This is a genomic window from Enterovirga sp. (genome assembly GCF_035325185.1).
Classification (GTDB): Bacteria; Pseudomonadota; Alphaproteobacteria; order Rhizobiales; family Beijerinckiaceae; genus Enterovirga.
The window spans coordinates 57,672-113,143 of the sequence record NZ_DAOLAJ010000001.1; the positions used below are offsets into that span (position 1 = coordinate 57,672).

Consider the following 55,472-nt stretch of genomic DNA (forward strand, 5'->3'; position numbering starts at 1 on the left):
GTGGTCGAGACCAAGAAGATGCTCGATCCGAAGATCAAGCTCACCGCGACCTGCGTGCGCGTGCCGGTCTTCATCGGCCATTCGGAGGCGGTGAATGTCGAGTTCGCCAAGCCCCTCGCGGCCGACGAGGCGCGGGAGATCCTGCGCCGGGCGCCGGGCATCCTGATCGACGACAAGCGCGAGCCCGGCGGCTACATGACCCCGCACGAGAGCGCAGGCGAGGACGCCGTCTACATCTCGCGCCTGCGCGACGATCCGACGGTCGACAACGGCATCGCCTTCTGGTGCGTCTCCGACAACCTGCGCAAGGGCGCGGCCCTGAACGCGGTCCAGATCGCCGAGGTTCTCGTCGAGCGCGGGCTTCTCGCACAGAAGAAGCGCGCGGCCTGACATCCGCGGGCGCGGGCGAGCGCCCCCTCCCCTGCTTCCAAGGGAGGGGGCGCTCGCCCGCTTTTACGGCACGAGGTTCCCGCAGCCGATCTTGACGTCGCCGTTGCAGGCGCCGTCACCCGTGGTGGCGAAGGCGCAGAAGAGGCCGCCGCCATTGCCGAGGTCGAACCGTCCCGGCGTCTTGCCGGCGAGGGCGGAGACACAGACCGCGGGCGCGGCCACGGCGCCCTTGAGCAGGCCGGACATGGTGAAGCCGAGATAGCCGTTGCTCTGGATGGAACGGGACGTCCTGATCAGGCCCGTGGAGGATTCCCGCCCGCCCTCAAACGCCTTGATCAGGCCGGAGCCATTGGCGTCGCCCCCCGTGAAATCAACCGCGGCCTGGTAGGTATAGGTCTTCTCGCCGAAGCGCAGCCCGAAGGTGAAGAGCAGCGTATTCGGATCGCCGTCGATGCGCTTGCCCTGGACATCCGGCTGGGTCTTGGCATCGACGATCGGGAATCCTTCCGCGGTCTTGCCGCCGGTCGTCCCTCCCCCCTCGGGCCGGGTCGGGCCGGGCGGCTTCGGCTTCGGCGCCGGCTCCTCCCCTCCGAAATGGCCTGCGATCTGAAGCACCCCGGAGACGATCATGACGGCACCGGCCAGACCGAACGCCCAGCGTGCCCAGGCCGGCATCGTCTTCTTGGCCGCCTTGGCGGCCTGTGGGCCCGGAAGAGGCTGCACGCCGGGAAGAGGCTGGACACCCGGAAGGGGCTTCACACCCGGAAGCGGCTGCGCGCCTGGAAGAGGTTGGACACCCGGAAGAGCCTGAACGCCGGGAAGCGGCTGGACCGAGGGGAGAGGCCGGACCGGCGGAAGCTCGACCTCCGGGGAGGCGGAATCGCCGCCCTTGGCCCGGACCGGACCGGTCGAGGCCGGCGACGGCACCGGCAATTCGGGCGGAAGCGGCAGCGGTTCAGGCCCCGGATTGACCTGCACCGCCGGGCCGGTGGGCAGGCCGTCCGCCGCGAGGACCGAAGCTTCGGCGGCCGAGGGAGTTGAAGGAAGCGGCGGCAGACCGGGAAGGTCCGGCGGCGGAGCAGGGGCCGGCGCGGGAGGAGCGGGAGGCGGGCTCGAATCCGGCTCGGATCCGGGCGCTTCCGGCGCCGCGATTCCGGGCAGGCGTCCGAGCGCCATGGCCCAGGTCTCGACCGCCTGCCGCGCGAATTCCTGCGCGGTGCCGAACTGGTCGACGACCTGCATCGTCTCCTGGCCCAGCTCTCCCTCGGAGGCCACGCCGTCCTGGGTCTTCAGCCGCGCGGGCGTGCCGGCATCGAGAGCCACGAGAAGGAGGTGGATGGCGCGGGCACCGTCCGGCGACTTCTCGCGCAAGGCCGCCCCGAGCCGGGCGCGGTCGTCGAGGAGCCGGTCATCCGCAAGGAGGTCGCGGAGGATCGCAGCGAGTTCAGCGGAATTTGCCAAGGACATCTCCTGTCGCCATGGGCCCTGCCGTCACACCAGGCCGAGCCAGCGCGCAAGTGCGGTGAGCACGAGGAGCACGCCGACGCCGATGCCGCCCCACCGCCCGACCCAGCCCGGCCGCTCCTCGTCCGGGAGCGCCGCCGAAGCCGGCGGAACCACGGGCGCAGGGGAGCGCGGAACGAGGAGAGGGGGCGGCAGTCCGGGAGCCCGCAGGCCGGCCAGCGCCCTCCCCCAGGTCTCGACCGCGTTCAGGGCGAGAAGGCGCGCGCAGCCGAACTCGGCGACCAGGCGGTCGGCCTCCACCGCGAGCGTGCGAGCTTCCACCGGGTTGGCGAGGCTCTCCAGCCGCGCCGGCGCGCCGGCATCATAGGCGGTTAGGAGAAGGCGGATGTCGCGGATCGCGGCCGGCGCATAGTCGCGCAAGAGGCCGGCGAGGCGTGCCCGCTGGCGAAGCAGGCCGATCCCGTCGCGCCGCAGGAGGCCGGCCAGGACCGGCGCGAGATCCGGTCCAGGGACGAGCTGGCTCTGGGCGAGTTGGCTTTCGCTTGAGGCGGACATTCCGCATGTCTCCGAAGGCGCTGGCTTTCCCCGGTTTCCTCAATCGCGTGGCCATGACGCGGCCTCCGCGTCAAGATGGCGCCTACCCTGCACGGCCGGGCAGAGGCTCATTTGCCCGTGGCGGCGTCCAGCAGCCGCGAAGGCGGGGATGCCTTCGGCAACTTTCAGGAGGACGGAGGCGGCGCGCCGGGCTTCTCCGGCGCGGGGGCCGCTTCCGGGGCGGGAGGGGGCTCCGGCGCGGCGGCCGCAGCTGCGGCGCGCTTGCGGCGGTTGCCGAACCAGACGAAAAACGCCCCGATCGCGAGCGCCCACCAGAGAGAATAGCCGATGATGTAGTCGAAGATCGAGAGCTTGTAGGGCGGCAGCGGGTCCGGCAGGTATCCGCTGCGCTGGAAGCTCTTCAGTTCCTCGCCCTCGGGCATGTGGTAGAATCGCTTGGAATCCCCCTCGACGCCCAGCACGTAGCCGACATCCTCGACATAGAGGCCGGCCAGGAAATAGCGGATGCGCGTCATGTAGCCCAGGAACAGATCCTCGTCCTTGGCCCCTTTCAGCTTCACGTCCTCGATCTTGTGGATCGTCTCGTCCGTGCCGAAGCGATAGGCGTGGGCCGGCCCGGAGACGAGCAGGGCCAGGAAGGCGAAGAGAGCGAGTCGGGGCCATGCGCGAGACATGGGCATTCTCCAGTTTGCCCTCGACCCTGGATCGCCAATGTTTCCCGACGATGGCGTCACGGCTATTGCGAGCCCCCGTCCACCACGAGGACCTCGCCCGTGACGTAGCTCGCGCCGGCGGCGAGGAACAGGATGGCCTCGGCCACCTCTTCCGGCCGGCCGGTGCGGGCAAGGATCGTGCGCTCCCGCGTCATGGCGAAGCGGCTTTCAGGCCAGGCAGCGTTGAGCGGCGTCTCGATCAGGCCGGGCGCGACGCCGTTGACGCGCACCTGCGGCGCGAGCGCCCGCGCGAGGCTCTTGGTGAGGTTGATCAGGCCGGCCTTCGAGGCGGCATAGGCGATGCTCGACCCGCGCCGTCCGAGCCCCGCGACGGAGCAGGTATTCACGATCGCGCCCCCGGCCTGTCTCAGGGCCGGCGCGGCCTCCCGGCTGCACCGGAAGGGGCCGACGAGGTTGGTATCGACGATCGCCAGCCAGAACGCGTCCGTCATGGCGTCGAGATCGGGGAAGGGAATCGGCTCGACCGTCCCGGTCGTGCCGGCATTGTTGACCAGGATGTCGAGCCGGCCGAGCCGATCGAGGGCCGCCCGCACCATGGCCTGGCATGAGCCGGCGGCCGAGGCATTGCCTTCGGCGGCGACGATATCGAGGCCCTCCGCCGCGAGCGTCACCACGGCCTCGGGGCCGCGGGGATCGCCGGGCAGGTAGTTGAGGGCAACCCTCGCTCCGCAACTGCCCAGAAGCCTCGCCGTGGCGAAGCCGATGCCGGTCGCGGCACCCGTCACGAGCGCGGTCCTGCCGCGAAGATCTGCGCTGATCGGCACGGATGTCCTCCTGCCCCCGCCATGTCGTCGCGCGTCGCAGTCGCCAATGCAACGGGCACAGGCGATCGGGCGAAGCGCCGTCCCTGTCATCCCCGGCCGGGGATGACAGGGACGGCGACACGTCTCAGCCGGACGCGATCACTCCGCCGGGACGAGGCCGGACCGCCGCATGCGGGCGGGCGCGCCGATGCGCAGCCGCCGGTCGCTCAGGCAGAGCGCCCCCCCGGCCGCCGCGAGCAGCGCGCCGATGAAGATGAGCAGGATAAGCGGCTTGTCGTAGAGGCGCAGGCCGATCGAGCCGTCCTCGTAGATCTCGCCGAAGCTGGCATAGAACTGGCTCGTCCAGTCGGTCAGGAGGCCCGCCTCGGTCGTCGTCATCTCGCGCGTCCGGAAGCTGCGCTTCTCGCTGTCGACGGTGCCGAGCACCGCGCCACCCCGGCGCACCTCGATCCGGGCGACCTTCGCAACATAGTTCGGCCCCACCCGCTCGCGCAAATCCAGGAGGCGCGCCTCGTAGCGGCCGACCGTCAGCGTGTCGCCGACCCGGACGGCGGCAATCGTCTCACCGCTCCAGGCCTGCGCGGCGAGGCCGATCAACGTCACGCCCATGCCGGCATGGGCGATCACGCTTCCCCAGGTCGAGCGCGGCAGCCCCGCCGCGCGGCGCAGGACGATGGCCGCCGGGCGGCTGCCGCCGCCGGCCCGCACCCAGATCTCCGTTGCCGAGCCGAGGATCACGAAGAGGCCGATGCGGACCGCGACGGGGGCGAGGACCGGCCCGCCGCGACTGAAGGCGAAGAGCGCCAGGGCGACCGCGAGCGACAGGGCGAAGGCCAGAAAGAGACGTTGCGCCGCACCAAGGAGATCGCCGCGCTTCCAGGCGAGGCGCTGGCCGACCGGAATCAGGAAGAGCAAGGGCAGCGCGAGCGGGATGAAGGTGGTGTCGTAATAGGGCGCGCCGACCGAGATCTTCTCCCCCGTCAGCGCCTCGAGGCCGAGCGGATAGAGCGTGCCGATGAAGACCGTCGCGCAGGCCGAGGCCAGGATGAGGTTGTTCAGGACGAGCGCCCCCTCGCGCGAGATCGGCGCGAAGAGCCCGCCCTGGCGCAGGAGCGGCGCACGCCAGGCGAAGACCGCGAGCGAGCCGCCGATGAACAGGGTCAGGATGAGCAGGATCGCGACCCCGCGGCCGGGATCGACCGCGAAGCTGTGCACCGAGGTCAGGACGCCCGAGCGCACGAGGAAGGTGCCGAGCAGCGAGAGCGAGAAGGTGAGGATGGCGAGCAGCACCGTCCAGACCTTCAGCGCCTCGCGCTTCTCCATGACGACGATGGAATGGATGAGGGCCGTGCCGGCGAGCCAGGGCATGAGCGAGGCGTTCTCGACCGGGTCCCAGAACCAGAACCCGCCCCAGCCCAGTTCGTAATAGGCCCAATAGGCGCCCATCGCGATGCCGAGGGTCAGGAAGGACCAGGCGAGCAGCGCCCAGGGCCGCACGGCCCGCGCCCAGACGGCGTCGAGCCGCCCGTCGATCAGCGCCGCCATCGCGAAGGCGAAGGTCATCGAGAAGCCGACATAGCCGAGATAGAGCAGCGGCGGGTGGATCGCGAGGCCGATATCCTGGAGCAGCGGGTTGAGATCCTGCCCCTGCAGCGGATGCGGGTCGATGCGCCGGAAGGGATTCGAGGTCGTCAGGATGAAGATCTGGAAGGCGGCCGTGATCGCCCCCTGCACGGCGAGCGAGGTGCAGCGGAGCGCGAAGGGCACCCCCTGGCGGTTCAGCGCGACGAGGGCGCCGAAGAGGGTGAGGATGGTCACCCACAGGAGCATCGAGCCCTCGTGGTTCCCCCAGACGCCGGAGATCTTGTAGATCAGGGGCTTGGCGGTGTGCGAATGCTCGACGACGTTGAGCACCGAGAAATCGCTCGTCACATGCGCGATGGTCAGGGTCGCGAAGGAGAAAGCGACCAGGGCGAAGCTCATCAAGGCCGTCGGTCCGGCGATCCCCATCAGCACGCGGTCGCGCGTGGCATTGCCCCAGAGCGGCAGCGCCATCTGGAGGAGCGACACCCCGAGCCCGAGGGCGAGGGCGAAATGGCCGGTCTCGATCAGCATCGGCGCCTACCGCTGGCTCGTCTGGCGCGGCGAGGCCGCCGCGGCGCCCGGCCGGCCGGAGCCGGGCTTGCCCGAGCCCTCCTGCCAGTGCCCCTGCGCCTTCAGGGCATCCACCACCTCGCGCGGCATGTAGGTCTCGTCATGGCGGGCGAGGACGGTCGTCGCGACGAAGAGACCGGCGGAATCAAGCGCGCCCTCCGCCACCACGCCCTGCCCTTCCCGGAAGAGGTCGGGCAGGAGCCCCCGGTAACGCACCTTCACGCTCGCGGCCCCGTCGGTCACGGCGAAATCGACCTGCTGGTCCGGCCCGCGCGCGAGGGAGCCGGCCTCGACGAGGCCGCCGAGGCGCACCCGCGCACCGGGCTTCGGCGCCGCCACGATCTCGGAGGGCGAGCGGAAGAACACGATCGTGCCCCGCATGGCATAGAGCACGAGCCCGAGCGCCAGGGCGAGCACGGCCCCCGAGGTCGCGATGACGACCGCCCGCCGGCCGCGGCGGGTCACCGGACCGCTCCGGCGGGGATTCGGGCGCTGCGGGGCGCCGGGCGGGAAGAAAGGAAAAGCATGGACGCCATGGGAAGAGGCCAGACCCTTATTCACGGCATCGGTGAAAGCAACGTCTAAGCGCCTCCTGCGACGACGTGAGCCGGGGCTCGACTCCGAGCCCGGAGGGGGCCAGAAGCGCCGCCCATGTCCTCCAGCACCATGTCTTCCGGCGCCCAATCGTCCGGCACGATGTCCTCCAGCGCCGCGACGCTCCTCGGCTTCGGGGCCGCGGCCCTGTGGTCGCTGCTGGCGCTGCTGACCGTCGCGACGGGCCCCGTGCCCCCCTTCCAGGTCCTCGCGACCACCTTCGCGATCGGGGCCCTCTCCGGCCTCCTCACCTGGACCTGGCGGCCGGGAGCCGCGCGCGCCCTGCGCCAGCCCCTGCGGGTCTGGCTGATCGGGACCGGGGGGCTGTTCGGCTATCATGCGCTCTATTTCGCCGCGCTCAAGCTCGCCCCGCCCGCCGAGGCGGGGCTGATCAACTATCTGTGGCCGCTCCTCATCGTGCTGTTCTCGGCCGCGCTCCCCGGCGAGCGGCTCCGGCCGGCCCATCTCCTGGGCTGCCTCCTCGGCTTCTGCGGCGTCGCGGTGCTGGTGGCGGGGCGCGGCGCCCTCCAGGCGCGGCCGCAGGACATCGCGGGCTATGCCTGCGCCTTCGCCGCGGCCTTCGTCTGGGCGGGCTATTCCGTCCTGTCGCGGCGGGAAGCCGCCGTGCCGACCGACGCGGTCACGGGCTTCTGCTTCGCAACGGCGCTGCTCGGGCTCCTCTGCCACCTCGCCTTCGAGACCACGGTCTCGCCCAGCGCCGGCCAATGGCTGGCGCTCGTCGCGGGCGGGGCGGGACCGGTCGGGGCCGCCTTCTTCCTCTGGGATATCGGCATGAAGCGCGGCGACATCCGGCTGCTCGGGGTCGGCTCCTACGGCATTCCGGTCGCCTCGACCCTGGTGCTGGTCGCGGCCGGCTATGCCGAGCCGTCCTGGTCGCTGGCGCTCGCCTGCGTGCTGACCGTGGCCGGGGCGCTCGCCGCCGCGCTCCCCTCGCTTCGCCGTCCCCCGCCCACGACGAAATGCGTGTAGCGATAGGCGAGGTCGAAGCCGAGCGAGCGGTAGAGCGCGAAAGCCACCTCGTTCTCCTCGCGCATCTGGAGATAGGCTCGGCGCGCCCCCGCCGCGTGGCCCCAGCCCAGCAGGCCCGCGACGAGCCGGCGGCCGAGGCCGAGGCCGCGCAGCTCCGGCGCGACCACGATGTCGTAGAGGCCCGCATAGCCGCGCTCGGCCACCGCGAAGCCCCAGGCCGCCTCCTCGCCGTCGAGGTTGAGCGTCGCATAGGCGGCTGGCTGACGGATGCGCGCGAGAATGCGGGACAGCCTGTCGGCATTCGCCTTCTCCCCGCCATAGGCGGCGGCCGCCGCGGCCGTCCAGCGGGCGGTCGGCGCGGGGGCGAGCGTGATGGAGGGATCGACGGCCAGGGCGATGTCGAGGGGCGCGAGGAGCCCGAGCGACGCCTCGTGCTCGACGAGGCCGCAGGCCGCGAGCAGCTTGGCCGCCCCCTCGGCCTCGACGCCCGTCAGCCGGAAGCAGACGGGCATGTCGCGCGCTGCATAGCTCGCGGCGATCGCCTCGACGAGATCCGCATCGAGCCGCGCGCCGGGCACGATCGGCGTCGCGGCATTGGCGCGCTTGGAATAGCCCTCCGCGAAGCGCAGCAGCCACCCTTCCGCCAGCTCGATCTCGAAGGCGGGCCACGCATTCACGAGGCGCCGCTCGAGGGCCAGGATCTGCTCGACCGTCATGCGGCCACGCGTCCCGGGAGGGGGCCGGGGATCAGCGGAAATCGTTCTTCCATTCGCGGAGCGCCTGGAACACGGCCTCGGCATTGCCGCCGGGCTTCTTCACGGCCCTGGCGAGGGCGGGCTCGCCGGCGCGCAGGAAGGGATTCGTCGCCTTCTCCTCCCCGATGGTCGAGGGCACGAGGAAGCGCCCTTCCTCCTTCGCGCGCTGCGCCTCGGCGGCGCGCGCCTTCAGCGCCTCGTTGTCCGGGTCCGCGGCGAGGGCGAAGCGGGCATTGGACAGGACGTAGTCGTGGCCGGAATAGACCCGCGCCTCGTCCGGGAGGGCCGCGAGGCGCTGGAGCGAATGCCACATCTCGGCATAGCTCGATTCCATCACCCGCCCGCAGCCGAGCGTGAACAGCGTGTCTCCCGCAAAAAGCGCCCGATCGGCCGCGAACCAATAGGCGAGATGGTCCCGGCAATGGCCCGGCGTCTCCCAGACATGGCCGTTCAGCTCGCCGACGAGCACGCTGTCGCCCTCGCGCACGTAGACATCGGCGAAGGGAAGCTCGGCCTGCGCCTTCGCGGGCGCGACGACCCGGCAGCCGAGGCGCGCCTTCAATCCGGGAATGCCCTGGACATGGTCGGCGTGACGATGCGTCACGAGGATATCGGTGAGGGTCCAGCCCGTCTTCCCCAACGCTTCGAGCACGGCCCGCTCCTCGGGCGCGTCGATCGCGGCGCAGGCGCCGCTCTGCGGATCGTGGATCAGGGCGCCGATATTGTCATCGAGGCAGCGGAAGACGTGAATTTCAGCCGGCATGACCTAACTTCTTCGTGTGCAGCGGCTGGCTATCATGCCGGCGGCCGTCATGGAAACCTCGCCCCGGGCGGGCGAGACATGCGGGAAGTGGCGTCAGGGGAATGAGCGTCGATATCGTCGAGCTGATGCGGTTCTATGACAGCCCCCTCGGGATGGCGGCCGGCCGCCTCGTCGGCCGCGTGATCGGCGAGACCTGGGCGGACGACCTGCGCGGCCAGAGGCTCCTGGGGATCGGCTATGCGGTGCCCTATCTCGCGCAGGTCGGGGAGGCTTGCGAGCGCAGGCTGGCCTTCATGCCCCCGGGCCAGGGCGTCCGTCACTGGCCCGATCCGCGCCTTTCGGCCTCCGCCATGGCCGACCCCCTCGTCATGCCGCTCCCCGACGCCTCGATCGACCGCGTGCTCGTGGTCCATGCGATGGAGACCGCGCGCGATCCCGCCGAGCTTCTGGACGAGATCGCGCGCGTCCTCACCCCGACCGGCCGCGTCATTCTCGTCTGCCCGAATCGGCGGGGGCTGTGGGCGCGCATGGATTCGACGCCCTTCGGCCACGGCCAACCCTTCAGCCGCAAGCAGATCCGCGGGCTGCTGCACGGCACGCAGCTCGAGGCCAGCGCCTGGCGCGAGGCGCTCTACATCCCCCCCCTCGCCAACCGGCTCGTCCTGCGCAGCGCAGCGACCTGGGAGGGGATCGGCCGCCGCCTCGCCCTGCCCTTCCCCGGTCTGCACCTGGTGGAGGCGACGAAGCGCCTGCACCGCCCGATCGCCATCCGCGCGAAAACCCGGCGCCTCAGGAAACCCGTCCTCGTGCCCGTCCCTGCATCCTGACACCTGCCCGGGCCTCATCCGCCAATAGTCGATGCGGCCTCTTCGCCAATCGACAACGAAACTGCGAAGCTCTATGCCTTGAAGCCGAATTCCGGTTTCCCTGCATGAACGACATCGCGACCGGCCGGCGGGGCGAGCGGCGCCAGCGCCTCCTGGAGGCGGCATCGCGCGTATTTGCCTGTATCGGCTGCACACAGGCCACGATGGACGAGATCGCTGCCGAAGCCGGCCTCCGCAAGGCGGCGGGCACGGCATGAGGCGCATTCTCCTTCTCGCCCTGCCGGCCGCAGCGGCCGCGCTTCTCTGGTGGAAGGCCGAGGAGGCCCGCCATCTCGCTCGGACCGTGCCGGTGGTCGGCCCCTTCCTCGCGGGCGAGGCGTCCGGGGCGCCCGTCCGGCCCGCCCTGGCGCCGATCCTGCCGGTCGTGACCGCGGTCGCGGCCCGCGGCCCCGTCCCGGTGACGGTCGATGCGATCGGCACGGTCCAGCCGATCGCGTCGATCCAGATCAAGCCGCGCCTCGACAGCCAGATCGCCTCGATCGAGGTGCGGGAAGGTGCCCGCGTCAAGGAGGGCGACCTGATGGTGCGCCTCGACGACCGGGCCCTGCGCGCCCAGCTCGCCCAGGCCGATGCCGTCGTCGAGAAGGACCGCGCCCAGCTCGAACAGGCCAAGCGCGACTTCGGCAGGGCCGAGGAACTGCTCGGGCGCAGGATCGGCACGGAAGTCGCTCGCGACACCGCCGCGACGCTGGTGAAGGTGCAGGCGGCCCAGCTCGCGGCCGACCGCGCCAATCGCGACAACCTCGCGACGCTCCTCTCCTATACCGAGATCCGCGCCCCGATCTCGGGCCGGATCGGCTCGATCCCCCTCAAGGTCGGCACGCAGGTGCGGATGGCGGACGCCCAGGCGATCACGACCGTCAACCAGGTCGATCCGATCTATGTCTCCTTCGCGGTGCCGCAATCGCTCTTCGCCGATCTGCGCGGCGCCCTCGCGGCAGGCAAGGTCGCCATCGCCGCGCGCGTCGGCTCCTTCACGGTGCCGGGCATCGTCTCCTTCGTCGAGAACACGGTGGACCTCGCGACCGGAACCGTGCTCGCCAAGGCCGAGATGACCAATGCCGACGAGCGCCTCTGGCCCGGCGCCTTCGTCGCCGTGCAGGCGACGCTCGGCATCGAGCCGAACGCGGTCTCGATCCCCGCCGCGGCGGTCCAGATCGGCCAGCGCGGCGCCTATGTCTTCGTGGTGAAGGACGAGAGCCGCGCCGTCCTCACTCCCGTCACCGTCTCGCGCACGACCGGGACCACGGCTGTGATCGGCGCGGGCCTCACCGGCGGCGAGCACGTGGTCGTCGACGGGCAGCTTCGCCTCGTCGACGGGGCCGCGGTGCGCGTGCAGCCTCGCGCGGGCGCGGCCAAGGAGGAGGACGCCTCCGCCTCCCCGCGCCGCGGCTGAGGGAGGCCCGGATGCTCTCCGAAACCTGCATCCGCCGCCCCGTCATGACGATCCTCGTGATGGCGGCCTTCGTGGCGGCCGGGCTGTTCGGCTACCGGCAATTGCCGGTCGCGGCGGTGCCGCGCGTCGATTTCCCGACGATCCAGGTCTCGGCCCAGCTTCCGGGCGCGAGCCCCGAGACGATGGCGGCCTCGGTCGCCTCGATCCTCGAGCGCCAGTTCTCGACCATCGCCGGGGTCTCCTCGATGACCTCGACCTCGGTGCTGGGCCAAAGCTCGATCGTCCTGCAATTCGACCTCAACCGCTCGATCGACGGGGCCGCCCTCGACGTGCAATCGGCGATCTCGACCGCCCAGCGCCGCCTGCCGGTCGAGATGCTGACCCCGCCGAGCTTCCGCAAGGTCAACCCGGCCGACCAGCCGATCCTGTTCCTCGCCCTCTCCTCCGACCATGTGCGCCTGTCGGATGTGGACCGCTTCGCCCAGACCGCGATCGTGCCGCGCCTCTCGACGCTTCCCGGCGTCGCGCAGGTGCTGATCTACGGGACGCAGAAATACGCCGTCCGCGTCAAGGCGGACCTGAACCAGCTCCAGGCGCGCGGCCTCAGCCTCGCCGACATGCAGCAGGCGCTCGCCAGCGCCAATTCCTCCAAGCCCGTGGGCGCGGTGGACCAGGGCGCCCAGAGCTCGATCATCGAGGCGACCGGGCCGATCCGGCGGGCGGCGCAATACATGCCCGTGGTCGTCGCCTGGCAGAACGGCGCGCCGGTCCGCGTCGCGGACGTCGCGACCGCGGTCGACGGGGTCGAGAACGAGAAGGTGGCGAGCTGGCTCAACGGCAAGCGGGCCATCATCCTCGCCGTGCAGCGCCAGCCCGACGCCAACACGGTCGAGGTGGTCGACCGCGCCCGCGCCCTGCTCGATCCGATCCGCGACGATCTGCCGGCGGGCGTCACCATCCACGTGCTCAACGACCGCTCGGTCCCGATCCGCCACGCCATCGCGGATGTCGAGTTCACCCTCTTCCTGTCGATGCTGCTCGTGATCGGGGTGATCTACCTGTTCCTCCGCTCGGTGCGGGCCACGATCATCCCCGCCATCGCGCTCCCGATCTCCATCCTCGGCACCTTCGCGGGGATGTATCTCTTCGGCCATTCCATCGACAACATCTCGCTCCTCGCGCTGACGCTCTCGGTCGGCTTCGTCGTCGACGACGCCATCGTGATGCTCGAGAACATCATGCGGCATATCGAGAACGGGGAGCTGCCCTATCCGGCTGCTCTCGTCGGCTCGCGCGAGGTCGGGTTCACCATCATCTCGATGACGCTGTCGCTGGTCGCGGTGTTCATCCCCGTCCTGTTCATGGGCGGGGTGGTCGGGCGCATGTTCACCGAATTCGGCCTCGTCATCTCGATGGCGATCCTGATCTCCGGCATCGTCTCCCTGACGCTGACGCCCATGCTCTGCGCGCGGATGCTGAAGCCCCACGACCGCGAGCACCGGCACAATTTCGTCCTGCGCGGCTTCGAGGCGTTCTTCTCCTGGCTGACGCGCAGCTACGGCTGGGCCTTGCGCAAGGCGGTCGCGGTGCCCTCGCTGATGCTCGCGATCACGCTCGCGACCTTCGCGGTCACCTATGTCCTCTACCGCGACATCCCGAAGGGCTTCTTCCCGACCGAGGATATCGGGATGATCACCTCGGCGACGGTCGGCCCGGACGATTCCTCCTTCGAATCCATGGTGGAGCGCCAGAAGGCGCTGGCCGAGGTCATGAAGCGCGATCCCGACGTCGTCACCGTCATGTCGACGGTCGGGGGCGGCGGGCCGACCGCGACGCAGAATTCCGGGCGCATGTTCATGACGCTGCGCGAGAAGCCCGCGCGCCGCGACGACATCACGGCCGTCATCGCGCGCCTGCGCCGGGCCGCCGTGCAGGTGCCCGGCATCCAGATCTTCATGCAGCCGGTGGTCTCGATCAACGTGGGCGCGCTGCTGACCCGCGCGCAGTACCAATACACCCTGCAATCGATCGATCTCGACGGGCTGCGCCGCTTCGCCCCGCTCCTCGAGGAGCGGATGACGAAGGTCCCCGGCATCGTCGACGTCAATTCCGACCTCCAGATGCGGGCCCGCGCGGCCTATATCGACATCAACCGCGACTTCGCCGCCCGGCTCGGGATCACGGTCGACCAGGTGCGCGACCAGTTCTATTCGGCCTTCGGGGTGCGGCAGGTCTCGACCATCTACGCGCCGGAGGACACCTACCAGGTGATCCTCGAAGCCGACGAGAAATATTTCGACACCCGCGAGGTCCTGCGCAAGCTCGCCGTCCGCACGCCCTCGGGCGCGGTCATCCCGCTCGACACCGTCGCGACCCTCAAGGAGCAGCCGACGGCGCTGATGGTCAACCATCTCGCCCAGCTTCCCTCGGTGACGATCTCCTTCAACCTCGTCCCCGGCACCTCGCTCTCCCAGGCGGTGGCGGGGATCGAGCAGGCGGCCCGCGACATCGGCCTGCCGCCGAGCTTCCAGACGAGCTTCCAGGGCACGGCCCAGCTCTTCCAGCAGGCGCTGGCGAACCAGGGGCTCCTGCTCTTCGCGGCGGTGCTGGTGATCTACATCGTGCTGGGCATCCTCTACGAGAGCTTCATCCATCCGCTGACGATCCTGTCGGGCCTGCCCTCGGCCGGGATCGGCGCCCTCCTCACGCTGAAGCTCGCCGGAATGGACCTGTCGGTGATCGCGCTGATCGGCATCGTGATGCTGATCGGCATCGTGAAGAAGAACGCGATCATGATGGTCGATTTCGCCATCGAGAAGCGGCGCGAGGGCATGGAGCCCAAGGAGGCGATCGTCCAGGCCGCGATCCTGCGCTTCCGGCCGATCATGATGACGACGGCCGCAGCGGTGCTGGGCGCGCTCCCGATCGCGCTCGGGGTCGGGGCGGGGGCCGAGCTGCGCCAGCCGCTCGGCTATGCCGTGGTGGGCGGCCTCCTGATGTCGCAACTCCTGACGCTCTTCATCACGCCCGTCGTCTACCTGACCTTCGAGAGGCTGCGCACGGGAGGGGAGCCGAGCGGGACGGCAGGCCCCGCGGCCGCGAGCCCCGCCCCGGCTGAATAGCGTTCAGCCTTGTTTCAGCCGCCTTCGGCGAAGATGCGGGGAATCGGCCTTCGGGCCGGCGACGAAACTGGAAAGGACATCATGGACTCGACCTTCCGCGCCCTGGTCGGTGCCACCGCCCTCGGCCTCGCGGCGCTGACGCTGCCCGCCATGGCGGCCCCCGTCTCCGCGACCGGCCCGGCGCTCGCCGCGGCCCAGGCCGGCGCCTATCCCGGCGAGGCTTATGCGCAGTACTGGCCGGGCTACCGTCCAGGCTACCGCCCCGTCTACGGCCCCCGGTACTATCGGCCCGGCTACAGGTATAATAACGGCGGCGCCGTCGCGGCCGGCGTGATCGGCGGCCTCGCAGCCGGGGCGCTCATCGGCGGCCTCGCGGCGCAGCCAGCCCCGCCGCCGCCGCCCGTCTACCCGGCCTACGGCCCGCCTCCCGGCCCCGTTCCGGTCGGCAACGTCTACGGACGGGACCCGCATTGGGTGAGCTATTGCGCCAGCCGCTATCCGGGATTCGATCCGGTCTCGGGCACCTATGTCGGCCCGAACGGCTATCGCTATCCCTGCCAGTGAGCCACTCCGCGAAAAGGGCCCTCCGGGGCCCTTTTTCTCTTCGGCGGCGCCTTTCCGGCCGGCCTACCTTTTATTTGAAAAAAGGTGCCGGACGACTCGAAACTTCAATTCGCCTCGCAAGTTGTGTCTGAATGCGGACCCTGAACAAAATGCTGGATTATGGGGGCACGATGCTCGGCTCCCCCTGCGAGACGATCCTGCTGGGTCGGATCGGGAGCGAGTTGGCCGTGGTTCTTCACGACACGCTGCAATCGCCGCTCCCGGAAGGTCTGCAACTTCTCGTCGAACGACTCGACCGCGACTTGCAAGCGGAGGACGATGCGTCCCAGGAGAGCTGACCGCGGGCCGCCGGCCTTCAGACCCCGCCCTTGATGGCCAAGTGCTTTTCCCAGTCGAGCGCAGACCTCACGATCCCTTCGAGATCGTCGCGCTTCGGCGTCCAGCCGAGTTCTGTGCGGATGCGCTCCGCGCGGGCCACGATGGCTGCCGGATCGCCCGCACGCCGCGGCGAGAGCGCGACGGGGAAATCGACGCCGGAGACGCGCTTCATCACCTCGATGACCTCCAGCACCGAATAGCCGCGCCCGTAGCCGCAATTCAGCGTCAGGCTCTCTCCCCCGCCGCGCAGATGGTCGAGCGCGACGAGATGCGCGTCGGCAAGGTCCGAGACATGGATGTAGTCGCGCAGGCACGAGCCGTCGCGCGTCGGATAATCGGTGCCGTATACGTCGAGCCTCGGCCGCTGGCCGAGCGCCGCCTGCGCGGCGACCTTGATGAGATGGGTCGCGGCGGGCGTCGACTGGCCGACCCGGCCGCCAGGATCGGCGCCGGCCACGTTGAAATAGCGCAGCGCGACGTAGCGCAGGCCATGGGCGACCGAGGTGTCGGCGAGCATCCACTCGGTCATCAGCTTGGAGCGCCCGTAGGGCGAGACGGGCGCCGGCAAGGTCGTCTCGCCGACCGGCTCCCCGGAGACGTCGCCATAGACCGCCGCAGTCGAGGAGAAGATCATCCGCTCGACGCCGTGCCGGACCGCGGTCTCGAGGAGCGTGCGCGATTTCGAGGTGTTGTTCTCGTAGTAGCCGAGCGGATCGGCGACGGAATCGGGCACGACGATCTTGGCTGCGAAATGCGCGATCTCGCGGATTCCGTGCCGCTCGATCACCGCGCCGACGAGGCCGGCATCGCCCATGTCGCCGACGACCAGCTCGACGCCTTCCGGGACCGCCCAGGCGAAGCCGGTCGAGAGATTGTCGAGAACGACCGGCCGCTCGCCCCGGTCGTGCAGGGCCAGCACCATATGGCTGCCGATATAGCCCGCCCCGCCCGTCACCAGAACCGTCATCGCCGCCTCGCTTTCGAATCCTGCCGTCCCCTCATGCCGGAGGGGGCTTCACGGAGAGTGAAGGTCCTTTGACTTTTCCGATTCGGCAGCCGACAGACGTCCGGCGCCTTCCGGCGCGGCAATCCCATACTGAGAGATGAGGGAGCGGACAGCCCATGAAGCGCATCCGCAAGGCGGTCCTGCCCGTCGCGGGGCTCGGCACACGGTTCCTGCCGGCGACGAAATCGATCCCGAAGGAGATGCTGACAGTCGTCGACCGGCCGGTCATCCAGCATGTCGTGGACGAGGCGCGCGAGGCCGGCATCGAGCATTTCGTCTTCGTGACCGGCCGCAACAAGGGCGTGATCGAAGATCATTTCGATATCGCCTACGAACTCGAGAAAACCCTCTCCGACAGGAACAAGAGCCGGGAGCTGGAGAGCCTTACGGCCGATCTGCCCGGCGCGGGGCAGACGAGCTTCACCCGCCAGCAGGCCCCGCTCGGCCTCGGCCATGCCGTCTGGTGCGCCCGCGAGATCGTCGGCGACGAGCCCTTCGCCGTCCTTCTTCCCGACATGCTGAGCCGCGGCTGCATGAAGCAGATGCTCGACGCCTATGCCGAGCACGGCGGCAACATCATCGCCGTCGAGGAGGTGCCGGAGGACCAGACCCATCAATACGGCATCGTCGCGGTGGGCCGGGATTACGGCCGGACCTTCGACATCACGGGCATGGTGGAGAAGCCCCCGAAGGGAACCGCTCCCTCCAATCTCATCATCTCGGGGCGCTACATCCTCCAGCCGGAGATCTTCTCCGTCCTGTCGGCGCAGGAGAAGGGGGCGGGCGGGGAGATCCAGCTCACCGACGCCATGAAGCGGCTCGCCGAGACACAGTCCTTCTTCGGCATGCGCTATCGCGGCAGGACCTACGATACCGGCAACAAGCTCGGCTTCCTGATGGCGAATGTCGCCTACGCGCTGGAGCGTGAAGATCTCGGCCCGGCCTTCAGGGAGGAGATCCTCGCCCATCTGAAGGCATAAACCCCTCCGGGGGTGGGGAATTCCGCCCCCCGGCGGCTCGGCCCGGTCAGGGCGTGAAGCGCAGGCCCAGCAGGAAGGTGCTCGCACGGTAGCTCGATCCCGGCGAGGTGCTGTGCAGATCGTCATATGCGTAGCTCGCCCGGATGGCGAACTGGCGGTTGAGCTTGTAGTCGGCCCGCAGGAACGCCCCCCAGCCCTTCTCGTCGATGGCGACGCCCTGATAGACCGCGTCGGAAGCCCGCAGCCCGGCCGTGAGGGTCAGGTTCCGGCGCAGTTCGTGGCGGATTTCGAGCACTCCCCGCAGGCTGCGGACCCCCGACGAGCCAGCCACCGTGGTCTCGTCGATCGTCGAGACCAGCGTCCCCCGGATCGTGGTCAGGGGCGTCATCGCATAGGTCAGCGTCGCATCCGCGACCGGGGCGTTGAGCGTGCGCAGGCGCGGATCCTCGTAGTGCCGCACGACCGCGCCCGCCGCGATCTCGGCCGTCAGGAGGCGGGACAGCTCGACGAGGGTCCCGGCCCTGACCGAGACCCCGTCCGACGAGCGCGCATAGCCGGAATTGTCGATCTTCTGGTCGTATTGGCGCGTATCGACGATGGTCTCGACGAAGGGGACCAGTCCGGGATGGACTTCGTAGCCGAGGCGGCCGCGCAACCCGTACTGGGTCATGTTGCGGTCGCCCTGGTTGATCACGCCGCCGTCCGCCAGCTTCGCATTCTCGTAGTCGTAGCGGTCGATCGTGCCGCGCATCGTCGCGATCAGGCGATTGAAGCGCTGCGTGACGCCGACCGAGCCCCCTTCCGTATAGATCACGGGGCGCGAGACGACGGGGGCATTGAGGTCGGGCGAGGAGGGACGCTGGGTATCGATGATATAATGACCCTCGATCTCGACATCGGTGTCGCGCGTCACGTCGAGCCGGAGCCGCAGATTGCCCGCTCCTTCCGGGCGCCGCGCCGCGGGATTGTCGAAATACTCGCTATAGGCGCCGCGGAGCTGGCCCGACAGCTCGTGGCGCGACCAGTCGCTCTGGATGCCGAGTTCCGCCTCGGTCAGGGAGAGAGCCGAAGGCTTCAGGTTGGTCTGGAGGCGGTTCGGATTGGTATCGTAGCCGATGGACTGGCCGAGAGTGGGCGTGAGGACGACGTTCCCGACCCGCAGCCCCAAAGGCGCATAGGGATCCTCGGCCTCGGCCCGCCTGCGCCGCGGCGGCGGGGATGGCGGCTGGGCGGGATCAGGCACGCCGACCTGCACCGGTTGGACGTCCGCGGCGATACCCGAGGGGGCAATGGTTGCGCGGAAATCCCCCTTCACCAATGTCTGGACGGGAGGCCGGGCGCGCCGGGTCTTCGGCGGCCGCAATCCCGGCCGCGGGGCCGACCCCGTCTCGGAATAGTTCGGAGCAGCGGGAGAAGCCCCGGCGAGGCCCGCCGGCGCCAAAGCCGGGCGGAGGCCGCCCGCCTGGCGGAGGCCACCGGCCTCGCCCGGAGGCCCGGGCAACGCCGCCCTCGGGCTCCTCGCCGCCCGGCCCCAGGGAGCCGGAGCGGAGTCCGCCGCGGGGTCGCTCGCAGCGCTCCCGTCCTGGGCCTGCGCGGCCGCCGCGGCGAGCGCGAGGCTCGCGAAGGCGGCTCCTGCCAGCAGGAACCCGATATGGCGTCTCACAGGCACCAGGCACGCACCCCTGGCCGTGCACGGGGCCCGGCATGGTTAACGGAGGTACAACCGACTTGGTTAACCGCCCGTAAGCGAGGTTGCCTCGCGGTTCCGGGGCAGGCATGCTAAGCGCCGCCGATGACCAGCCTCGTCAGACCACGACCCCAGACCGGGGGCGGGCGCGTCGCCGTGGAATCCGCGCTGCGGACCATCGAGACGGAACGCAACGGCCTCGACATCCTACGTGAGGCCCTCGAAGGCGACCTCGGGCGCAGCTTCACCGCCGCCGTCCGGCTCCTTGCCGATGCGCAGGGGCGGGTCGTCGTCACCGGGATGGGGAAATCCGGCCATATCGGGCGCAAGATGGCCGCGACCTTCGCCTCCACGGGCACGCCGGCCCATTACGTCCATCCGGGCGAGGCCAGCCACGGCGATCTCGGCATGATCCAGCGCGAGGATGTCGTCATCGCGCTGTCATGGTCGGGCGAGACGCGCGAGCTGGCCGACATCGTCTCCTACGCCAAGCGCTATCGCGTCGCCCTGATCGCGATGACGTCCAACGGCGAATCGACGCTCGCCCGCGAGGCCGATATCCGCCTCGTCCTGCCGCGTGCGCGCGAAGCCTGTCCCAACAACCAGGCGCCGACCACCTCCACCACCATGACGCTGGCCCTCGGCGACGCCCTCGCCGTGGCGCTGCTCGAGGACAAGGGTTTCTCGGCGCTCGATTTCCACGCCTATCACCCCGGCGGCAAGCTGGGCGCCGAGCTGAAGCAGGTCTCCAGCATCATGCATCGGGGCGAGCGCCTGCCCGTGGTTCCTCTCGGCACGCAAATGGCCGAGGCTCTCGTCGTGCAGTCCGAGAAGGGATTCGGCTGCGTCGTGGTGACGGACGGGAGCGGCGAGCTCGCCGGCATCGTCACCGACGGCGACCTGCGCCGCCACATGGGGCCGGGGCTCGTGGGCAAGTCCGTCGATGCGGTGATGACGCGGCGCCCGACCACCATCGAGCCGGACACGCTCCTCGGCGAGGCGCTCGAAATCGTCGAGAGCCGCAAGATCTCCACCCTCGTCGTAGTCGAGGGCGGGCGCCCGGTCGGCATCGTGCACGTGCTCGACCTGCTGCGCGCCGGGGTCGCCTGACAGCGGGCCGGGACGGAAAAAGGGCGGACCTTTCGACCCGCCCTTTCGCCTTGCCCTGTTGTTATTCGTGTCGACCGTGCTTCCCAAACGGCGCGGCTCTTCGAGCCTGCGCCTGAAATGAAGCATCTTTTGTTTCGTCCACCGCCAGCCCCAACGCGACGGAAAATGCCCGAGGCGGACAAAGCCGCCTAGTGTAGAATTGCAACACGATTGCCAGAGATCGGGGCGTCGATCCTTTCGGCCTCTATTCTACGCTCCTTCACCTGGATTCGGCGGCCGCTCCCCCTGCTCGAGCGCGGAAACACGGTTAGCGAGCCGTTTATTTTCCTCGCGCAGCGCGAGCACCATCTCGCGCAGGATCTCGACCTCCTCGCGCGTGGCGACATCCATGTCGCGCAGCAGGCGCTCGACCTGGCTGCGGGCGGCGGTTTCGACCTCGCGCCGGACACCCTGCGCCGCGCCGGCGGCATCGGTGACGAGACGCGCGACGTCGTCGAGAAGGCGTTTGGCGGGCATGATGTCGGCTCCGGTTGGTTTTTCCTCCATGCGGGAGGTGGGCCTGCGGCGCAATGGCCGCGACCGCCAGGGTTGACGCATCCCGGCCATGGGCCGACACGGGCGCCGCGCCGCAGCCTCCAGACCCCCCATGCCTCTTCTCGCCATCCCCTTCCCCTATATCGACCCGATCGCGATCGAGGTCGGGCCCTTCGCCATCCGCTGGTATGCGCTGGCCTATGTGGCCGGCATCGTCGGCGGCTGGTGGTATTCGCGCCGGCTGGTCGCGCGGGAGGCGCTCTGGGGCGACGTCAGGCGCCCGACCCTCCTCGACATGGACGACCTCATCATCTGGGCGGCGCTCGGCATCGTGCTCGGCGGGCGCATCGGCTACGTGCTCTTCTACAACCTGGAGAGCTATCTCGCCGACCCCCTGGAGATCCTGACCATCTGGCGCGGCGGCATGTCGTTCCACGGCGGCTTTCTCGGCGTGATCCTCGCGATGACGTTTTTCGCGCGCTCGCGCGGGCTCAACCTGCTCTCCCTGTTCGATCTCGGGGCGGTCGTCGCGCCGCTCGGCCTCTTCACCGGCCGCCTCGCCAATTTCGTCAACGGAGAGCTTTGGGGACGGCCCGCGCCGGACGTCCCCTGGGCCGTCGTCTTCCCCGCCGCCGGGCCCGAGCCGCGCCATCCGAGCCAGATTTACGAGGCTTTCGCCGAAGGGCTCGTGCTGCTGACGCTCATGGGAATCGCCGCGCGCTGGCTCGGCTTCCGCCGGCCCGGGCTGCTCGCCGGGCTCTTCGCCATCGGCTACGGCATCGCCCGCATCTGCTGCGAATATTTCCGCGAGCCGGACGAGCAACTCGGCTTCCTGTTCGGGGGCGCCCTGTCCGGCCTCGGCGGCATCACCATGGGGCAGGTTCTCTCCCTGCCGATGGTGCTGGCCGGCCTGCTCCTCGTCCTCGCGGCGCGGCGCGGCTGGACCCGCCGCCTGGACCGCGCCGGGCCGGCGACGCCCGCGTGAGCGCGCTCCGGCGCGAGATCGAGAACCTGATCGCGAGCGAGGGCCCGATCGGCATCGACCGCTACATGGCGCTCGCCCTCGGCCATCCGGTCCACGGCTATTACGTGACGCGCGATCCTCTCGGGGCCGCCGGGGATTTCATCACCGCGCCCGAGATCAGCCAGATGTTCGGCGAATTGCTCGGCCTGTGGGCCGCGGCAATCTGGGACATGATGGGCCGCCCGGCCCCCTTCATCCTCGCCGAGCTGGGTCCGGGGCGAGGCACGCTGATGGCGGATGCCCTGCGCGCGGCCGGGCGCCTGCCCGGCTTCCTCGATTCCTGCGCCGTCCATCTCGTCGAGACGAGCCCCGCCCTGCGGGCCCACCAGCGCGCGGTGCTCGCCCGCCACGCGGTCGCCTGGCACGAGAGCGCCGGGGACCTGCCCGGCGGCCCTCTTCTCCTCCTCGCCAACGAGTTCCTGGACGCCCTGCCGATCCGCCAGTTCGTGCGCGGCGAGGGCGGATGGCACGAGCGGCTCGTCGGCCTGTCTGAGACCGGCCTCGCCTTCGGCCTCGCTCCGCACACGACCTCCGATCTCGACGGGACGGCCGGGCGTCCCGGCGACCTCCTGGAAATCTGCCCTGCCGCGCGATCCCTCGCGGACAGTCTCGCCCGGCGCCTCGCCGCCTCGGGCGGGGCGGCGCTTTTCGTCGATTACGGCCCGCGGGAGGGCGAGTTGGGCGACAGCTTCCAGGCCGTCCGCCGCCACGGCTTCGCCGATCCGCTCGCCGATCCGGGCGAGGCCGACCTCACCGCCCATGTCCGCTTCGGCGCTCTCGCCCGGATCGCCCGGCGTGCGGGCGCCGCCGCGCAGGGGCCGGTCGGGCAAGGCGAGTTCCTCGCCGCGCTCGGCATCCGCGAGCGCGCCGTCGCCCTCGCCCGCGGACGGGACGAGACCACCTCCCGCGCCGTCGCCGCCGCCCTCGCCCGCCTCACCGGCCCGAAGGAGATGGGCGAATTGTTCAAGGTTCTCGCCATCTCCGATCCGCGCCTCGGCCCCCTGCCCGGCTTCCCGCCGGGTGACGCGTCCCTCCGGGCGGGCTAGAGAAGGCGGATGCTGATCGAAGCGCCCGAGCTCTCCTCCTTCCCGAATGTCCGCCACGCCTTCTTCACCCGCCGGGGCGGCGTGTCGGAAGGCATCTATGCCTCGCTGAACGGCGGCTTCGGGTCGGGCGACGATCCCGCGCATGTCGCGAGGAACCGCGCCCTCATGGCGGAGCAGATCGGCGTCGAGCCCGAGAACCTCGTCAGCCTCCACCAGATCCACTCGGCCACGATCGTCACCGCGACCGCACCCTGGACCCGCGAGGCGCGCCCGCGCGCCGACGGCATGGTGACCCGGACGCCCCATCTCGCCCTCGCGATCCTCACGGCCGATTGCGGCCCGGTTCTCTTCGCCGACCATGCCTCGGGCGTCGTCGGGGCCTGCCATGCCGGCTGGGGCGGGGCGCTCGGCGGCGTGCTCGAGGCGACGGTCGATGCGATGGTGGCGCTCGGCGCCGAGCGCGAGGCGATCGTCGCCGTGCTCGGCCCGACGATCGGGCCGGACGCCTACGAGGTCGGGCCGGAATTCAAGGCGCGCTTCCTCGGCGCCGATCCCGCCAACGAGGGCTTCTTCGCCCCGGCCGCGCGCGAGGGGCACGCCATGTTCGACCTGCCCTCCTATATCGTCGCGCGGCTCGAGGGGACGGGGATCGGCGAGGTGGAGAATATCGGGCTCTGCACCTATTCCGACGAAGAGCGCTTCTTCAGCTACCGGCGCACCACCCATCGCGGCGAGCCCGATTACGGCCGCCAGCTCTCGGTGATCGCCCTCACGCATTAACCTTCGCGCGTGCCGGGCGGCGCGCGGCCGAAGAATTGCCGCTTTTCCTGAAACCCAAGCGTGGCCATTGCGTTCTGCCTCTATAAGCGAGGCCGTCCGGCCTCGAAAACGGGGGTCATCGAAGATGCGCGTCCTGTCTCTCGGCCTTGCCGGCCTCGCCCTGTCCTTTGCCTGTTCCCAGCCTGCCTCGGCCCAATATTGGTACGATCCGATGACGCCGGAGACGATGCCGTATCTCGGCGACACCCGCCCGCAGGCGGCCCCGTCCTCGCGTCAGCTCGTCTCCTTCTCGCCGCAATATGCGCCGGGCATGATCGTGATCTCGACCCGCGCGCGCCGCCTCTATTACGTGACCGCCCGCGGGCAGGCGATCGAATATCCGGTCGGCGTCGGCCGGCCCGGCTTCGAATGGTCGGGCACCAAGACGATCACCCGCAAGGCCGAATGGCCGAGCTGGACGCCTCCAGCCCAGATGATCAAGCGCCGCCCCGACCTGCCCCGCTACATGTCCGGCGGGATCGCCAATCCGCTCGGCGCGCGCGCCCTCTATCTCGGCTCCTCGCTCTATCGCATCCACGGCTCGAACGAGCCGGAGACGATCGGCCAGGCCGTCTCCTCAGGCTGCATCCGCATGACCAACGACGACGTGATCGACCTCTATCGCCGCGTCCGCGTCGGGACCCGCGTCACGGTGATGTAGGGCGGAGCGGTTCGCCATTCCTGTCCACTCATGCGACGGGAGGAGTCTCCCCGGCCGGAGCGAAGCGGAGGGGAAGGGGATCCAGGAGGGCTCGCAGGCGGCTCTGGATCCCCTTCCCGCGCCTTCAGCGCGCCGGGGATGACAGGGGGACACGACAGCGGAAGGAAGGCCGGTCGCATGCGATCCTTTCCTGTGAGCGGCGCTGTCCCGGCCTTGCCTCGGCCGGACGGGCGGCCTACCGCTCGGCTCTTCACCAGGATCTCGCACGAGCGCTGACCATGGCTGCGGCGCCAGCCCAGACGACGCCTTCCGATCCGCCCCTTCGGCCGGCGGTGCGCCGGCTCGATCCCGTCCTGATCGACCGGATCGCGGCCGGCGAGGTGGTCGAGCGGCCGGCTTCCGCCCTCAAGGAGCTGGTCGAGAACGCGATCGACGCCCGCGCCCGGACGATCGAGATCACCCTGGAGGCGGGCGGGCGCAGCCTCGTGCGGGTCGTCGATGACGGCCACGGCATGAGCCCGGAAGATCTCGCGCTCGCCGTCCAGCGCCACGCGACCTCGAAACTGCCCGACGGCGATCTCTCCGACATCCGCACCCTCGGCTTCCGCGGCGAGGCTTTGCCCTCGATCGGGGCGGTCTCGCACCTCACCGTCACGACGCGCGCGCGCCAGGCGCCCCATGCCCATGCCATCGTCGTCGAATGCGGCCGGGTCGGCGAGGTGCGCCCCGCCGCCGCTCCCGCCGGCACGCGCGTCGAGATCCGCGATCTCTTCTGCGCCACCCCGGCCCGGCTGAAATTCCTGAAATCCGACCGCGCGGAGGCCCAGGCCGCCGCCGAGGCGGTGCGGCGCCTCGCCCTCGCCCATCCCGCGATCCGCTTCACGCTGGCCGGCGATCACCTGACCACCCTCTCCCTGCCCCCCGAGAGCGACGGCGAGGACGGCTTCCTGCGCCGCGCGGCCCGGCTCTTCGGCCCCGATTTCCTGCCCAACGCCGCCCCCGTTTCGGCGCAGCGCGAGGGTTTTTCGCTGCACGGCCATGTCGGCCTGCCGACCTTCCATCGCGGAACGGGGAGCCATATCCATTTCGTGGTCAACGGCCGGCCGGTGCGCGACAAGCTGCTGCTCTCGGCGGTGCGCGGGGCCTATGCCGACGTCATGGCTTCCGACCGCCATCCGGCCTTGGCCCTCCGGCTCGACTGCGCCCCCGCCCTCGTCGACGTGAACGTCCATCCGGCCAAGAGCGAGGTCCGCTTCCGCGATCCGGGCCTCGTGCGGGCCCTCGTCGTCTCGGCCATCCGCGACGCGCTCGGCCGCACCGGTCACCGCGCCGCGACGACCGGAGGCACCGCCGCGCTCGGTCTGTTGCGCCCCGGGTTCTCGGCGCCGCGTCCCATCCCGGCGGCCTTCCGGGGCTGGCAGGCACCCCTCGGAGCCCCTCCCCGCCCCGGCTTCGCGGAAACGGGACAGGCGGCCCTGGACGCGCTCGCGCCCCCCAGCGCCCCGGCCGCCGCCGCGCCCGAACCGGATGCCGAGGCGCATCCGCTCGGGGCGGCGCGGGCGCAGCTCCACGAGACCTATATCGTCGCGCAGACCCGCGACGGCATCGTCGTCGTGGACCAGCATGCGGCCCATGAGCGGCTCGTCTACGAGCGGCTGAAGCGCCAGCGGGCCGAGAGCGGCATCGCCCGGCAGGTCCTGCTGATCCCCGAGGTCGTCGAGCTGGATCCCGCCGATGTCGGGCGCCTCGCCGAGGCGGCGGGGGCGCTCGCCGCGCTCGGCCTCGTCCTCGAGCCCTTCGGCCCGGCGGCGGTGATCCTGCGCGAGGTCCCGGCCGCCCTGGCCTCGGGCGATCTGCGCCGCATCGTGCGCGACGCCGCCGATGCCCTGGCCGAGGACGGCGAGGCGGCGAGCCCCCTGAACCTCGAGCGGCGGCTCGACGCCGTGCTCTCGCGCATTTCCTGCCACGGCTCGATCAGGGCCGGCCGCCGGCTGAGCCCGGCCGAGATGAACGCGCTCCTGCGGGAGATGGAGGCGACGCCCCTGTCGGGCCAGTGCAATCACGGCCGACCGACCTATGTCGAGCTGAAGCTCGCCGAGATCGAGAAGCTTTTCGGACGCAGGTGAGACGATGGACCAGCCGACCGCCTCAGCCGCGCGCCATCTCCTCACGGCGGAGGCCGTGCGCGAGCGCGCCCATTTGATGCTGGAGGCGGGCCTCAGGGATCAGTTGCCGCATTTCATGGTCGATCCCGCTCGTCTGGACCATGCCGCCGAGGCCGTGATCGAGGCGACGCTCGAAGCCTATCCGACGCTGGAAATTCCCTTCCATGCCCGGTGGCGCCACTTCGCCGCCGGCGGGCTCGACCGCTGGGCGACCCTGGACGAGACCATCCGCTGGGCCGATGGACGCGAGCGCGCCCGCGCCGCCTTTGACCTCGCGATCCTCAGCGTCCTGCTCGATGCCGGAGCGGGGCCGGACTGGAGCTATATCGAAGGGCGCACGGGGGAGATTTATGCGCGCTCGGAGGGGCTTGCGGTCGCGAGCTTCGACATGTTCCTCTCGGGAGCCTTCTCGGGACGGCCGGGCGAGCCCCTGCGCGCCGATGCCGGCACGCTGACGCTGATCGACGCTGCGGAACTCGCCCGCGGCTTCCAGGTCCGGCTGGACAATCCCCTGGTCGGCCTCGCGGGCCGGGCGGAGCTGCTGGCGCGGCTCGGCCGCACGGTCGCGATGGCCCCCGACATTTTCGCGCTTGCGGACGATCCGCGGCCGGGCGGCCTCTTCGACCATCTCGCGGCGCAGGCTTCGGGCGGCACCCTGCCGGCGCCCGCGATCCTCGAGGCACTCCTCCTGCATCTGGGCCCGGTCTGGCCGGGCCGGCTTTCCCTCGGCGGCATCGATCTCGGCGACACTTGGCGCCATCCGGCGATCACCGGATTCGCGGACGGGACGGCGGGGCTCGTGCCGTTCCACAAGCTCTCGCAGTGGCTCGCCTATTCACTGATCGAGCCGCTGGAGGCGGCCGACATCGGCGTGACGGAGATCGACCGCCTGACGGGCCTGCCGGAATACCGCAACGGCGGGCTCTTCCTCGACACGGGCGTCCTGCGGCTGCGCGATCCGGCCGAGGCGGGGCGCACGCACGAGGTCTCCTCGCCGCTCGTCGTCGAATGGCGCGCGCTCACGGTGGCTTTGCTCGATCTCGTGGCGGATCGTGTCCGCGCCCGCCTCGGCCGCAGCGCCCGCGACCTTCCCCTGGCGAAGCTCCTCGAAGGCGGCACCTGGGCCGCCGGCCGCCGACTCGCCCGCAGCCGGGACGGCGCGCCCCCGCTCACGGTGATCAGCGACGGCACGGTGTTCTGAGGCGCAGGTGCCCCTCCACTCCCGCTTCTCCCCGCGTGCGGGGAGAGGATGACCCCGTGGAGACTCAAGCCTCCAGCGGCGCGGGCATGACCGGCTCGGGCCGCGCGGGCCCCCGCCGGACCCGGCCGTGGCGCGACAGGAGCGAGATCAGGACCGGGAGGTTCAGGAGGATCAGGACGGGGGCGAGCATCATGCCGCCCACCACCACCACGGCGAGGGGCTTCTGCACCTGCGAGCCGATCCCCGTGGAGAAGGCCGCCGGCACGAGGCCGACGCCGGCGACGACGCAGGTCATCACCACGGGCCGCATCTGCGTCTCGGCCGTCTCGAGGATGGCCCGGCCGCGCTCCCAGCCGTGATGCACCAGCTCGTTGAAATGGGAGATGATGATGATGCCGTCCATCACCGCGATGCCGAACAGCGCGATGAAGCCGATCGCGGCCGAGACGCTGAACGGGATGCCGAGCACGAACAGGGCGAGGATGCCGCCCGTCAGCGCAAGCGGGATGACCGACAGGGCCAGCAGCGTGTCCGTCAGCGAGGAGAAGTTGAGATAGAGGAGGAGCGCGATCAGGAGGAGCGAGAGCGGCACCATGATCGACAGGCGCTCGATCGCTCCGCGCAGGTTCTCGAACTCGCCGACGAATTCGGTCCGGTAGCCGAGGGGCAGCTTGACGTCGCTCGCGATCTTCTGCTGCGCCTCCAGGATGACCGAGCCGAGGTCGCGGTCGCGCACGCTGAACTTGATCGGCAGGTAGCGCTGCTGCTGCTCGCGATAGATGTAGGAGGCGCCCGAGACGAGCCTCACGCTCGCGACCTGCGAGAGCGGGATCTGGGTCGTCGCGCCGTTCGCGCCCTGGACGCCGATGGTGATGTTCCTGATCGCCTCGGCGCTCTGGCGGTATTTGGGGGCGAGGCGCACGATGATCGGGAAATGGCGGTCCGAGCCCGGCTCGTAGAGATCGCCCGCCGCCTGGCCGCCGATGGCGGTGCGGATGGTGGCGTTGATGTCGCCCGGGGAGAGGCCGTAGCGGGCCGCCCGAGCGCGGTCGATGTCGATCTGGATGGTCGGCTGCCCGAGCGAGGTGAGCACGGCGAGGTCGGCGACGCCCGGAATCGTCGCCAGGATGCTCTTGATCTTATTGGCGTAGTCGGACAGCTCCTGGAGGTCGTTGCCGAAGAGCTTGATCGAGTTCTCGCCCTTCACGCCCGACACCGCCTCGGCGACGTTGTCCTGGAGATATTGCGAGAAGTTGAACTCGACCCCCGGATACCGGGCGCGCAGCTTCGAGAGCACCTCGTCGACGAGCGCGTCCTTGTCGACCCCCTTGCGCCACCGGCTCGGCGGCTTCAGGGGCGCGAAAAGCTCGACGTTGAAGAAGCCGGCGGCATCCGTGCCGTCATCCGGGCGGCCGTGCTGGGAGACGACCGTCTCGACCTCCGGGAAGGAACTCACCAGCCGGCGCATGCCGTTGGCATAGGCATTCCCCTCCTCCAGCGAGATCGTGGAGGGCATCGTGGCGCGGATCCACATGTTGCCCTCCTCGAGCTTCGGCAGGAACTCGAGGCCGAGCGAGTGGACGGCGAAGCCGACGCCGACGAGGATCACCCCCGTCGCGCCGAGCGTGAGGATGCGGTTGGCGAGCGCGAAGCGGACCGCCGGCCGATAGGCGTGCGCGAGCCCGCGCACCAGGAAGGTCTCCGTCTCCTCGACCTGCTCGGGCAGGAGATAGGCGCAGAGCGCGGGCGTCACGGTGAAGGTGGCGATGAGCCCGCCGGCAAGGGCATAGGCATAGGTCTTCGCCATGGGGCCGAAGATGTGGCCCTCGACGCCCGTCATCGTGAAGAGCGGCAGGAAAGCCGCGATGATGATGGCGGCCGAGAACAAAATCGGCCGCCCGACGCTGCGCGCCGCGAGGTAGATCTCGCCGAGGCGCCCCTTGAGATCCTCCGGCACCGTGTTGTTGGGGCCGGCGGGATCGGCGGCGTGGCCGGGGAGGCGGGGGAAGATCGCCTCCACCATGATGACGGTCGCATCCACGATCAGGCCGAAATCGATCGCGCCGACCGAGAGCAGGTTCGCCGATTCCCCCCGCACCACCATCAGCCCGATGGCGAAGAAGAGCGCGAAGGGAATCGTCGCCGCGACAATGATCGCCGAGCGCAGATTGCCCAGGAACAGCCACTGCACGATCAGGATCAGCAGGATGCCGACGATCATGTTGTGCAGCACGGTCGCGGTCGTGATGTCGATCAGGTCCTTGCGGTCGTAGATGCGCTCGATGGTGACGCCGGGCGGAAGAACCCCGCCCGCATTGATGCGGTCCACCTCCGCGAGGACCCGCTCGATGGTCGGGCGCGAGCGCTCGCCGCGCCGCATCAGCACGATGCCCTGGACGATGTCGTCGTCCTTGTCCTGGCCCGCGATGCCGAGGCGCGGCTGGTTTCCGATCGTGACGGCCGCGACGTCGCGCACGAGGACCGGCGCGCCGTCGGCCTGGGTCAGCATCGTGTCCTGGATGTCCTCCACCTTGCGGATGAGGCCGACGCCGCGGATCACCGCCGACTGGGCGCCGATATTGACCGTGTTGCCGCCGACATTGACGTTCGAGTTGTTCAACGTCTGGAGGAGCTGCGGCAGGGTGAGGCCGTAGGCGACGAGGCGGTCGAGATCGACCGAGATCTCGAAGGTCTTGGTCTTGCCCCCCCAGCCGGTGACGTCCACCACGCCCGGCACCGCCTTGAAGCGGCGCTGGAGGACCCAGTCCTGGAGCGTCTTCATGTCCATGACGCTGTAGTGGGCGGGGCCGATGAGGCGGTAGCGGAAGATCTCCCCGATGGGGCTGGTCGGCGAGATCTGCGGCTGCGCGCCGTCCGGCAGGCCGCTGAGCTGGGCGAGCTGGTTGAGGACCTGCTGCTTGGCCTCCTCGTAGGTGAAGCGGAAGTCGAATTGCAGCTTCACGTCCGACAGGCCGAAGAGCGAGATCGAGCGCACGACCTTGAAATTCGGCAGGCCCGCCGTCGCCACCTCGATCGGGATCGTGATGTAGCGCTCGACCTCCTCCGCCGAGAGCCCCTGGCTCTGGGTGACGACGTCGACCATGGGCGGCGTCGGGTCGGGATAGGCTTCGATGTTCAGGACCCGGAAGGCCGCGACCCCGCCCACCATCAGGAGGATGAAGAAGAGGACGACCAGGGCCCGCCTGCGCAGGGCTGCCGCGACGATGACGCTCATGCCGGACGGTCCTGCCCGAGGGTCACGGGGCCTCGCCCGAGGCGAGGCGGTCGATGAACAGGCTGCCGCGGGTCACGACCTTCTCGCCCGCCTTGACGCCGTCGAGGATCTGGATGAGCGGCCCGTCCACGAGGCCCGTCTTCACCTGGCGCAGCGAGACGGCGTTGCCCTCGCCGATCACCCAGAGCCGCGCCTTGTCGGCCTCGTAGATCACGGCCTCGCGCGGCACGGCGACGCCCTCCTCGCGGGCGCCAGTGGCGATGCGTACGCTCGCGAACATCTCCGGCTTCAGCAGGCCCCCGCGGTTCTCGACCGTGGCGCGCACCTGGATGCGGCGCGTGGACGGATCGACGGCGGAGGCGACATAGCCGACCTTCGCCGCGAAAATCCGGTCGGGAAGGGCGAGGATGGTGAAGCGGACCGTCTGCCCCACGGCGAGGCTCGCCGCCTCGCTCTCGCGCGCCTGGGCGAGGAGCCAGACGCTGGAGAGGTCGCCCACGGTGAAGGCCGGGTCGGAGGCCGAGTTGCTCAGGTATTGTCCCGGCCCGACCCGGCGCTGCGTGACCGTGCCGTCGATCGGCGCCGCGATCGGGGTCTCGGGATTCATCCGACCGCTCGCGACGAAATCCTGGATCTCGGCCTGAGTCTTGCCGAGAATGAGGAGCCGGCTGCGCACCGCCTCCAGCGCGGCGGTCGCGGCCTTGAGGTCGTTCTGGGCGCCGACCAGATCGTTCCGGGCGTTCTCCCAGTCCTTGAGGGAGGCCGCCTTCGCCTCGTAGAGGCCGCGCTGGCGCTTCTCGGCGATTTCGGCGAGCTGGAGCTGGGAGCGGCCCTTGGACACCGCACCGACCGCGGCGATCAGGTCGTTCTGCGCCTGCACCATGTCGGTCGCCTCGATGGTGAACAGGACCTGGCCCTTGCGGACCATGTCGCCGGGCTTCGCGAGAAGGCGGATCACCCGCCCCGAATAGGGCGAGAAGACGGGCGTCGCGAGATCCTCGTTGACGCCGATCTTGCCCTCGGTCGCGTGCTCGACCTGGAAGACGTGCCGGGCGGCGGGCTGGATGGTGAAGGTGGCGAGTTCCGCATCGCTCAGCGTGAAGGGCTTGTCGCCGCCCGGCGCCGCCGCCGGCTCGGGCGCCCGGCTCGCGGAGCGGGCATAGCCGCCCAGGACCAGCACGGCCAGCGCCCCGGCGCATGCGAGGACGATCCCCACCTGGACGCCAGCCGGCAAGGCCCGTGGAAGCGAGCGCTGCTTCTCTTCGGCAGCCATCGACGCCTCCAGCTCTCGGCGTGGGACAGAAGCTCGACGGCCCGATTCTGATCGCGGGCTACGGGCGCGGTCAGCCTTTCATCACTTTTCATCCGGCTTGGAAAGCCGGTCCAGAGACGCAAAAGCCCGATGCGGCAACAACGCCACATCGGGCTCCGGCGGCGGCCTTGCGGGGCGGGAGCCGTCGGCCCCGCCCCGCCTCGCCGCGAAGGGCGAGCGGCCCCTCAGATTTTCCCGTCGCCGTCGAGATAGCCGTGCTTGCGGGTATCGGGCATCAGGAACGCAGCGACCAAGGCGACGGCCACGATCGCCGTCACGTACCAGGGGAACAGGTTCTCGTGGCCGGACGACTTCATTGACAGCGCCACATATTCCGCCGTGCCGCCGAAGAGCGCGTTGGCGATAGCGTAGGGCAGGCCGACGCCGAGCGCCCGGACCTCCGCCGGGAACAGCTCCGCTTTCACGACGCCCCCGATCGAGGTGTAGAAGGCCCCGATGATGAGGGAGATCAGGATCAGCCCGAAAGCCATGAAGGGGCTCGTCACGCTGCCCAGCGCGCTCAGCAGCGGCACCGAGCCGATCACACCGAGGCCCGAGAACAGCAGCAGGTTGTTCCTCCGGCCGATCCGGTCGGACAGCGCGCCGAATATCGGCTGGAGCGCCATGAACACGACGAGGGCGCAGGTCATGACCAGGCTGACGGAGCCGGTCTCCATCTTGGCCGTATTGACCAGGTATTTCTGCATGTAGGTCGTGAAGGTGTAGAAGAAGAGCGAGCCGCCCATCGTCAGACCGATGGTGATCAGCAGCGACTTCTTGTACGGCAGGAGGCCCTTCAGCGAGCCGGCTTCCTTGTGGTGCATCGTCTCGCTGGAGGCGGTTTCCTCGAGCGAGCGGCGCAGATACATGGCGACGACCGCCGCGAGCGCGCCGATGACGAAGGGAACGCGCCAGGCCCAGGCTTTGAGCCCTTCGGTGCCGATCGTGAACTGGAGCGTGATCAGGACCAGGAGCGCGAGCAACTGGCCGCCGACCAGCGTCACGTACTGGAAGGACGAATAGAAGCCGCGCTGCCCCTTGCCGGCCACCTCGCTCATATAGGTCGCGGCCGTGCCGTATTCGCCGCCGACCGAGAGGCCCTGGGCGAGGCGGGCGATCAGGAGAAGGAACGGCGCCGCCGCCCCGATCGTGTCGTAGGTCGGAAGGCAGGCGATCATCAGCGAGCCCGCGCACATCAGCAGCACGGAGAGGACCATCGAGGTCTTGCGGCCGTGAGCGTCGGCGAGCCAGCCGAACAGCCAGCCGCCGAGCGGGCGCATGAAGAAGCCCACCGCGAAGATGCCGGCCGTCGCCATGAGCTGGCTGGTCTGGCTGCCCTTCGGAAAGAAGGCGTGCGCGAAATAGATGGAGGTGAAGGCGTAGGTATAGAAGTCGTACCACTCGACGAGGTTACCCGAGGACGCCCCTACGATAGCCTTGATCCGGCGCCGCTTGTCCGCGGCCGCGTCAAGCGGCGGAGCAGCCGCAGTTGCTATGGCACTCATGGATATGTTCCTCCCTGTTGTGAGGGAGAATTAGCCGCTCGCTCCGGCCAACGAAAGTCTCTTTTTCGATCCTCGCACACCGACGGGTTTCGGCGCCGGACGCGCCTATGCGCGAGGGGGACGCCTCTCCGAGCGTAAAATTACCGTGGAACGACAAGATGGGGAAGGAGGCCGGGTCGAACCGGCATCCGCCTCAATCGTCCCTGTGGACACGCTCCTTGCGCTCGTGCCGCTCCTGCGCCTCGAGCGAGAGCGTCGCAATGGGGCGCGCCTCGAGCCGCTTGAGGGAGATCGGCTCGCCGGTCTCCTCGCAATAGCCGTAGGTCCCCTCCTCGATTCGCGCGATGGCCGCGTCGATCTTCGCGATCAGCTTGCGCTGGCGGTCGCGCGCCCGAAGCTCGATGGCGCGGTCCGATTCGGACGAGGCCCGGTCGGCGAGGTCGGGATGGTTCGGATTCTCGTTGGCGAGGGCGTTCAGCGTGCCCTGGGCCTCGCGCAGGATGTCCGATTTCCAGGCCGCGAGCTTGCGCTTGAAATATTCGCGCTGGCGCTCGCTCATGAAGGGCTCGTCCTCGGCGGGTCGATAGCCGTCCACGCTTTCGGTCAGCTTCATTCAACCCTCCGTTTCGAGGCGATTTGTGGGGGGCGCCTATACAGCGAAGCGGCGCGGGCGGACAACTGTCTTGCGCATGCGGGACGGGGCAAAAGGGCGGCAGGCGGCGCGGATCAGGGGCCGGGCGGGGCGGGAATCGACAGGTAGACCATCCGCTTCGCCTCCTGGCGGCCCCGCGTGACGGTCTCCAGGATCAGTCCGCAGACGAGGGAGAGGAAGGCGAGCAGCATGAGCCCCGTCGCCAGGACCGCGGTCGGCAGCCGGGGCACGAGCCCCGTCTCGAGATAGGTCACCGCGAGCGGCGCCGCGAGCAGCAGGGCGAGAACCGCCATCAGGAAGAAGCCGCAGGAGAAGAAGGCGAGCGGGCGCTCGATGCGCACGAGCCGGCCGATCATGCGCAGGATGCGGATGCCGTCCTGGAAGGTGTTGAGCTTCGAGGGGGAATCGGAGGGGCGCTCGCCATAGGCGATGTCGGCCTCGTCCACCGCCATGTCCAGCTCGAGCGCGTGAATGGTCAATTCGGTCTCGATCTCGAAGCCCTGCGACAGGCCGGGAAAGCTCTTCGCGTAGCGGCGCGAGAATACCTTGAGCCCGGACAGCATGTCCGCGAAGCGGTTGCCGAAGATGCGCCGCACGAGCCCCGTCAGCATGCGGTTGCCGAGCCTGTGCCCCGGCCGGTAGGCGGCCGCCAGGTCGGTGACGCGCCGCCCGTTCACGAGATCGAGCCGGCCGGCGAGGAGCAGGCGGACGAGCCGGGCGGCATCTTCCCCCCGATAGGTACCGTCGCCGTCGACCAGCACGTAGACGTCCGCCTCGACATCCGCGAACATCCGGCGCACGACGTGGCCCTTGCCCTGGAGGCGCTCGGCCCGCACCTCGGCGCCCGCTTCCCGCGCGCGCTCGGCGGTCCCGTCCGTGGAGTTGTTGTCGTAGACGTAGATCGTCGCCCGCGGCAAGGCGGCGCGGAACTCCCGCACCACGCCCGCGATCGAGACCGCCTCGTTGTAGCAGGGCACCAGCACGGCGACGGACGGCTCCGTCGCGACGCCCCCTTCCCACGACCTCGCGGCTGCCGCCGCCGGAGCCGCTCCCGGCATATCCGTCACGCTCGATTCCTTCGAGGCTGTTTCCGTCCGGGCGAAGCGCCACCGAAGATGCCATAAGCGCGCCGCGCCGCCCCGTCGAGGCGGCGCGGCGACGAGGAGACCTTCCAGTGCCCGACCCCATGAGCCGCGGCGAGTGGCGCTCCCTCATCCTCGCCGTGATCGCCGTCGCGGCCTGCCTCGGCGCCCTCGGCGGCTATGCGCCCTGGATCTCGCCCGACACGCCGGGCTATCTCGCCGTGGCCCCGCTGCCCGAGGGCTGGGGCGATCCGCGCCATCCCCTTTTCGGCTGGATCCTGCGGGCCGTTCCCGGCCGGGACCACGCCGCCTTTCCCGCCTTGCAGACGGGGCTTTTCCTCGCGGCGAGTCTCGCGCTCCACCATGCGCTGCGCGCCTACGGGGCCTCGCGGCGCGCGGCGGGCAGCGTGACGGCGGCGCTTCTCGGCTCCAACCTGCTGCTCCTGTGGCACCGGGCGGTCCATCCCGAATTCCCCGCCGCCGTGCTCGCGCTCGCCGCCCTCGCCTGCGTGGTCCGCCTCGCGGCGGGGCGCCCGTTCCTGATCCACGCCCTCGGATTCGGCCTGTCGCTCGGCCTCGGCTATATCCTGCGCCCGAGCCTGCTTCCCGCCGTCCTCCTGTTTCCGCTCCTCTACGCCCTTCTCGCGCGGCTTCGGGGGGCGGAGGGAATCGGGCGCCGGACGGCCGTGCTGGTCCTCGCGGCTGCCCTTCCCTTCCTCGCCAATTCGGCCCTGCGCTGGCGGGCGGTCGGGGATTTCAACATCGTCTCCTTCGGCGGCTACCAGATGTCCGGCATGGCCGGGCTGATGCTGACGCCACAGGTCGTCGCCTCGCTGCCCGAGGATCTGCGCCCGCTCGGACAGGCGATCCTGGATGTCCGCACGGCCTCGGAGAAGGCAGGAGAGGTGATCCCGACGCCCGTCAACTCGCAGGGCGAGCGCTCCTTCGTCTCGACGGCCTTCGGCTATTACGACCTCTATGCGCGGACCTATGACGACCTGCTCCAGCGCAAGATCGGCCATCTCCAGGGCAACGAGAGCTGGGTCGCCTTCAACGCCCGGCTGATGAGGCTCTCGCTTGCGACGATCCGCGCCGCGCCCGCGAGCTATGCGGCCTGGCTCGCGGGCGGCACGATGCGCTTCACGGGGCGGCTCCTCGCCTCGAACCTCGCCTTCGTGCTCGGCATGGCCGCCTTCCTCGCCGCCTATGCCGCCGCGCTCTGGCGCCGGCGCCTTCCCGCCGCCGTGGCGGCGAGGCCCGACGACGTGCCGGCGCTCGTCTGCCTCTCGGCGATCACCGTCGTCGCGGCGGGCGCGCTGACCGTCGTGACCACCTTCCCCGCCGCCCGCTATATCGACACGGCCGGGCTTTTCCTGCCCGCCCTGCCGATCTACGGCGCCCTGACCTTCCTCAGCGCGCTCCGCCGGACGGGGCCTTGAGGCGCGCCTCGATGCCTCCGATCGCCGCCGCGACGTCGCGCTCGATCTCGCGCGCGATGGGGCGGCGGTAATGAGTCGGATCGATGAAGTTCTCCGGCACGTGAATCTCGGGCCGGTCCACGCGCCAATCGACGATCGCGACCGAGGGACGGCCCTTCGCCATCCCGACGAGAGCCGCCCGGCAGGCCGCCTCGGACCGGGCGAGCGCCGTGCCGGGAAGCGGCAGCGCGACGGCATGGACCGGAGGCATCAGCAGCACCACGGCGAGATCCTTCGGCAGGGCGTCGAGCGTCTTCCCGAGCGCCTCGATAGCCGGGAAGCGGCCGGTCTCGTTCAGAATGCCCGAGGGCGCCGGCGCACGGAACATCGGCCCGTGCCGCTCGGGAGACCAGACGAAGGTCTCGTCGTAGTCCCAGAGGCCGTCCGGCCGGGCCCGCACGCGCTTCGAGAGGTGGAGGGCGTAGAACAGGCGCTTGAAGGAATCGTCGAGGCTCTGGTCGCGGACGATGCCGACGAGATAGCCCCACAGGCTGCGCTCGTAGAGCCAGAACGGGAAGGGCAGCCAGTTCGGCATGCCGGGATCGTCGCGGCACCAGTAGGGATCGATGCCCAGCACGATGGCCCGCGCCGGCCGCACCCGGTGGCGCAGGAAATAATCGAGCAGGAGAAACATCTCGCGCGGCCCGATTCCCGGTACGGCGAGCGAGAGGAAGGGGATGCCCGTCTCGCGCGTCAGCTCCTCCGGCGCGAGGATCTGGACATGCGAGTTTCCGAACACGGCGGCGTCGTAGGCCGGATCGCGCCCGCGGCTCGCATGGGCCGTGCGGGGGATCTGCGCGGGCAGGCCCGGCGCCTTCAGCAGCGCGAGGCGGCCGGTATCGTAGGGATCGACGGCCACGACGAAGCCGAGCAGCCCCAGGAAGACCAGGACCGTTCCCGCCGCGAAGGCGAGGACGAAGCGGCGCCAGGAAGCGGCCGCGACGTCGCGCGCCTCAGAACTGGAAATAGATGAACTCGTAATTGGCATCGTCGCCGATCTTGAACAGGACGATGACGAGGACGACCGCGAAGGCGACCGCGATCGAGCGCCAGGGCGGCAGGCGGTGCACGAAGGCCCAGGCGGTCGGGCCGATCATGGCGACCAGGGCCGCGATCGCGATCGAGCGCCACTTGAAGCCGCGTCCCATCTCGGCGAAGCCGAACAAAGCCTTGAACATCTTCAGGGCGACGTCGAAGGTGCCGGCTCGGAACAGGATCCAGGTCAGCATCACGAAGACGAAGGTGAGGATCCAGCCCGCGACATTCGGCATCTTCAGCCCCGCGCGGCGCCACAGGACGCCCGCGCCGAGCCCCACCCCGTGCGCAACGCCCCAGGCGATGAAGGTCCAGCCCGCGCCGTGCCAGAGGCCGCCGAGCGCCATGGTGGCGAAGAGCGCGAGAAGCTGGACCGCGAGCCCGTGCCGGTTCCCGCCCATCGCGACGTAGAGATAGTCGCGCAGGAAGCGCGACAGCGTCATGTGCCAGCGCCGCCAGAAATCCTGGAGCGAGACGGCGCGATAGGGCACGTCGAAATTCTGCGGCAGCACGATCCCGAACAGCAGCGCGAGGCCGAGCGCCATGTCGGTATAGCCGGAGAAGTCGAAATAGATCTGGAAGGTGAAGCCGAGCACCGCCTGCCAGGCTTCGACGACGCTGATCGCCTTGCCCGCCGCGGCAGCGGCATAAACCGGGTTGACGTATTCGGAGAGCGGATCGCCTAGGAAGACCTTCTTCGCGAGGCCGACGACCAGCAGCATCAGGCCGCGCGCGATGCGCTCGGCCGCGTCGTGGCGCAGATAGGGCCGCTCGTCGAGCTGGTGCATCACCTCCGACCAGCGCACGAGCGGCCCGGCCAGCACCTGCGGGAAGAAGGCGATGTAGAAGGCGTATTGCAGAAGCCCGTAGCGCGGCGCCCGGCCCGCCTTCAGGTCCGTCATGTACATGACGTGATGGAAGGTGAAGAAGGAGATGCCGAGCGGCAGCACGATCGAGGGCTTGGCGAGATCGACGCCCGGCAGGAGATCGAGCACCTCGATGAGGAAGGCGGCGTATTTGAAGATCGCCAGGACCAGCAGGTTGAGGCAGATCGCCCCGATGACGAGCCAGCCGCGCCGCGCCCGCTGGAACAGCTCGGCGACGCTCCAGTTCAGCCCGACCGACAAAACGAGGAGCGGCAGGAGCCGCCAGTCCCAGTAGCCGTAGAAGGCGAAGGACAGGAGCACCAGCAGCGGCAGCCGCCAATCCGGCCGGAAGCGCTCGACCAGCCAATGCAGCAGCAGCGAGGCAGGCAGGAAGACGAAAAGGAACGGGAAGGAGTTGAAAAGCATGGCGGCCGTGGCGGACGGCCTCGTCCCGACCGCGCCGAAGGTGGCTACAGCGAGAGCGGCCGGGCGGCAAGCCTGCAGGATGCACAACTACCGCCCCCGCTTCTCCCCGCGAGCGGGGAGAAGTCGAGTCACGCGTCAGCGTGACCGGATGAGGGGCCCTCGAAACGCGCCGCCGCCGGGTGCCCGCTCCTCACCCGGCCGGCTAGCGCCGACCGACCTCTCCCCGCCAGCGGGGAAAGGATTCCGTGCGAGCCGGCAAGCCTTATTCGGCAGCGATTCCTGTTGCCTGGACGCGGCCGAGCAGCGCGCGCAGGGCGGCGGGCTTCAGCGGCTTGTTCAGGACGGAGACGCGCGCCGCCTCGGCCGCCTCGGCGAGTTCGGGCGAGCGGTCGGCCGTGATCAGGATCGCGGGCAGGTCGCGGCCGAGATGCGCGCGGATCGCCGCGACGGCGGCAAGGCCGTCGCCCTCGTCGAGGTGATAATCGGCGATGAGGACATTGGGCCGCGCGCCGCGCTCGAGGGCCACCATGGCTTCGTCGAGCGAGCCGGCCGTCACCACCTCGCAGCCCCAGCCGCAGAGCAGGCTGAGCATGCCGTCGCGCACGGCGGGTTCGTTGTCGATGGCCAGGACCGACAGATCGACGAGGGGCGTCGCCGGCCGCCGCGACGCCTGCAGGCGTTCCTCCCTCTCGGCAATCTCCGTGCGCGGAAGCTCGACCGAGAAGGCGGAGCCGCGCTCCGGGGCGGAGCGCAATCCGACCCCGACATTGAGCGCCTTGGCGATGCGGTCGACGATGGAGAGCCCGAGTCCGAGTCCGCGCGCCTCCCTCGCCCCCTCGGGCAGGCGCTCGAATTCCCGGAAGATGGCCTTGCGCTGCTCCGGGCGGATGCCGAGCCCGGTATCCCACACTTCGAGCCGCAGCTTGTCGCCGCGGCGGCGGATTCCCACCAGGACCTTGCCCGAGGGCGTGTACTTGATGCCGTTCGAGACGAGGTTCTGGAGCAGGCGCCGCAGCAGGCGGCGATCCGAGCGCACGGCGAGGGAGGTGTGCACGAAGCGCAGCCGCAGGCCCTTCTCCGCCGCCACCGGCCCGAATTCGCGCTCGAGCTGGCGAAACAGCTCGTCGAGGGCGATGGCGGAATATTGCGGCACGAGCGCCCCCGAATCGAGGCGCGAGATGTCGAGGAGCGTCGTCAGGATCTCCTCGACGGCGTCGAGCGAGGCGTCGATGTTCTCGGCGAGCTGCGCATCGGTGGTATGGCGCGCCCGCTCCAGGAAGGCGGTGGCGTAGAGGCGGGCCGCGTTCAGCGGCTGGAGGATGTCGTGGCTCGCGGCGGCGAGGAAGCGGGTCTTCGAGGCATTCGCCTCGTCGGCCTCGAGGGTGGCGCGCCGCAGCTCCTCGTTCAGCCGCGTCAGTTCCTCCGTCCGCTCGCGCACGCGCGCTTCCAGCGTCTCGTGCTCGCGCTCGCGCCTCTCCTCCTCCGCCGCGGCCTCGGAGACGTCCGTGTAGATGGCGATGAGGCCCCCGCCCGGAAGCTTGTTCGAGCGGATCGAGATGACGCGCCCCGAGATGAGGCGGACGCGCACCGGCCCCTCCTCGTGCAGCATCGAATGCAGGCGCTGCGCGATCACCTCGTCGGCGGAGCCCGAGCCGTAGACGCCCCGCTCGGCATTCGTGCGGATGATCTCCTCGAGCCCGACCCCGATGCGGATCAGGTCCGGCGGGAAGCCGTAGAGATCGATGAAGGCCTGGTTCCAGGCCAGGAGCCGCAGATCGGCATCGAGGACGGTGATGCCCTGCTGGGAATGGTCGAGCGCATGCTGGAGCAGGTCGCGGTTATGCTTCAGCGCGGCCGAAGCGTCGTCGAGGAGCTTGAGGGCGTCGCTCCCGGAGACGTTGCTCCCGCGGAGCGCGAGCGAGAGCGCGAGCCGGGAAGAGCCCGCGCCGATCGCCGAGGCGAGAAGATGCTCCGCATAGCGCAGGAGATGGATATCCGCCTCCCCCCGCCCCTCCAGCGCAAGCCCGCGCGAGCGCGCATAACCGGCGAAGGAGCGGCTCGTCCGGTCATGGCCGAGGAAACGCCCGACCGTGGTGCGCAGCTCGTCCACGGTGACGTGGGAGCGGAAGATGCGCAGGGCCGGCGAGATCGGGATCGAGCGGTCGCCCACGAAGGCCGCCGCCTGGATCCGCTCCAGCGCCCCGGCGCTGCCGAGCAGGGAGACCCCCACATAGGTCGCGAGGTTGAGGCCGAGGCTCCAGAGCGTGCCGTGAGTCAGCCGGGGCAGGTCGGTGCCGAGCAGACCCGTCGGGTTCAGCGCCCCGATCCCGAAGGGGCCGTCGCGCAGCAATCCCTCGAGCCCCGTCCCGACGATGAGGACCGGGAGGAGCAGGGTATAGGCCCACAGGGCGATCCCGATCAGCAGCCCCGCATTGGCCCCCCTCGCGGTGCCGCCGCGCCAGAAGAGGCCGCCGAAAAAGGCCGGCGCGATCTGGGCGACGGCCGCGAAGGACAGGAGCCCGATCGAGGCGAGCGCGTTGTCGCCCGCCACCCGGTAATAGAGATAGCCGAGGAGCGTGATCGCCACGATGGCGATGCGGCGCGTCGCGAGGACGAAGCTGCCGAGGTTGCGCGGCTCCCCGCCCTCCTGCTCTCCGGCGGCGAAATCGCGCCGGCGCAGCATCAGCGGCAGAACGAGGTGGTTCGAAACCATGATCGAGACTGCGACCGTGTCGACGATGACCATGGCGGTCGCCGCCGACAGGCCGCCGACGAAGGTGAGGAGCGCGATGCCGTTCTCGTTCACCTGGAGCGGCAGGGCGAGGACCGTCATGTCCCGATCCGCTTCCGCGGGCAGGAGGTAGAGCCCCGCGAGCGCGATCGGCACGACGAAGACGTTGATGAGGACGAGATAGAGCGGAAACAGCCAGGCCGCCTTTCGGACGTCGGAGGCGGCGCGGTTCTCGACCACGGTCATGTGAAACTGCCGCGGCAGGAGGAGTGCCGCACAGGAAGAGAGCAGGACCAGCGTCAGGAAATTCGGCAGCGAGGAGGTGGGCCCGAGGAGGAGAAAGACGGGCGTGTCGCGGGGAAAGCGGTCGGCGATGTCCTGGAACCCTTCGAACAGGCCGTAGACGACGAAGAAGCCGACGGTCAGGAAGGCGGCGAGCTTGACGATCGACTCGACCGCGATGGCGACGACGAGGCCGTCCTGGTGCTCGGTCGCATCGGCATGGCGGGTGCCGAAGGCCACGGCGAACCCCGCCAGGACCAGCGCGATGACGAGCGCCAGATCGGCGAAGCCCGGCATGCCCGCGGACAGATCGACCTCCGGCTCCCCCAGGAAGACGGACAGCGAGGACGCCACGGCCTTCAGTTGCAGCGCGATATAGGGAATCGTCCCGACCAGGGCGATCAGGCAGACCAGCGCCGCGACGCCCTCGCTCTTGCCGTACCGGGCTGCCACGAAATCGGCGACCGAGGTGATGTTCTGGGCCTTGGCGATCCGCAGGACGCGCTGGACGAAGGGCATGCAGAAGCCGATGACCAGGACGGGCCCGATATAGATCGCCAGGAAGTCGAGCCCGTCATGGCTCGCAAGGCCGACCGAGCCGTAGAAGGTCCAGGACGTGCAATAGACCGCGAGGGCGAGGGCGTAGATCGTCGCGCGCACGCCGCGCCGCATGATCCGCCGGCCCGCCAGATCGCCCCAATGGGCGATGGCGAACAGGAAGCACAGATAGACGAGGGCCGTCAGGATGACGGTCCAGCGCTCGGTCACGGGCGGCTCGCTGTCGACACCCCCTTTTTCTATCTCCCCGCGCGCGAAATTCCACGCTCCGCGGCGGGAATTCCCCACCCATGGGGAACGAGCGGAACACCCCCCGCCGGACAAGCCGGACGGGACCGGAAGGGCGTGCTATGAGCGGCCATCCCCTTTTCAGGAGCATGTCATGACCGGGCCCGCCGCGCCGGCTTTTTCCATCCGTCCCGAGGCCGCCGAGGCGCCCCCGAGCGGAATCGTCGAGGTCTTCAGCTATGCGCGGGGCCGCGAGGACCTCATCCCGCTCTATGTGGGCGAAGGCGACCTGCCGACGCCCGGCTTCCTCGTCGAGGCGGCGCAAAGCGCCCTCGCCGCGGGGGAGACCTTCTACACCTGGCAGCGTGGCCTGCCCGAGCTGCGCGAGGCCATCGCCCGCTACCATGCGCGCGTCTGGGGGGCGCAGGTCTCTCCCGACCGCTTCACCGTCACCATCGGCGGCATGCATGCGACCCAGATGGCGATGCGCATCGTGGCCGGGCCGGGCGACGAGGTCCTGATTCCCTCCCCCGCCTGGCCCAATTTCGACGGCGCCGTCCGCGTCGCCGGGGCGGCGCCCGTCGCCGTGCCGCTCTCGGCCGGGCCGGCCGGCTGGCGGCTCGATCTCGGCCGGCTCGCCGCCGCCGTGACGCCCCGCACCCGCGCGATGCTGATCAACAGCCCCGCCAATCCGACCGGATGGACCGCCACCCGCGAGGATCTCGCCGGCATCCTCGCCCTCGCGCGGCGGCACGGGCTCTGGATCGTCGCCGACGAGATCTATGCGCGCTTCGTGCACGATCCCGTTCTCGTCGCGGCCGGGCGCAGCCCCTCCTTCCGGGACGTGATGGAGGAGGGCGACCGCGTCATGTTCGTGCAGACCTTCTCGAAGAACTGGGCCATGACCGGCTGGCGCCTCGGCTGGCTCGAGACGCCGCCGGATCTCGGGCCGATCATCGAGAACCTCGTGCAATATTCGACCTCGGGGGTGCCGGCCTTCCTGCAACGCGCGGCCATCTGCGCCCTCGACGAGGGCGAGGAGCTCGTCGCCGACCAGATCGCGCGGGCCCGTCGCGGACGCGCCATCGTCTGCGAGGGCCTCGCGGCGACGAACGTCGTCGACCTGCCGCCGCCGCCGGCCGCCTTCTACGCCTTCTTCCGCGTCCTCGGCCGCCCCGATTCGCGGCGGCTGGCGCTGGAGCTGGTCGACCGGGCGGGCGTGGGCCTCGCGCCCGGCTCGGCCTTCGGCGAGGGGGGGACGGCCCATCTGCGCCTGTGTTTCCTGCGCGATCCGGGACAGCTCGAGGAAGCGGTCGCCCGCCTCGCCCGCGTCCTGCCCGATCTCGCGCGGCCGCAGGCGAACTGACGGCGCGCAAACACTCCCGCTTCTCTCCGCTCGCGGGGAGAGGTGGGGCGCACGGGTCCGCCGGTCACGAGCGGCTGGGCAGCGAATCGATCAGCGCCTTGAGGGTCGCGATGGTGGAGAGGTCGGCGCAGCCGTCCACCCGCTCCTGGCGGAAATGGCGCTGGAAGGCGGTCACGACCGCGGCCGTCGCCGCATCGAACACGCCGCCGAGCCGGATCGGATAGCCGTAGAACGCGAGCATCGCCTGGAGCGCCTCGACCGAGGGACCCTGGTCCCCTTCCCTGAAGACGCGCCCCGCCGAGACCGGAACCGGCGCCACCCAATGGCCGATTCCCGCCTCATGCAGGACCGACCAGGGGAAGATCTCGCCCGGATCCTCCTTGCGGTCGGGCGCGATGTCAGAATGGCCGAGCACGCGCTCGGGCCGGATCTTCCAGCGGCCGACGATGTCTCCGGACAAGGCCGCGACCGCCTCGATCTGGCGCGGCGGATAGGGCGGCAGGCCGCCCTCGTGGCCAGGGTGGACGATCTCGATGCCGATGGAGCAGGAATTGATGTCCCTATCCCCCGCCCAGGCGCCCGCCCCGGCATGCCAGGCGCGCCGCGCCTCGGGCACGAGCTGGAGGATATGGCCGTCCTCCCGCACGAGGTAATGGGCCGAGACCTCGGAGGTCGGATCGCACAGCCGGGCCAGCGCATCGGCGCTGCTCTTCATGCCCGTGTAATGGAGGACCAGCATGTCCGGCCGGCGCCCCTCGCGGCGCTCGCCGTGGTTCGGAGAGGGGCGCACTTCGGCCGCGAGGACGCTGTCGGGCGCGAGGGCATGGCGGGTGCTCATGGCCGCATCCCCCGCTCCCGCGCGATCCGCTCCCAGGCGACGTTGATCGTGGCGAGGCGGCTCGTGGCGATCCTGATCGCCTCGGGCGGCAGGCCCCGCGCGATCTCGCGATCGGGATGATGCCTCGCGACGAGACGGCGATGATGGGCCTTGAGTTCCGCGTCGCTCCAGCAACGCCGCGCGCCGAGTTCCAGATAGGGATCGTCCCGGCGGTGGACATGGCGCTCGACCACGGCGTCGAACCAGGCCTCGTCGCGGCCGAAGATGGCGGCCACCGCGCCGATGAAATCCAGCTCGGCCTCGTGGATCGCCCCATCCGCCCGCGCGACCAGGAACAGGCCCTCGACGATGTCGTCGAGCAGCGCCGGCTCGTCGGCGAAAGCGGCGGCAAGCTGGCGGGCATAGGCTTCGAACCCGGCCGTCGTCTCCTGCGCGAGCCGGAACAGGCGCCGAACGTTCTCATCCTCCTCCGGCGGGACGACGACCACCGCCTCGAAGGCGTCGACCTCCGAGCGCAGGACGACGCCGTCCGCCCGCGCCATCTTGGCGAGCAGCGCGATGAGGCCCGTGGTGAGGATCAGGTCGCGCGGCTGAGGGCCGAAGGGCGCCCCCGGCCGGTCGACGAGGTAATGGCCGGCGAAGGCCCCCGCGAGCGCCCCGATCGGGCCGCCGATGGTGAGGCCGATGCCGCCTCCGCCGAGCTTGCCCCAGACCGACATGCTTCCGAGCAAGCTCCGCAAGGGCGTTCCGGCCGCGGCGGCCGGAACGCAGGATCATGAGATCAGCGGCAATACACGTTGCCGTAATAATCGCGATAGGTGCCGTTCGGGCAGGGAGCCGTGGCCGCCCCGAGGATCGCGCCGCCGGCCGCGCCGATCGCAGCGCCCGCGAGCGTGCCGCCCGCGCGGCCGCCGGACGCCGCCGCCCCGATCGCCGCGCCGGTCGCGCCGCCCAGCAACGCGCCACCCGCCGCGCGATCACCGGGAGAATAGCATCCGCCCAGGGAAAGAGCGATCGCCCCCGCGAGGCTCGCAGCCATGATCTTCTTCATCGTCGTCGCCTCTTTATCGTTGAACAACGCCCCACAGGTACATGCCCATCCGGGCCTGTGAACCCCGCAGGGCGCCCGGCCGGGTCGATTTGGGGACCCTGTTGCCCGTATCCCTCGCCGCGCGGGCGGGATCTTGACCTGCGCCGCCGCCCGTCCCAGATCGGCAAGGTCAGCCGGCCGGGCGGCCGCTCCCGCCTCACGGCGGGGGAGGAAAGTCCGGGCTCCATGGAGACACGGTGCCGGATAACGTCCGGCGGGGGCGACCCCAGGGACAGTGCCACAGAGACATACCGCCCGCAGGCGAAGGGGCCTCCCTTGCCGGCGGGTCAGGGTGAAAAGGTGCGGTAAGAGCGCACCGCGGACGCGGCGACGCGGACGGCTAGGCAAACCCCACCGGGAGCAAGATCGAATAGGGGCGGCACGGCGCCGGAAGGTGCCAGGCCACGTCTCCAGGCCCGCCGCCCGGGTTGATTGCTCGAGGCGGCCGGCAACGGCCGTCCCAGAGGAATGGCCGCCACGTCCGGGCATCCGCCCAGGCCCTACAGAACCCGGCTTACAGGCCGGCTGACACCCTCTTTTCCATGCGAGGCGGCATCCCAGGCACCGCCTCGATCCGCGCGTCCTCAGTGCCGGTAGTGGCGCTTATGCTTCTTATGATGATGGCTGTGCCTGGGGTAGCGGCGCACGGCGGTCTTCTGGGGGACGCCGAGTACACCCTTCACGCCGCCGGCCACGCCGCCCACCGCGCCGCCCACGACGCCGCCGACCACGCCGCCCACCGGCCCCGCCGCGCGCGAGCCGACTGCGGCGCCGGACTGAGCGCCGCGCGGGATACCCTGCGCCTGGGCGGCGAGAGGAATCGCGATCGCCATCATGGCCGCGAGGGCCAGGGTTCGAATCTGCATCTCCTGCTCCGCTTCACTCGAAGGTGGGGTCTCAATCCCCAAAGCCGGGCGACGTTCCAGCCTGCGGCCGATTCGCCCGAAAGCCACCTCCGAAAGGCTTCGTTAACGTTGATCGGGCCTCAATACGAAGCGGATTCCAGCCCCGCGTCCCGCGAGGCCCGGTCGTTGACGCCCATATAGGCCCATGTTATCCCACACCATCCCAGCCCGGAGCGATTGCCGAGACCTTGCGGGACGCCGTGTCGCAGCCGGCGTGCCCGCATGCCTTGCGGCGCACCCCGACCGGCCGGGACGCGGCGAGCCTCCGTCCGGCGCCTTCGCCGCGCGGCCGATGTCATGGGGCGGGCCGGCGTCGCATGGACCGCTTCGTGTCGAATTTCACCAATCGCGTGGACGCGAAGGGGCGCGTATCGGTCCCGGCAACGTTCCGCGCGGTGCTGGCCCGGGACGGGCACGAGGGCCTCTATGTCCATCCGGCGCTGGATTCGCCGGCGCTGGATGCGGGGGGCCACGCGCTGCTCGGCGAGATCGAGGCGTTCCTCGCGACGAGGCCGGCCTATTCGGAGGAGCGGGAGAGCTTCGCGATCGCGCTCCTCGGAACGAGCGAGATTCTGAAGCTCGACGGCGAGGGACGCGTCGGGCTGACCGAATCGGCGAAGGCCCATGCGGGGATCGGAGACGCGGTGACGTTCGTGGGCCTCGGCCACAAGTTCCAGATGTGGGAACCCGAACGCTTCCGCGCGCATCTCGAGGAGGCCCGGGGGCGCCTGCGGGACCTGAAGCGGAGTCTCGGAGGCGCCGGAGCGGCAGATCTTCCGCCGCCGGGAGCACGGGAGCGATGACGGGTCGCGGCGGACACCGTGAGGCGGACGCCGCTGGCGGACCGGCCCTTCACATTCCCGTGCTCCTGGCGGAGGTCGTCGAGGCCCTGGGGCCCGCGCGCGGCGGGGTGTTCCTGGACGGGACCTTCGGGGCGGGCGGCTATACGCGCGCGATCCTCGAGGCGCATCCCGCCAACCGCGTCGTCGCCATCGACCGCGACCCGGATGCGATCGCGGGCGGCGAGGCGCTCGCGCGCGCCTTCGCCGGACGCCTGACCCTCGTTCACGGCCGCTTCGAGGATCTCGACCGCATCGCGGCGCAGGCGGGAGCCGCGGCGCTGGACGGCGTCGTCCTCGATATCGGCGTCTCCTCGATGCAACTCGACCAGGCCGAGCGCGGCTTCTCCTTCCGGCACGACGCGCCGCTCGACATGCGCATGGAGCGGGAGGGGCGCAGCGCGGCCGATCTCCTCAACGAGGCGGGCGAGGCCGAGATCGCGGACATCCTCTTCCGCTACGGCGAGGAGCGGCGCTCGCGCGCCATCGCCCGCGCCATTGTCGAGCGGCGGCGGCGGCAGCCTTTCGCCGGAACGGCGGACCTCGCCGATCTCGTCGCCCGCTACGTGCGGGCGGAGCCGGGCCTGCACCCGGCCACCCGCAGCTTCCAGGCGCTCCGCATCGCCGTGAACGACGAGCTGGGCCAGCTCTCCCGTGCGCTGGAGGCGGCCGAGCGCGCCCTGAAGCCCGGCGGGCGGCTCGCCGTCGTCACCTTCCATTCGCTGGAAGACCGGATCGTGAAACAGTTCATGCAGGAGCGCGCGAGCCGCACGCCCCGCGCCTCGCGCCACCTGCCCTCCCCCGAGCCTGTCGCGCCGACCTTCACGCCGCTCACGCGCGGCCCGGTCGCGGCGGGCGAAGAGGAGACCGCCCGCAATCCGCGAGCGCGCTCGGCCAAGCTGCGCGCCGCCGAGCGGACCGATGCGGCGGCCGGCCCGGGCGCCCCGGCCTCGTCCCGCAAGGGATCGCCCCGATGATCCGCCTCCTCCATCTCCTCGCGATCACGGTGCTGATCGGATCGGCGGCCTTCGCCTATTCGACGAAATACGAGACGCTCTATTATTCGGAGACGCTCGCGAAGCTGAAGACCAAGCTTCAGAAGGAGCGCGAGAGCATCGCCATCGCGAAGGCCGAATGGGCGATGCTGACGCGCCCCGACCGGCTGCAGAAGATCGCCGACCAGCATCTCGACCTTCAGCCGATGGCGATTTCCCAGCTCGCCAGGCTCTCGGACATCCCGAACCGTCCCAACAAGGACGGCATCGGCCAGAAGCTCGAATCCCTGGGGCTCGAGCCGGAGGCGACCAGCAGCACCTCTCCCGTCCAGGGCCATCCGAAGCCCGCGGCGAAGCGGGACGGACTCTCGGCCAAGCTCGACAGCCTCGGCCTCGGCGCGAAGCCCGCGGCAAAGCCCGCGCCGCCGAAGCGCACTGTGCAGGTCGCCCCGCCGACGGCGAAGCCCGCGCCGAAGGCCACCTCCAAGCCCGCGCCGAAGCCCGCACCCGCCGCTTCCCAGCCCAAGCCTGCCGCGAGATAGACCATGACCGCGCAGTTCGATCGCGACGGGCGCCGCCAAGAGGCGGAAGCCGAAATCCAGGACCTTTACGATCCCCGCGCCGGGATGCAGGCCGGGGGCGAGCCGCACGCCATGGGGGAGCATGACGCCTCCTTCGAGGCCGCCGGCGAAGCGCCCGCGGACACGGCCGGGCAGGAAGAGGAATGGGACCAGCCCGCGCCCCGCCTGTCGCTGGGCGAGCGTGCCCTGGCGACGGGCCGGGCGCTCTTCCGCCTGCGCTACGACCAGAGCAGCGCGCGGGTCGGGATCGTCGGGCTGGCGTTCCTGGGCCTCTTCGGCACGATCGGCGGGCGCCTCGCTTATCTCGCGGTGGCGCCGGGCGAGCCGGAGAGCATCCGCCGCTTCGCCTCTGCCGCCTCGGTCGCCTCGCGCCCCGACATCATCGACCGCAACGGCGAGGTGCTGGCGACCGACGTGCGCATGGTCTCGATCTTCGCCGAGCCGCGCAACATCATCGACAAGGACGAGGCGGTCGAGCTGATCACCGCGGTCCTGCCCGACGTGAACGCGAACGAGTTGCGCGCGAAGCTCAACAAGAAGCGCGGCTTCGTCTGGGTGAAGCGCGAGGCGACCCCCAAGGAGCAGGCGGAGGTGCACCGCCTGGGCATTCCTGGCGTCGGTTTCGTGCCCGAATCGAAGCGCGTCTATCCGAACGGCGTCGCGGCCGCGCATGTGCTCGGCTTCGCCAATATCGACAATGTCGGCATCGCGGGGATCGAGAAATACATCGATTCCAGCGGCCTCCAGGAGCTGAACGGCCTCGGCTTCGCGCGGCAGGCCAACGACCTGAAACCCGTCCAGCTCTCGATCGACCTGCGCATCCAGCACGCGATGCGCGACGAGCTGGTGAAGGGCATGGCCCATTTCCGGGCCAAGGCCGCCGCCTCCATGCTGCTGGACGTGACGACGGGCGAGATCGTCTCGCTCGTCTCCCTGCCGGATTTCGACCCCAACAACCCGGTCGACGCGCTCGACAAGGACCGCATCAACCGCATGATCGTCGGCGTCTACGAGATGGGCTCGACCTTCAAGGCGCTGACGGTCGCCATGGCCATCGACTCGGGCAAGGCGACGATCAATTCGAGCTTCGACGCCCGCTCGAAGCTCCATTACGGCCGCTTCTCGATCGGCGACTACCACGCCACGCATCGCATCCTGACGGTGCCGGAGATCTTCATCCACTCCTCCAATATCGGCACCGCCAAGATGGCGCTGGCGGTCGGCGTCGAGGGCCACAAGGCGTTCCTGCGCAAGATGGGCCAGCTCGACCGCATGCGCACCGAGATGCCCGAGAGCGCGATGCCGATCGTGCCCTCCAAATGGGGCGAGCTGAACACGATCACCATCGCCTTCGGGCACGGCGTCGCGGTCGCGCCGATGCAGGCGGCGGCGGCGGTGGGCGCGCTCGTCAATGGCGGCCACCTCATCCGGCCGACCTTCCTGAAGCGCACGCAGGAGGAGGCGCTCAGGGATGCGCCCCAGGTCATCAAGCCCTCGACCTCCGAGGCCCTGCGCTACGTCATGCGCCTCAACGCGGTGAAGGGCTCCGCCTCGAAGGCGGCGCTGCCGGGCTATTTCGTCGGCGGCAAGACCGGAACGGCCGAGAAGGTGATCCACGGGCGCTACTCGAAGAACCGCCTCTTCACGACCTTCATGGCCATCACGCCTTCCGACAAGCCGCGCTATCTCTTCGTCACCGTCTATGACGAGCCGCAGCCGGCCCCGGAGACGGGCGGCTACGCGACTTCGGCCTACAATGCCGGCGAGACGACGGGCCGCATCCTCGAGCGCATCGCGCCGATGCTCTCGGTTCCTCCGCGCTTCGAGCCGCCGCAGAACCCCTTCCCGCTGATGGCCAAGCTCGGCGCCTGGGGGATCCGCTGATGGACGCAACGCCGCACCCGCCCTCCCCCCGCTTGCGGTGGGGAGGTCCGGGATGGGGGGGCTCGACGCGAGCACCCGGCCGGGAGCCAGGCGAAGCTACCCCCCACCCCGGCTCGCGCCTTCGGAACGACTCAGGCCTCCCCGCCGCTTCGCGGGGGGAGGGCACGGGTGCCGATTTGGCATTGCCGGCCGAAGCCGTTACCGGGGCGCCCGACATGACCCATTTCGTGACGACGCTCGGGGCGCTGTTCCCCGAGGCGGGGGCCGACGGGCAGCGTCCCGTCGCCGGCCTCGCCGATGACAGCCGCAAGGTCGAGGAGGGCTTCGCCTTCGTGGCCGTTCCCGGCGTCAAGGCCAACGGCGCCGCCTTCATCGCCGACGCCCTCGCGCGCGGCGCGGGCGCCGTCATCGGCGAGGTCGAGCGCCCGCCAACCCTGTTCCCGGAAATCCCCTATCTGAGGGTGCGCGATGCCCGGCGGTCCCTCGCCCTCGCCGCCGCGCGCCTCCATCCGGGCCAGCCCGGCACCGTCGTCGCTGTGACCGGAACCAGCGGGAAAAGCTCGGTCGCCGAGTTCACACGCCAGCTCTTCCAGGCCACCGGCCATGCGAGCGCGAGCCTCGGCACGATCGGCGTCGTGACGGCAAAGGGCGCCGATTACGGCTCGCTGACGACGCCCGGCCCCATCGCCCTGCACGAGACGCTCGGGCATCTGGCGCAGGACGGAATCACGCATCTGGCGATGGAAGCCTCCTCGCACGGGATCGACCAGCGCCGCCTCGACGGGGTGAGGCTGGCCGCGGCCGCCTTCACCAATCTCGGCCGCGACCATCTCGACTATCATCCGACCGTCGAGGATTACCTCCAGGCGAAGCTGCGCCTCTTCCGCGAGCTGCTGCCGGCGGGGCGCCCGGCCGTCGTCAACCTGGACGGGACGGAGGGCGGGCGCGTCGCCGCTGCCGCGGCCGAGAGGGGGCACAAGGTGCTGACGGTCGGCCGCGGGGGCGAGTTCATCCGCCTCCTCGCCGTCGAGCGGCGCGGCTTCGCCCAGCGCCTGACCCTCCGGATCGGCTCGCAGGACCGAAGCGTCGATCTTCCGCTGGTGGGAGGCTTCCAGGTCGAGAACGCGCTCGTCGCGGCCGGGCTTGTCCTCGCCGCGGAGCCTGCCACCGACCCGGCGGCGCTGGTTGGGGCGCTCGGCGCGCTCGAAGGGGTTCCCGGCCGCCTCGACCGTGTGGGCGAGGCGAACGGCGCGCTCTGCGTCGTCGATTATGCCCACAAGCCGGAGGCTTTGGCCGCCGTGCTCGATACCTTGCGGCCTTTCGCGACCGGCCGGCTCGTCTGCGTCTTCGGCTGCGGCGGCGACCGCGACCGCGGCAAGCGCCCGATCATGGGCGCCATCGCCGCCGAAAAAGCGGACGAGATCATCGTCACCGACGACAACCCTCGCTCCGAGGACCCGGCCGCGATCCGGGCCGCGATCCTCGCCGCCGCGCCCGGCGCGCGCGAGATCGGCGACCGGCGCGAGGCGATCCGCAGGGCGGTCGCCGAACTCGGGCCGGGCGACGTGCTCGTCGTCGCCGGCAAGGGGCACGAGACCGGCCAGATCGTCGGCGGCACGACGCTGCCCTTCAGCGACCACGACGAATTGCGCGCCGCGATGGAGGCCCGCGCATGACGACCCCGCTCTGGACCCGCGAGGAACTCGCGAAGCTGCCGGATGTCCGGCTCCTCGGCGAGCCGCGCCCCGTGACCGGCGCCTCGATCGACACGCGCTCACTTCTTCCGGGCGATCTCTTCTTCGCCCTCCAGGGCGTCTCCCATGACGGCCACCGGCATGTCCCGGCCGCCCTCGCCAAGGGCGCCGCGGCGGCCGTGGTCCAGTCGGGGCGCGAGGGGGAATTCGCCGAGGCCGGGCCGCTCGTCGCGGTGCCGGACGTGCTCCGCGCGATGGAGGATCTGGGCCGCGCGGCCCGGGCCCGCAGCACGGGCCGGATCGTCGCCGTCACCGGCTCGGTCGGCAAGACGGGCACCAAGGAGGCACTTCGCCTGGTCCTGTCGCGCTTCGGCGAGACGCATGCCGCCGCCGCCTCCTTCAACAACCATTGGGGCGTGCCGCTGACCCTCGCCCGCATGCCGCGCTCGACCGCCTTCGGCGTCTTCGAGATCGGCATGAACCATCCGGACGAGATCGTGCCGCTCACCGCCATGGTGCGCCCGCACGCCGCCATCGTGACGACGGTCGAGCCGGTCCATATCGCCCATTTCAAGGCGATCCAGGGCATCGCCGACGCCAAGGGCGAGATCTTCTCCGGCCTCGAGGCCGGCGGCGTCGCGATCCTGCCGCGCGACAATCCGCATTTCGAGCGCCTCGCAGCCCATGCCATGGCTTCGCGGGCCGGCCGCATCCTCTCCTTCGGCGAGAGCGAGGGGGCGGATGTGCGGGCCTTGCGCATCGCCGCCGGCCCCGACGCCTCCGAGGTCGAGGCGAGCGTGCTCGGCCGCCCCCTCTCCTACCGGATCGGCACGGCCGGCCGGCACGTCGCGCTCAACTCGCTGGCCGTCCTCGCCTGCGCCGCCGCCTTCGGCCTCGACGTCGAGGAGGCGGCCTCGGCCTATGCCACCCTCGCCCCACCCGAGGGCCGGGGCGAGCGCATCGCTCTCGCCAAGGACGGCGCGCCCTTCCTCCTCGTCGACGAGAGCTTCAACGCCAATCCCGCCTCGATGCGCGCGGCCTTGGCGACGCTCGCCCTGATCGAGGTTCCGGCGGGCGGGCGGCGCATCGCCGTCCTCGCCGACATGGGGGAACTCGGCGAGACGGGCCCCGCCGCCCATCGCGGGCTCGCCCATGCGGTCGCGACCTCGGGCGCCGACCTCGTCTTCGCGGCCGGCCCGCTCATGCAGGGGCTCTGGGACGAATTGCCCGAGCGCCTGCGCGGGCGGCACGCCGCCCATGCCTCCGAGCTTCACGACGTCGTGGCCGAGGCGGTCGGCCCCGGCGACGTCGTCATGGTCAAGGGCTCGAAAGCGACCCTCGTCTCGAAGGTCGCCGCCCATCTCAAATCGCGCTTCGGCGCCGGCGAGGGCGCGGCCCCGCAGGCCGCAGGCGCCCGGAGCTGACATGCTGGCCTTCCTGGCGGAATTCGCCGAATATTTCAGCCCGCTCAACGTCTTCCGCTACATCACGTACCGGACGGCGGGAGCGGTCGCGACCTCGCTGTTCTTCGTCTTCTGGCTCGGGCCGGCGGCGATTTCCTCGCTGCGCATCCGCCAGGGCAAGGGCCAGCCGATCCGCACCGACGGGCCGCAATCGCATATCCTGACCAAGCGCGGCACGCCCACCATGGGCGGGCTGATGATCCTCGCCGGCTTCCTCGCCTCGACGCTGCTCTGGGCCGATCCGCGCAACCTCTATGTCTGGGTCGTGCTCTTCGTGACGCTGAGCTTCGGCGGGATCGGCTTCTATGACGACTATCTGAAGGTCAGCAAGCAGACCCATGCGGGCTTCTCCAGCCGGGGCCGCCTCCTGCTCGAGCTTGCGGTCGCGCTCCTCGCCTGCGCGGCGATCGCGCTGATCGCGCCGCCCGGCCTCTCCAACAAGCTGTCGCTTCCCTTCGCCAAGGAGCTGATGATCGATTTCGGCTGGTTCTACCTGATCTTCGGCGCCATCGTGATCATCGGCGCGGGGAACGCGGTGAACTTCACCGACGGGCTCGACGGGCTCGCCATCGTGCCGGTCATGATCGCCGCCGGCACCTTCGGCTTCGTGGCCTATCTCGCCGGCAACGCCATCTTCGCCAACTATCTCCAGATCCGCTTCGTGCCCGGCACGGGCGAGCTTGC

The 55,472-nt window shown here is 70.3% G+C and carries 48 protein-coding genes and 1 other RNA gene (1 of these 49 only partly in view); 26 read left to right on the top strand and 23 right to left on the bottom strand.

The window, feature by feature from the left end:
- Positions 1-390: the 3' end of an aspartate-semialdehyde dehydrogenase gene (locus PKD06_RS00225; RefSeq protein ID WP_324376549.1), read on the top strand. It extends 645 nt beyond the left edge of the window; only the last 390 of its 1,035 coding nucleotides appear in the window; its start codon lies beyond the left edge, outside the window; it ends in the stop codon at positions 388-390.
- Between the two features lie 63 nt (positions 391-453).
- On the opposite strand, the gene PKD06_RS00230 is transcribed toward PKD06_RS00225, so the two are convergent.
- From PKD06_RS00230 to ccmE, 6 genes are all read right to left on the bottom strand, one after another.
- Positions 454-1,851, bottom strand: coding sequence for a hypothetical protein (locus PKD06_RS00230; protein ID WP_324376551.1), 1,398 nt, complete (start codon positions 1,849-1,851; stop codon positions 454-456).
- A gap of 30 nt (positions 1,852-1,881) precedes the next feature.
- The gene (locus tag PKD06_RS00235; protein ID WP_324376552.1) at positions 1,882-2,409 is read right to left on the bottom strand and encodes a hypothetical protein; all 528 of its coding nucleotides are present in this window, start codon (positions 2,407-2,409) and stop codon (positions 1,882-1,884) included.
- A 164-nt stretch (positions 2,410-2,573) separates the two neighbouring features.
- The gene (locus tag PKD06_RS00240) at positions 2,574-3,083 is read right to left on the bottom strand and encodes a hypothetical protein (RefSeq protein ID WP_324376554.1); all 510 of its coding nucleotides are present in this window, start codon (positions 3,081-3,083) and stop codon (positions 2,574-2,576) included.
- 62 nt (positions 3,084-3,145) lie between these two features.
- Positions 3,146-3,907, bottom strand: coding sequence for an SDR family oxidoreductase (locus tag PKD06_RS00245; protein WP_324376556.1), 762 nt, complete (start codon positions 3,905-3,907; stop codon positions 3,146-3,148).
- Positions 3,908-4,045: 138 nt separating this feature from the next.
- Positions 4,046-6,022: a heme lyase CcmF/NrfE family subunit gene (locus PKD06_RS00250; protein ID WP_324376558.1), complete on the bottom strand. Its 1,977-nt coding sequence runs from the start codon at positions 6,020-6,022 to the stop codon at positions 4,046-4,048.
- Positions 6,023-6,028: 6 nt separating this feature from the next.
- Positions 6,029-6,526, bottom strand: coding sequence for a cytochrome c maturation protein CcmE (gene ccmE, locus PKD06_RS00255; protein ID WP_324376560.1), 498 nt, complete (start codon positions 6,524-6,526; stop codon positions 6,029-6,031).
- Between the two features lie 231 nt (positions 6,527-6,757).
- Between ccmE and PKD06_RS00260 the strand changes: the two genes are divergently transcribed.
- Entirely contained in the window at positions 6,758-7,645 is an 888-nt protein-coding gene (locus tag PKD06_RS00260; RefSeq protein ID WP_324376634.1) for an EamA family transporter, read from the top strand.
- Here the strand turns inward: PKD06_RS00260 and PKD06_RS00265 are convergent.
- Both PKD06_RS00265 and gloB read right to left on the bottom strand, forming a co-directional pair.
- Positions 7,531-8,361: a GNAT family N-acetyltransferase gene (locus PKD06_RS00265; RefSeq protein ID WP_324376562.1), complete on the bottom strand. Its 831-nt coding sequence runs from the start codon at positions 8,359-8,361 to the stop codon at positions 7,531-7,533. The two genes, PKD06_RS00260 and PKD06_RS00265, sit on opposite strands and share 115 nt — an antisense overlap.
- Before the next feature lie 31 nt (positions 8,362-8,392).
- Complete coding sequence (gene gloB, locus PKD06_RS00270) at positions 8,393-9,163, bottom strand: hydroxyacylglutathione hydrolase (protein WP_324376564.1); 771 nt, start codon at positions 9,161-9,163, stop codon at positions 8,393-8,395.
- A gap of 101 nt (positions 9,164-9,264) precedes the next feature.
- Here gloB and PKD06_RS00275 point away from each other — a divergent pair, with 101 nt between their 5' ends.
- The 6 genes from PKD06_RS00275 to PKD06_RS00300 all read left to right on the top strand — a co-directional run bounded on the left by PKD06_RS00275 (position 9,265) and on the right by PKD06_RS00300 (position 15,470).
- The gene (locus PKD06_RS00275) at positions 9,265-9,990 is read left to right on the top strand and encodes a methyltransferase domain-containing protein (protein WP_324376566.1); all 726 of its coding nucleotides are present in this window, start codon (positions 9,265-9,267) and stop codon (positions 9,988-9,990) included.
- A 104-nt stretch (positions 9,991-10,094) separates the two neighbouring features.
- Entirely contained in the window at positions 10,095-10,247 is a 153-nt protein-coding gene (locus tag PKD06_RS00280; RefSeq protein WP_324376568.1) for a TetR family transcriptional regulator, read from the top strand.
- Positions 10,244-11,446 (top strand): efflux RND transporter periplasmic adaptor subunit, encoded by a 1,203-nt coding sequence (locus PKD06_RS00285; RefSeq protein ID WP_324376570.1) that lies wholly within the window; start codon positions 10,244-10,246, stop codon positions 11,444-11,446. Before PKD06_RS00280 ends, PKD06_RS00285 begins: the two co-directional genes overlap by 4 nt.
- An 11-nt stretch (positions 11,447-11,457) precedes the next feature.
- Complete coding sequence (locus PKD06_RS00290; RefSeq protein ID WP_324376572.1) at positions 11,458-14,568, top strand: efflux RND transporter permease subunit; 3,111 nt, start codon at positions 11,458-11,460, stop codon at positions 14,566-14,568.
- 81 nt (positions 14,569-14,649) lie between these two features.
- A complete protein-coding gene (locus tag PKD06_RS00295) occupies positions 14,650-15,132 on the top strand; it encodes a BA14K family protein (RefSeq protein WP_324376574.1) in 483 nt (160 codons plus the stop codon).
- A 149-nt stretch (positions 15,133-15,281) separates the two neighbouring features.
- On the top strand, positions 15,282-15,470 hold the full coding sequence (locus PKD06_RS00300) for a hypothetical protein (protein WP_324376576.1): 189 nt from the start codon (positions 15,282-15,284) through the stop codon (positions 15,468-15,470).
- A 17-nt stretch (positions 15,471-15,487) separates the two neighbouring features.
- Here the strand turns inward: PKD06_RS00300 and galE are convergent, their stop codons facing one another.
- The gene (gene galE, locus PKD06_RS00305) at positions 15,488-16,477 is read right to left on the bottom strand and encodes a UDP-glucose 4-epimerase GalE (RefSeq protein WP_324376578.1); all 990 of its coding nucleotides are present in this window, start codon (positions 16,475-16,477) and stop codon (positions 15,488-15,490) included.
- Positions 16,478-16,632: 155 nt separating this feature from the next.
- Between galE and galU the strand changes: the two genes are divergently transcribed.
- Positions 16,633-17,496: a UTP--glucose-1-phosphate uridylyltransferase GalU gene (galU, locus tag PKD06_RS00310; RefSeq protein WP_324376580.1), complete on the top strand. Its 864-nt coding sequence runs from the start codon at positions 16,633-16,635 to the stop codon at positions 17,494-17,496.
- A 46-nt stretch (positions 17,497-17,542) separates the two neighbouring features.
- Here galU and PKD06_RS00315 read toward each other — a convergent pair whose 3' ends face one another.
- Positions 17,543-18,739 (bottom strand): outer membrane beta-barrel protein, encoded by a 1,197-nt coding sequence (locus PKD06_RS00315; protein WP_324376582.1) that lies wholly within the window; start codon positions 18,737-18,739, stop codon positions 17,543-17,545.
- A gap of 549 nt (positions 18,740-19,288) precedes the next feature.
- Between PKD06_RS00315 and PKD06_RS00320 the strand changes: the two genes are divergently transcribed.
- Complete coding sequence (locus PKD06_RS00320; RefSeq protein WP_324376584.1) at positions 19,289-20,293, top strand: KpsF/GutQ family sugar-phosphate isomerase; 1,005 nt, start codon at positions 19,289-19,291, stop codon at positions 20,291-20,293.
- A gap of 249 nt (positions 20,294-20,542) precedes the next feature.
- Here the strand turns inward: PKD06_RS00320 and PKD06_RS00325 are convergent, their stop codons facing one another.
- Positions 20,543-20,812, bottom strand: a complete 270-nt coding sequence (locus PKD06_RS00325) for an accessory factor UbiK family protein (protein WP_324376636.1) — start codon at positions 20,810-20,812, stop codon at positions 20,543-20,545.
- A gap of 127 nt (positions 20,813-20,939) precedes the next feature.
- Between PKD06_RS00325 and lgt the strand changes: the two genes are divergently transcribed.
- The 6 genes from lgt (at position 20,940) to PKD06_RS00355 (ending at position 27,743) form a co-directional block, all read left to right on the top strand.
- On the top strand, positions 20,940-21,812 hold the full coding sequence (gene lgt, locus PKD06_RS00330; RefSeq protein WP_324376586.1) for a prolipoprotein diacylglyceryl transferase: 873 nt from the start codon (positions 20,940-20,942) through the stop codon (positions 21,810-21,812).
- Positions 21,809-22,897, top strand: a complete 1,089-nt coding sequence (locus tag PKD06_RS00335; protein WP_324376588.1) for an SAM-dependent methyltransferase — start codon at positions 21,809-21,811, stop codon at positions 22,895-22,897. The genes lgt and PKD06_RS00335 overlap by 4 nt, the downstream gene beginning before the upstream one ends.
- Before the next feature lie 9 nt (positions 22,898-22,906).
- Entirely contained in the window at positions 22,907-23,677 is a 771-nt protein-coding gene (pgeF, locus tag PKD06_RS00340) for a peptidoglycan editing factor PgeF (protein WP_324376590.1), read from the top strand.
- Between the two features lie 226 nt (positions 23,678-23,903).
- Entirely contained in the window at positions 23,904-24,377 is a 474-nt protein-coding gene (locus PKD06_RS00345; RefSeq protein WP_324376638.1) for a L,D-transpeptidase, read from the top strand.
- 278 nt (positions 24,378-24,655) lie between these two features.
- The gene (mutL, locus tag PKD06_RS00350) at positions 24,656-26,503 is read left to right on the top strand and encodes a DNA mismatch repair endonuclease MutL (RefSeq protein WP_324376592.1); all 1,848 of its coding nucleotides are present in this window, start codon (positions 24,656-24,658) and stop codon (positions 26,501-26,503) included.
- Positions 26,504-26,507: 4 nt separating this feature from the next.
- Positions 26,508-27,743, top strand: coding sequence for a URC4/urg3 family protein (locus PKD06_RS00355; protein WP_324376594.1), 1,236 nt, complete (start codon positions 26,508-26,510; stop codon positions 27,741-27,743).
- 64 nt (positions 27,744-27,807) lie between these two features.
- Here PKD06_RS00355 and PKD06_RS00360 read toward each other — a convergent pair whose 3' ends face one another.
- The 5 genes from PKD06_RS00360 to PKD06_RS00380 all read right to left on the bottom strand — a co-directional run bounded on the left by PKD06_RS00360 (position 27,808) and on the right by PKD06_RS00380 (position 35,505).
- Positions 27,808-30,978: a CusA/CzcA family heavy metal efflux RND transporter gene (locus tag PKD06_RS00360; RefSeq protein WP_324376596.1), complete on the bottom strand. Its 3,171-nt coding sequence runs from the start codon at positions 30,976-30,978 to the stop codon at positions 27,808-27,810.
- A 22-nt stretch (positions 30,979-31,000) separates the two neighbouring features.
- A complete protein-coding gene (locus tag PKD06_RS00365; RefSeq protein ID WP_324376598.1) occupies positions 31,001-32,251 on the bottom strand; it encodes an efflux RND transporter periplasmic adaptor subunit in 1,251 nt (416 codons plus the stop codon).
- A gap of 224 nt (positions 32,252-32,475) precedes the next feature.
- The gene (locus tag PKD06_RS00370; RefSeq protein WP_324376600.1) at positions 32,476-33,795 is read right to left on the bottom strand and encodes an MFS family transporter; all 1,320 of its coding nucleotides are present in this window, start codon (positions 33,793-33,795) and stop codon (positions 32,476-32,478) included.
- Positions 33,796-33,988: 193 nt separating this feature from the next.
- A complete protein-coding gene (gene dksA, locus PKD06_RS00375; RefSeq protein ID WP_324376640.1) occupies positions 33,989-34,402 on the bottom strand; it encodes an RNA polymerase-binding protein DksA in 414 nt (137 codons plus the stop codon).
- Between the two features lie 119 nt (positions 34,403-34,521).
- Positions 34,522-35,505 (bottom strand): glycosyltransferase, encoded by a 984-nt coding sequence (locus tag PKD06_RS00380; RefSeq protein WP_324376642.1) that lies wholly within the window; start codon positions 35,503-35,505, stop codon positions 34,522-34,524.
- A 116-nt stretch (positions 35,506-35,621) separates the two neighbouring features.
- Between PKD06_RS00380 and PKD06_RS00385 the strand changes: the two genes are divergently transcribed.
- Positions 35,622-36,968, top strand: a complete 1,347-nt coding sequence (locus PKD06_RS00385) for a hypothetical protein (RefSeq protein ID WP_324376602.1) — start codon at positions 35,622-35,624, stop codon at positions 36,966-36,968.
- Here PKD06_RS00385 and PKD06_RS00390 read toward each other — a convergent pair.
- The 3 genes from PKD06_RS00390 to PKD06_RS00400 form a co-directional block, all read right to left on the bottom strand.
- Complete coding sequence (locus tag PKD06_RS00390) at positions 36,940-37,995, bottom strand: hypothetical protein (RefSeq protein WP_324376604.1); 1,056 nt, start codon at positions 37,993-37,995, stop codon at positions 36,940-36,942. The genes PKD06_RS00385 and PKD06_RS00390 overlap by 29 nt on opposite strands.
- On the bottom strand, positions 37,961-39,334 hold the full coding sequence (locus PKD06_RS00395; RefSeq protein ID WP_324376606.1) for an MBOAT family O-acyltransferase: 1,374 nt from the start codon (positions 39,332-39,334) through the stop codon (positions 37,961-37,963). The genes PKD06_RS00390 and PKD06_RS00395 overlap by 35 nt, the downstream gene beginning before the upstream one ends.
- Positions 39,335-39,596: 262 nt before the next feature.
- The gene (locus tag PKD06_RS00400; protein WP_324376608.1) at positions 39,597-43,115 is read right to left on the bottom strand and encodes a PAS domain-containing hybrid sensor histidine kinase/response regulator; all 3,519 of its coding nucleotides are present in this window, start codon (positions 43,113-43,115) and stop codon (positions 39,597-39,599) included.
- A gap of 172 nt (positions 43,116-43,287) precedes the next feature.
- Between PKD06_RS00400 and PKD06_RS00405 the strand changes: the two genes are divergently transcribed.
- Complete coding sequence (locus PKD06_RS00405; protein ID WP_324376610.1) at positions 43,288-44,499, top strand: pyridoxal phosphate-dependent aminotransferase; 1,212 nt, start codon at positions 43,288-43,290, stop codon at positions 44,497-44,499.
- Positions 44,500-44,563: 64 nt separating this feature from the next.
- Here PKD06_RS00405 and PKD06_RS00410 read toward each other — a convergent pair whose 3' ends face one another.
- From PKD06_RS00410 to PKD06_RS00420, 3 genes are all read right to left on the bottom strand, one after another.
- Positions 44,564-45,337: an N-acetylmuramoyl-L-alanine amidase gene (locus PKD06_RS00410; protein ID WP_324376612.1), complete on the bottom strand. Its 774-nt coding sequence runs from the start codon at positions 45,335-45,337 to the stop codon at positions 44,564-44,566.
- Positions 45,334-46,056 (bottom strand): TerB family tellurite resistance protein, encoded by a 723-nt coding sequence (locus PKD06_RS00415; RefSeq protein ID WP_324376614.1) that lies wholly within the window; start codon positions 46,054-46,056, stop codon positions 45,334-45,336. The genes PKD06_RS00410 and PKD06_RS00415 overlap by 4 nt, the downstream gene beginning before the upstream one ends.
- 62 nt (positions 46,057-46,118) lie before the next feature.
- Positions 46,119-46,388 (bottom strand): hypothetical protein, encoded by a 270-nt coding sequence (locus tag PKD06_RS00420; RefSeq protein WP_324376616.1) that lies wholly within the window; start codon positions 46,386-46,388, stop codon positions 46,119-46,121.
- A 169-nt stretch (positions 46,389-46,557) separates the two neighbouring features.
- Here PKD06_RS00420 and rnpB point away from each other — a divergent pair.
- An RNA gene (gene rnpB / locus PKD06_RS00425) (RNase P RNA component class A) lies at positions 46,558-46,960 on the top strand.
- 51 nt (positions 46,961-47,011) lie between these two features.
- Here the strand turns inward: rnpB and PKD06_RS00430 are convergent.
- Positions 47,012-47,293 carry a hypothetical protein gene (locus PKD06_RS00430; protein WP_324376618.1) on the bottom strand — a complete coding sequence of 94 codons (282 nt, stop codon included), beginning with the start codon at positions 47,291-47,293 and terminating at the stop codon, positions 47,012-47,014.
- A 356-nt stretch (positions 47,294-47,649) separates the two neighbouring features.
- On the opposite strand from PKD06_RS00430, the gene PKD06_RS00435 reads away from it, so the two are divergent.
- The 7 genes from PKD06_RS00435 to mraY all read left to right on the top strand — a co-directional run.
- Complete coding sequence (locus PKD06_RS00435) at positions 47,650-48,135, top strand: division/cell wall cluster transcriptional repressor MraZ (RefSeq protein WP_324376620.1); 486 nt, start codon at positions 47,650-47,652, stop codon at positions 48,133-48,135.
- Entirely contained in the window at positions 48,132-49,148 is a 1,017-nt protein-coding gene (gene rsmH / locus PKD06_RS00440; protein ID WP_324376622.1) for a 16S rRNA (cytosine(1402)-N(4))-methyltransferase RsmH, read from the top strand. The genes PKD06_RS00435 and rsmH overlap by 4 nt, the downstream gene beginning before the upstream one ends.
- Positions 49,145-49,708: a hypothetical protein gene (locus PKD06_RS00445; protein WP_324376624.1), complete on the top strand. Its 564-nt coding sequence runs from the start codon at positions 49,145-49,147 to the stop codon at positions 49,706-49,708. Before rsmH ends, PKD06_RS00445 begins: the two co-directional genes overlap by 4 nt.
- Positions 49,709-49,819: 111 nt before the next feature.
- Entirely contained in the window at positions 49,820-51,631 is a 1,812-nt protein-coding gene (locus PKD06_RS00450) for a penicillin-binding protein 2 (RefSeq protein WP_324376644.1), read from the top strand.
- A gap of 215 nt (positions 51,632-51,846) precedes the next feature.
- Positions 51,847-53,307 (top strand): UDP-N-acetylmuramoyl-L-alanyl-D-glutamate--2,6-diaminopimelate ligase, encoded by a 1,461-nt coding sequence (locus PKD06_RS00455; RefSeq protein ID WP_324376626.1) that lies wholly within the window; start codon positions 51,847-51,849, stop codon positions 53,305-53,307.
- Positions 53,304-54,749, top strand: a complete 1,446-nt coding sequence (locus PKD06_RS00460; RefSeq protein ID WP_324376628.1) for a UDP-N-acetylmuramoylalanyl-D-glutamyl-2,6-diaminopimelate--D-alanyl-D-alanine ligase — start codon at positions 53,304-53,306, stop codon at positions 54,747-54,749. The genes PKD06_RS00455 and PKD06_RS00460 overlap by 4 nt, the downstream gene beginning before the upstream one ends.
- Before the next feature lies 1 nt (position 54,750).
- Positions 54,751-55,472 (top strand): phospho-N-acetylmuramoyl-pentapeptide-transferase (gene mraY / locus PKD06_RS00465; protein ID WP_324376630.1); only part of this gene is annotated, 722 nt, incomplete at its 3' end.

Excerpts from the sequence above, each read along its gene's own strand:
- PKD06_RS00235 (WP_324376552.1), bottom strand. The coding sequence starts at position 2,409 with ATGTCCGCCTCAAGCGAAAGCCAACTCGCCCAGAGCCAGCTCGTCCCT.
- PKD06_RS00240 (WP_324376554.1), bottom strand. The coding sequence starts at position 3,083 with ATGTCTCGCGCATGGCCCCGACTCGCTCTCTTCGCCTTCCTGGCCCTG.
- PKD06_RS00250 (WP_324376558.1), bottom strand. The coding sequence starts at position 6,022 with ATGCTGATCGAGACCGGCCATTTCGCCCTCGCCCTCGGGCTCGGGGTG.
- PKD06_RS00260 (WP_324376634.1), top strand. The coding sequence starts at position 6,758 with ATGTCCTCCAGCGCCGCGACGCTCCTCGGCTTCGGGGCCGCGGCCCTG.
- PKD06_RS00265 (WP_324376562.1), bottom strand. The coding sequence starts at position 8,361 with ATGACGGTCGAGCAGATCCTGGCCCTCGAGCGGCGCCTCGTGAATGCG.
- gloB (WP_324376564.1), bottom strand. The coding sequence starts at position 9,163 with ATGCCGGCTGAAATTCACGTCTTCCGCTGCCTCGATGACAATATCGGC.
- PKD06_RS00275 (WP_324376566.1), top strand. The coding sequence starts at position 9,265 with ATGAGCGTCGATATCGTCGAGCTGATGCGGTTCTATGACAGCCCCCTC.
- PKD06_RS00280 (WP_324376568.1), top strand. The coding sequence starts at position 10,095 with ATGAACGACATCGCGACCGGCCGGCGGGGCGAGCGGCGCCAGCGCCTC.
- PKD06_RS00285 (WP_324376570.1), top strand. The coding sequence starts at position 10,244 with ATGAGGCGCATTCTCCTTCTCGCCCTGCCGGCCGCAGCGGCCGCGCTT.
- PKD06_RS00290 (WP_324376572.1), top strand. The coding sequence starts at position 11,458 with ATGCTCTCCGAAACCTGCATCCGCCGCCCCGTCATGACGATCCTCGTG.
- PKD06_RS00295 (WP_324376574.1), top strand. The coding sequence starts at position 14,650 with ATGGACTCGACCTTCCGCGCCCTGGTCGGTGCCACCGCCCTCGGCCTC.
- PKD06_RS00300 (WP_324376576.1), top strand. The coding sequence starts at position 15,282 with ATGCTGGATTATGGGGGCACGATGCTCGGCTCCCCCTGCGAGACGATC.
- galE (WP_324376578.1), bottom strand. The coding sequence starts at position 16,477 with ATGACGGTTCTGGTGACGGGCGGGGCGGGCTATATCGGCAGCCATATG.
- galU (WP_324376580.1), top strand. The coding sequence starts at position 16,633 with ATGAAGCGCATCCGCAAGGCGGTCCTGCCCGTCGCGGGGCTCGGCACA.
- PKD06_RS00320 (WP_324376584.1), top strand. The coding sequence starts at position 19,289 with ATGACCAGCCTCGTCAGACCACGACCCCAGACCGGGGGCGGGCGCGTC.
- lgt (WP_324376586.1), top strand. The coding sequence starts at position 20,940 with ATGCCTCTTCTCGCCATCCCCTTCCCCTATATCGACCCGATCGCGATC.
- pgeF (WP_324376590.1), top strand. The coding sequence starts at position 22,907 with ATGCTGATCGAAGCGCCCGAGCTCTCCTCCTTCCCGAATGTCCGCCAC.
- PKD06_RS00345 (WP_324376638.1), top strand. The coding sequence starts at position 23,904 with ATGCCGTATCTCGGCGACACCCGCCCGCAGGCGGCCCCGTCCTCGCGT.
- mutL (WP_324376592.1), top strand. The coding sequence starts at position 24,656 with ATGGCTGCGGCGCCAGCCCAGACGACGCCTTCCGATCCGCCCCTTCGG.
- PKD06_RS00355 (WP_324376594.1), top strand. The coding sequence starts at position 26,508 with ATGGACCAGCCGACCGCCTCAGCCGCGCGCCATCTCCTCACGGCGGAG.
- PKD06_RS00360 (WP_324376596.1), bottom strand. The coding sequence starts at position 30,978 with ATGAGCGTCATCGTCGCGGCAGCCCTGCGCAGGCGGGCCCTGGTCGTC.
- PKD06_RS00365 (WP_324376598.1), bottom strand. The coding sequence starts at position 32,251 with ATGGCTGCCGAAGAGAAGCAGCGCTCGCTTCCACGGGCCTTGCCGGCT.
- PKD06_RS00370 (WP_324376600.1), bottom strand. The coding sequence starts at position 33,795 with ATGAGTGCCATAGCAACTGCGGCTGCTCCGCCGCTTGACGCGGCCGCG.
- PKD06_RS00380 (WP_324376642.1), bottom strand. The coding sequence starts at position 35,505 with ATGCCGGGAGCGGCTCCGGCGGCGGCAGCCGCGAGGTCGTGGGAAGGG.
- PKD06_RS00390 (WP_324376604.1), bottom strand. The coding sequence starts at position 37,995 with ATGCCAATTACGAGTTCATCTATTTCCAGTTCTGAGGCGCGCGACGTC.
- PKD06_RS00395 (WP_324376606.1), bottom strand. The coding sequence starts at position 39,334 with ATGCTTTTCAACTCCTTCCCGTTCCTTTTCGTCTTCCTGCCTGCCTCG.
- PKD06_RS00405 (WP_324376610.1), top strand. The coding sequence starts at position 43,288 with ATGACCGGGCCCGCCGCGCCGGCTTTTTCCATCCGTCCCGAGGCCGCC.
- PKD06_RS00410 (WP_324376612.1), bottom strand. The coding sequence starts at position 45,337 with ATGAGCACCCGCCATGCCCTCGCGCCCGACAGCGTCCTCGCGGCCGAA.
- PKD06_RS00415 (WP_324376614.1), bottom strand. The coding sequence starts at position 46,056 with ATGTCGGTCTGGGGCAAGCTCGGCGGAGGCGGCATCGGCCTCACCATC.
- PKD06_RS00420 (WP_324376616.1), bottom strand. The coding sequence starts at position 46,388 with ATGAAGAAGATCATGGCTGCGAGCCTCGCGGGGGCGATCGCTCTTTCC.
- PKD06_RS00430 (WP_324376618.1), bottom strand. The coding sequence starts at position 47,293 with ATGCAGATTCGAACCCTGGCCCTCGCGGCCATGATGGCGATCGCGATT.
- PKD06_RS00435 (WP_324376620.1), top strand. The coding sequence starts at position 47,650 with ATGGACCGCTTCGTGTCGAATTTCACCAATCGCGTGGACGCGAAGGGG.
- rsmH (WP_324376622.1), top strand. The coding sequence starts at position 48,132 with ATGACGGGTCGCGGCGGACACCGTGAGGCGGACGCCGCTGGCGGACCG.
- PKD06_RS00445 (WP_324376624.1), top strand. The coding sequence starts at position 49,145 with ATGATCCGCCTCCTCCATCTCCTCGCGATCACGGTGCTGATCGGATCG.
- PKD06_RS00450 (WP_324376644.1), top strand. The coding sequence starts at position 49,820 with ATGGGGGAGCATGACGCCTCCTTCGAGGCCGCCGGCGAAGCGCCCGCG.
- PKD06_RS00455 (WP_324376626.1), top strand. The coding sequence starts at position 51,847 with ATGACCCATTTCGTGACGACGCTCGGGGCGCTGTTCCCCGAGGCGGGG.
- PKD06_RS00460 (WP_324376628.1), top strand. The coding sequence starts at position 53,304 with ATGACGACCCCGCTCTGGACCCGCGAGGAACTCGCGAAGCTGCCGGAT.